The organism is Nodosilinea sp. P-1105 (genome assembly GCF_012911975.1).
Lineage (GTDB): Bacteria > Cyanobacteriota > Cyanobacteriia > Phormidesmidales > Phormidesmidaceae > Nodosilinea.
The window spans coordinates 113,551-169,746 of sequence record NZ_SMDQ01000003.1 but is presented as its reverse complement, the minus strand read 5'-3'; the positions used below and the strand labels follow the sequence as shown (position 1 = coordinate 169,746).

Sequence of the window (56,196 nt, the reverse complement as noted above, 5' to 3'; positions counted from 1 at the left end):
TTTGCGTCTATTCATGTTTGGCTCCATGTCTGACTCGGAGAAAATTCCAGAAATTCTCAAGCTGATTGACATCCTTGATGGGCTTGAGGCCCTGATTGAGGCGGCCCCAACCGAAGACGTGGAGGATATTCTGGAAGAAGCGTGGCTCCAGGTGAGCGATACATTTCCTGAAGACTTTAAAGCGGCAACTCAGCATGACGCTGGGGCAGAAGGATTGCGACGCTATTTAAAAGTCAAGGCATTTTTTGAAAATCCTTCGGAACGATCGATCAGCGCCTCTGAATTAGAAGAGTACTACCGGAGCTATACCGCCTCCGAAGAGGACGAAGAATCTACCGACTTTTTCTTTCCTGACTGAGGCCGCCGCTGAACTGTACTGTCTCCCGTGGTGGGCGATCGCCCACCAAAACCTCAGGCCTCTCTTCCGGATCAAGGGGCTGCACCGCCGTAAAGATAAACCTATCGACATGTCTAAGCGGTGCTATGACCAACCCTCAACCCTCTAAGCCGAAGCTGACCCCCGCCTCAGAATATGCGCTGATTGTGGGGGCTGGGGCAACAGCAGCGGTATCGATCGCGGCCCAGCAAGTCGCTGCCGCATCTTTGCCCATAACCACCCTGGTGGCCTTGGGGCTACTTAACCGCTACCGGCTAGATCAGCGGCTGCAAGACAGTCAACCGGTGGGGCAACCCCTGGAAACCGCATCCCCCAAGCTGACCCCACCCGCCCCCCAGCGGGGGACAGCCAGCCCCCGCCCTGACCGCCAAGCCCACCGACCTCAGACGGTGGCGGCCCCGACCCCTGCGGCTCGCTTCTCCCATCGGCGTGACTATATCCATGAGTCATTGGCCGTCAAGTTGCAAGCCCAGGCGGATGTAGTCGCGAGGCAGCAGGCTAGTCTACAGCGGGTGGGGGCAGATCTAAAGCAGCACCGCCAAGCACAGGGCTGGTCTGTGGATGATGTCTATCAACAGACGTTTATCCAGCCTTACACCATTAAGGCAATTGAAACGGGCAACCTGAGCCAATTGCCTGAGCCCTTTTACATTCGGGCTTTCTTGCAGAAATATGCAGTGGCTTTGGGCCTGGATGGGGCGATTATCGCTGACCAGTTTCCTGTGGCTTAGTTTTTTGATGTCAGCTTTAGCAGTCAGGGTGCCAAGGGCCCCGGGTTTGGCGACAGCTGATCGGGTCCCCAAGGTAGCCCCTGAGGATCTGTACCGACGGCCTAGGGGGCCTCTGCAATCACCAGGACTGGCACTGGGCTGGTCTCGAGTACCCTCTGGGACGCAGCCCCCACCAAAATTTCTGTGAACGGGCGATGCCCCCGTTTACCCATCACAATTTCAGCTACGTTATAGTCTTGGGCCGTAGTCACGATGGTTTCAGGGATAGCCCCTGGCTTGGCGATAAAGCGATAGCGGATATCTGCCAGATATTGCTGGGCCTGCTGTTGTAGCTGTTTCAGACCCTCGGGATCATCCATCTGTACCACATGCAAGACCACCACCTGGCCATCGCTGCGGCGGGCCAGTTCTGCGGCTTTGGCCAGCACAGGGGCCGCCATGGGGGATGTATCGACGGCGGCTAGCAGCACAATTTGACGGGCTACCGTGACTTTGGTGGGATCTACTTCCCCCTGTTCAAGCAACTTGGGGGCAAAGGTGGGAATGGCCCAAGCGCCAAAGGGGGCGGTCACCAGAATAGATAAGGCCGCGATCGCTAACATGGTTTCGCCGCCAGCAATACCCTGGGCCAGGGGTAACGCCCCGATCGCCGCCTGGACAGTGGCTTTGGCTGAGTTACCTGGCAACAGGAACAGCCGCTCTTTCCAGGTCCAGTTGCTACCCAAGGTGGACAAGTACCAGCCCAGCCCTCGCCCGATTAGCGTGCCAATGGCAATAATCAGCAATCCTACCCCGATGGTGTCTCCCAGGACATCCAGTTGAATACTGGCCCCCAGCAGCACAAACAAGACAATTTGAGCCACGATCCACAGGCTATCGAATCCCCCCCGCAGCCGACGGGCCAGGGGGGCATCCAACTCAATCAAAAAAAAGCCGGTGGCCATCACGGCCAAATAGCCCGAGAAAATGGGCATCCTTTCCGCCAACACCACCAGCAGCAGGGCGAAACTGGCCGCCACCAGAGTATCTTGGACGGCATTTTGGGTCCAACGTTGCTGGGCTAGGATGGTTACGAGCAGCCGGGCCAACACCCAGCCCAGCACCAGCCCCAGTCCCACCTGTAGCCCAATCTGCAACGGCAATAGCTGCAACGGGCTGAGGGTTAGCCCCCCCGGTAGGGTCAGTCCGGCCTCTCCCCCTTGCCCCAAAAAGGTGAGGAGCAGGCTAAACACCAGCAGCAGCAATACATCTGACAGAGCACTGCCGGTTAAAATGGCGTCAGGAATGCCCTTGGTCACTCCCCAGCCTAAGCTCTTGAGCCGCAGCATTGCAGGCACAATCACCGCTGGGGACTCGGCCCCCACAATGCACCCCAGCATTAACCCAGTGGCTACATCAAACTGCAATAGCCAAACAGCGGCGATCGCCACTGCCAAAACCTCACTACTAGCGGGTAGAAACCCCAGTCGCAGGGCCACAGTCCCCTGCTGGGCCAGCTTTTCGCGATCTAAACCTAAACCGGCTTTCATCAAGATCACCATGACCGCCATGGTGCGCAGTCCATCGGCGGCCCCTAAAACCCCTGGACTGAGTAAATTTTGTCCCTGCGGGCCTAGGGCAATGCCAGCCAAAACCATGCCCACCAGGGCCGGAACCTTCAGCCGTCCTGCCACCTGGCCAGCAAAGAAACCCACCAGCAATATCAAAAGGATGCTTTCTATCATTGGCTACCGCTCACTCATCGGACTAGCAAGCCTGTAGCCAAAGCCCAATCACAAGCGAGCCCCTACTGCCCGCCGCTGGCCTTTCGCCACAAGCTGGAACAGTAGGAGCCATCAGCCCTAAGCGGGGTACGTCCCGGGCGGTTTCGGCGAGCTCCATCGCCATCGCTACTGTTATACCATCCGGTAGCTCGATTCTCTATTAACCGGCATGGCGCCGTTGCAGTTGCTCCACGGCTTGGGCAATGGCGGGGTCATAGAGGCGTAGGTAGTTCCAGTAGCCGCCAAACACCGCCCTGACATAGCCGTGGGTTTCAGGGAAGGGAATTTTTGCGGCAAAGTCGTCGGCGTCGGTAAAGCCGCCCCGTTCAATCCAGCGGGCGATATTACCAGGCCCAGCATTGTAGCTGGCGACCGCAAATAACGAGTGGTTGTTGTACTCTCGGTGGGTGTAGTCCAAATACCAGGTACCCAGCTTGATATTGTCCAGGGGATCGTCCAGGTTATAGGTGTCGATGTCGGATCGCTCCTTGATCCAGGTGGCGGTACCGGGCATCACCTGCATCAGCCCCGCCGCCCCTACCCCCGAGCGAATAGAGGGCATAAACCGCGACTCTTGCCGAATTAATGCCGCCACCAGCAGCGGGTTAAGCTGGCGCTGGGCGGACCAGGTTTCAATCAAATCCCGGTAGGGCATGGGGTAGACCCCATGCCAGTAGTCTGGATGCTGCGACAACTCGGCAAAGGCGGCTTGTTCCTCTGGGGCAATGTCCCAGGCCAGGCTAGACACCTGGTAAATGCCATCCAGGTGATCGCCAGCTCCCTGGCGCATCAGGCCGTCCACAAACCGCTCCGCTGAGGAGGGATCTTGGCGATTGGTGTATTCCAGTTGCCAGCGTTCCCAGGCTTTCTGGTCTTGGCCAAGGAGATACAATTCCTGGAGTTGATCAGAGCCCACGGGTAGAGGCGCCCGGCGCTCTGGAGGGGCGATCGCCGGTACTTTAGCCCGAACGGTTTTGAAATCTCCCACATCCCAGCCCAGGGCTACCGCTGCCCGCCAGGCGTAGTAAGACTCGGGTTGAAAGGCAATCACCTGCTCCAGGGCCTCCTGGGCCACGGCGGTTTCCCCCAGTTGGTGCGCCCATCTGCCGGTCCAAAAGCCCGCTTCGGCAGCGGTTTCACTGTCGGGGCTGTGGGTTAGCACCTGGCGGCCCCAGTTAACTGCTGTCGTCAGGTCTCCCTGGTCTGCAGCGTTACGAGCGTTGGTCCAGCGAATTTCAGCCGCTGCGTCAGAGTCACTATAGTCTTGTAGAATCGTTTCCCGGGTGGCCTGGGCTGAGCTCGAGCTGTCTAGACCATCCAGAATGTTGGCCCGCATCAGTAGGGCGGCAGCGGCCCGCTCGGGAAACCGGTTGACCACCTGGTCTAACACCCCCAGTTTGGCCTCATCGGACAGACTGAGGGTGAGGCGCATCAGCCCCAGCCCGGTGTCAGGGTGGTCGGGAAACTGTTGGTCCAGTTGGTTGAACAGCGCGATCGCCCGATCGCGCTGGTTACCAATTTGCAAGCCACGGGCGGCTCGGTACAGGTTGCGGGCCGACACGGGGGCCTTGGCATAGGCTGGCCCCGCCTCAGCGTAGTTGCTGCGCCGCCAAAAACCAAAGCCAACGGTTTGCCAGTCCTCGGGCTGCAGTTGGTCGGCAAATTCATGCTTGAGCCGCACCAGGGCTGTCCCAGCCTGGGGGTGATGTAGCCCGGCTCGGGCGATGGTCAGCAACAAAGGTAGGGCGTCGGCCCGGTGGGGGTCTGCGCTTAGCCGTTGGTGAGCCATATCCACCGATCTGGGGTGGTCAGGAAATTGCTCGAGCAGTTGATCCCCATAGGCTGGATCTTGCTGCCCCAGGCGGTATAGTAACGGGGCGATCGCCCCATCGTCCCCAAACTCACTCAGCAGCCGTTGCTGGGTTTGCTGGGCCGCCTCAGTCTGCCCTGCGGCTCGCTGGGCCTGCTCCAGGGCCATTAAGCTGTAGGGGGCCATAGTGGGATACTCGGCATCCAGCCCTTCTAACAAGGGAATAGCGCTGCCGCCGCGATCGGCGTTGATTAAATCTTGGGCCAGCAGAAACTGGGAGCGACTGCGGCTAATCGGATCGTTATTCTCCACATAGTTGGTGAGGGCGGCTTGCCGTTGCTCTGGGGTCTGCAACGCCAAGCCCAATACCGGATCATGCTTAGCGAAAGGATCCCGGGACGGTAGCCCCAAAAAACCAGCACTCTCTTCCCCGACCTCTGCCACCTCTGGGGAGACAACCGTGTTCACCAGGGCCGCGACAATGCCCAAGGACAGGGCACTAACCCCTGCGATCGCAAATAACGGCAGATTCGTTTTTAGCTGCTTTAGCATGGCAGACCGGCAAGGTTGAGGATGAACAATCAGATCAAAAGCCATCAGAGGCCTGCTAGGGTTGTAGCAAAAAAATCAAGAAGTGAGACAGCGGCATGGGTTTCTTTTTAGATTGACGCTCCCCTCGATCCAGCCGTGACCGTTTCCCCAGTCACGGCTGTAGCCGCCAGGGAAGTTACCCCGTACATTAATAAAGGTAGAAACGTCAAAAGAGCCTAGGTTGCATGAAATTTGAACTGTCGGATCAAACCTGTCTCACCTGGTCTGGGGATTGCTTGGTGGTTGGCCTTAGCGAAGCAGCAATACCCCTATCAGGCTCCCTGGCAGAGCTCAATGATCGCGTATCAGGGCTGCTGCAAGAGCTGATTGACGAAGCCGAATTTACCGGCAAAGCGGGCACTAAAGCGGTGATTCGCGTCGGCAATGGGGTGCGTAAACTGGGCCTGGTAGGATTAGGCGCTGCCGATAGTCTGAACGCCGATACTCTGCGCCGGGCCGCCGCTGCTGCCGCTCGCCTGGCCAAGCAAGAAAAATGTACCAGCCTGGGCCTCAGTTTACCGGTGGTGGATAACGACCCGGCCCTGAGCACCCAGGCCGTCACCCAAGCTGCCATAGAAGGGGTGACCCTGGCCCTCCACCAGGACGACCGATTCAAGTCCGACGAGGCTGACAAGGGTAAAACCACCCTAGAGACCATTCACCTGCTGGAGTCCCAGGGACAAGACACCAGCCTGGAGGCAGCCCAGGCCATCTGTGACGGGGTGATCTTGGCCCGGGAACTGGTGTCGGCCCCCGCCAACGTGGTCACTCCCGAAACTCTGGCCCAAACAGCCCAGGAGATTGCCACCGCCCATGGCCTAGAGCTAGAAATCCTGGAGCGAGAGCAATGCGAAGCTCTGGGCATGGGGGCGTACTTGGGGGTGGCCCAGGCCTCAGACCTGCCACCCAAGTTCATTCACCTCACCTACAAACCAGCGGCTACCCCCAGCCACAAACTTGCCATCATTGGTAAAGGGCTCACCTTTGATTCCGGCGGTTTGAACATTAAGGGAGCTGGCAGCGGCATTGAAATGATGAAAATGGATATGGGTGGGGCAGCGGCTACCCTGGGGGCGGCTAAGGCGATCGCCCAACTCAAACCCAGTGCCGAAGTACACTTCATTAGTGCCGCCGCCGAGAACATGATCAGCGGCAAGGCTATGCGCCCCGGCGACATTCTCACCGCCTCCAACGGCAAAACCATTGAGGTGAATAATACCGATGCCGAGGGCCGCCTTACCCTGGCCGATGCCCTGGTGTTTGCCGAAAAGTTAGAGGTGGATGCCATTGTCGACCTGGCCACCCTGACTGGCGCCTGCATCGTCGCCCTGGGGGATGACATTGCGGGTCTATTCAGCGACCATGACGACCTGGCCACCGCCATAGCTCAGGCGGCAGAAACCGCTGGCGAAAAATTCTGGCGCTTGCCGATGGAAGAAAAATACTTTGAAGGGTTGAAGTCGATTGTGGCCGATATGAAGAACACCGGTCCTCGCCCTGGTGGTTCGATTACGGCCGCACTATTTCTAAAGCAGTTTGTGGAACATACCCCCTGGGTTCACCTGGATGTGGCTGGTCCGGTGTGGACGGAAAAAGAGAGTGGTTACAACAACCCTGGCGGCACTGGCTTTGGGGTGCGCACCCTGGTGCAGTGGGTGTCGGCAATGTAGGCGTTGGCGGTATACACCAAATTCCAGTCCAGACCTGGAGCTCTGCCTGGGGGAAAACTCCAGAGCCCGAGCTGGACTTGGTATATATCCGTGGAGCTATCGCCCTAACGACCTGGGCACCGCCCAGCCCAGGGTGACGGCTCGGGCCGCCATTAACCCCACCAGGGCCAGCCAAAGCAGGTGGGCACTGGCCAGCGTCTGGGCCAGCAGGGCCAGGGGTAAAAAGCCAATGCCAGATGCCACCAGGGTGGCATTGCGTAAAATTTTGCCCGCCGTGATCCCCAGAAAATACCCGTCTAGCATGTAGGCGATCGCCCCCAGGCCCAAGATTGGCACCAACCAGCCCACATAGGTCTGGACCACAGCAATCACCGTGCTGTGGCTGGTCAACAGGCCAAACAGCGGTTGGGGAAACAGCACAAAAGCCAGCCCAAAGCTGAGCCCCAGGGCCAGACTAATGCTGCCACCAACCCGCAAGAGCTGCCGCAGTTGGCGGTAGTTGCCACTGCCGTAGTATCGACCGGCAAAGCTTTCTGTGGCAAAGGCAATGCCGTCAATGAAGTAGGCGGACAGGGTGACCACTTGCAGCAGCAGGGTATTCGCGGCCAGGACCTGGCTACCCAGGGCGGAACTGGCATTGGTAAACAAGGCAAAGCTCAAAACCAGGGCAAAGGTGCGTAATAGAATATCGCGGTTCAGGGCGAACAGGGCTTTCAGGGCTGACCCCTGCCAGGCCTGGGGGAATACCGCCCACAACCGCTGCCCACCCCCTTCCCGAACAATCAGCCCCAGCCCCATTAGCAGCATCAGGTATTGGCTAAGGGCGGTGCCCCAACCGGCCCCGGCACTGGCCCAGCCCAGCTGGCGAATAAACAGGTAGTTCAACAACACGTTGCTGCCGTTGCCCACAAAAGACAACAAAATCACCCGGCGGCCCTTTTCCCGACCCAAGAACCAGCCCATCAGCACCAGGTTGAGCAGCACCGCCGGGGCATCCCAAATCCGGGCATTGTAAAAGGCGATGCCTGCCGTTCGTACCTCGGGCTCGGCACTGAGTAGGGCAAAGCCAAGATTCCGCAGGGGGGCTTGCAGCAGCAAAATGCCCAGGCCAAAGCCCAGGGCAATCGCCCCATGGCGCAGCAAAATCAGCCAGAGGCCGTTGGTATCCTGGCGCCCCCGGGCCTGGGCGGTCATGCCGGTGGTGCCCATGCGCAAAAACCCAAAACTCCAGTAAGCCACGTTAAAAATCACCATGGCCAGGGCGACACCCCCCAGATGGTGAATTTCTGCAAGGTGACCTAGGAAGGCCGTGTCCACCAGTCCGGCCAGGGGCACCATCAGGTTGGAAATGATATTGGCGGCGGCTAATTTGAGAAAGCTGGATAGAAATGGCGGTTTCTCCAGGGGCGGAGACGGCGTGACTGGCATTAGCGATTACCCCAGGAGAGCGTCATTGACATTCGAGCCGTCAGATTGCTTAATGGGCGGATATCTCATGAATGTACTGAGTGAATAACCATGGCTGGGGCAATCTCTAGGGGCAACCGGGGGGCGGTGGCGGCGGGGCATCCGCTGACCGCTGATGCTGGGGCTGAGATGCTGCGCCAGGGGGGCAATGCCTTTGATGCCGCGATCGCCGCTGCCTTTACCGCCTGTGTCACCGAGTCTCCCCTCACCTCCCTGGCTGGGGGCGGGTTTTTGTTGGCCCACAGTGCCGATGGCCAAAATCGACTCTTCGATTTTTTCTGCCAAACTCCCCAAGCCAAGGCGGTTAATGGGGATCTCGACTTTTACCCGATTGAGGCTAACTTTGGCGACACCACCCAGGAATTTCACATTGGCCTGGGCTCGATGGCGGTGCCCGGCGTGGTGGCTGGCTTGCTGCAGGTGCACCAGCAATTGGGTCGTCTCCCTTTGCAGACAGTGGTGACCCCAGCCCAGCACTGGGCAATCAAAGGTACCCGGGTAGAACCGTTTCGGGCCTACTGCTTTCAAATTTTAGCCCCAATCTTAACCGCTACCCCTGCGGCCCGAGGGATCTATGCCCCCCAGGGAACGTTGCTGACCCAGGGAGACTGGTTTTATCTGCCCGACTTCGCTGCCCTGCTGGATCAGGTGGTGCATATAGGATCCGATCTATTCTACCAGGGACGCCTGGCCGCTCAGTTGGTGGACAGCTGCCGTACCCAGGGAGGATATCTGCGACAGCCCGACTTAAGCGGGTACCAGGTGATCGAGCGATCGCCCCTGCACGTCCCCTACGGCCAGACCCACCTGTTGACAAATCCACCCCCCAGTTCTGGGGGCACCCTGATTGGCTTTGCCCTGCAGCTACTGGCAGAGGTTAACCCTCACCAGTACAGCCACGGTAGTCCCCAACATGTGGCCGCCCTGCGAGCAGTAATGGCCCTCACCAACCAGGCCCGACAAAATGGCTACGATCGCCACCTGTATCAGTCTGATATTAGCGATCGCTTCCTCAGTGCCACCCATCTGGCTGAGTATCGGCACCAGGTGCAGATGGCCCTGGGCCAGGGGAGCAATAAATGGGGCAGCACCACCCACATCAGTGCCGTGGATGGGGAAGGCAACGCCGTCAGTATGACCACCTCCAACGGGGAAGGGTCCTCCTACATCCTGCCCGGTACCGGAGTGATGGTGAACAATATGCTGGGGGAAGAAGACCTCAATCCCCATGGGTTTCACCAGTGGCAGCCCAACCAGCGCATTTCCTCGATGATGGCTCCCACGATTGTGCTGCAGGACGGTAAACCTCTGCTGGTGCTGGGATCGGGGGGCTCGAACCGAATTCGCACGGCGATTTTGCAGGTGGTGTCCAACGTCTTGGACTTTGGCATGGACATTGAAACAGCGGTCAACATCCCCCGCCTGCATTGGGAGCGGGGAGCGCTGCATCTGGAGCCGGGCTACGATCGCGCCAGCCTGGAGGCCGCTGGGATTGGCCAGGGGGATCACTGTACTTGGTGGCAAGCCACCAATATGTTTTTTGGTGGTGTTCACGGGGTGGCCGTAGGGCCAGACGGCGAGTTTTCAGGGGTAGGGGATCACCGGCGGGGCGGGGCCTGTACCATCGTCTAGGCATTCTGCGCCAGAATGAAGGGGTGGTTATGGCGATGGAGAATTGATTTATGGTGGTTTCGGCGTCACCCCCAGGACAGCATACAGGGGCGTTGTGGACAGGGGCGATCGCTAATCCCCCCCGCGAGTTTGCCACAGCCGAACTAACAATCATCGCTGGCGCCATCCCCCCAGGGCTACGGGGCACCCTGTACCGCAATGGTCCGGCCCGGTTGCAGCGGGGGGGCGTACCGGTCAGCCACTGGTTCGACGGGGATGGAGCGGTGTTGCGGGTGAATTTTCACCCCCAGGGGGCCAGGGCCACCTACCGCTATGTACAATCCGCCGGTTGGCAAGCAGAAGCAGCCGCCGATCGCCCCCTCTACCGGGGCTATGGCAGCTTGCCGCCGATTCCCTGGTGGCAGCGGTGGCAGACCCAGGTCAAAAATGCCGCCAACACCTCGGTGCTGGCCCTACCCGATCGCCTCTTGGCCCTATGGGAAGGGGGCTTGCCCCATCGGTTAGACCTAGAGACCCTGGAGACCCAGGGCCTGGATCACCTGGATCGCCTGGATGCCAGTGATACCTTTTCAGCCCACCCCAAACGCCATGGGCGCACCGGCCAAATCTTCAATATTGGGCTAATTCCGGGGGGCAACGCCAAGCTCAAGCTCCATCGCTGTCACCCATCGGGGGCGATCGATCGCACCGAAACCATAGAATTAACTGGTATTCCGCTGATCCACGACTTTGTGCTGGCGGATCGCTACCTGGTCTTCTGCGTTTCTCCGGTGCGCCTCAACCCCCTACCCGCCGTATTTGGGCTGCAAAGCTTTAGCGATGCCCTGCAATGGCAACCCCAGCGGGGCACCCAGATCATCGTGGTCGATGCCGACAGTCTGGAGGCGATCGCCTGGAACCAGGTGGACCCTTGGTACCAATGGCATTTTGGTCGCAGCTATCTGGCCTCGGATGGCACTATCGTCTTCGATGTGGTGCGCTATCCCGACTTCGCCACCAACCAATACCTCAAAGAAGTGCCCTCTGGTCAGATGTCAACCCCCGCCCTGGCCCAGCTTTGGCAATATCGGCTAGATCCCCACACCGCCAAGATTATCGATCGCCAGTGCCTGCTCGATCGCCATTGTGAATTTCCTACGGTCATGGGGGAGGGCAGCTCAGCCCTGACCTACCTGAATGTCCATAGCCAGACCCCCATGCCTGTAACCGAACTGTTTGACGGCATCGCCCAATTTGACCCCAGCCGTCAAACCCTGACCCCGGCCCCTACCCAGGCGGGGTGCTATCCCTCTGAACCGATCCCGGCAGTGGACAGCAGCGATCCCCAGCAACACTGGGTGCTTACCGTGGTCTACGATGGCCACCACCACCGTAGCGAAGTCTGGATCTACGACGGTCATCACCTGCCCCAGGGCCCCATCTGTCGGCTGCAATTACCAGAGGTAATTCCCCCCAGTTTCCACGGCACCTGGGCCGCAGCCTAAGGGGGAAGGCAGAAGGCGAAAGGCAGAAGGGGAAGCAATTCAAAATTCAAAATTTAGAACCGCAAACCCGGTAACACAATAACCAACCTGGGCAGTCTGGTTAATATGGATTTGCAACCACTGGAGTATGGCGATGGCGGCCTCGCTATTGGAACAGGCTAAAGATGGAGATGGGGGCGCGATCGCGGCTTTGCTCACCCGTGCCCTCCAGCCCCAGGGGATTACTGTCCGGGGCGATCGCCACACCTACTGTCTGCAACTCTGGCTAACCGGTTCCCCCCTCCCTCCTCAAGGCCCTACAGTGGCCTATATCCGCCAATACATCCAGCGGCTAGGGGTGACCTCCATTGGCATTGTGCAAATCCAGGCCGAACCCACCGAGGCATCTGCGGTGGGTTGGCAAACCGAAATTTCCCTCCTGGATATGGGGGAAGCCACCAGCGCCTTGGCTCCCCAGGCTCCGCAACCAGCCCCTTTTCCCCCTAGCCCTAGCCCCAGGTCAACGGCCTCGGCCCCTGACTATCCATCCGAGGGAGCAGCGCCCACCTCCCGTAACCATCAATCCCCCCTAGCAGAGGAACTTCCTGCTACGATTAGCCGCGCCTATACAGAACTTCAGCTTCCCCTAGGGGCACCCCTAGCTCAGGTGGAGAGTCGTTACTTCAAGCTCAAAGCCGCCGCCCTACGCCGGAGCGATCGCGCTGCCATTGAGCCACTTAAATGGGCCTTTGAAACCCTCAAGTCCTACTTAGAGCAGTCCCACACCCAAGCGACTGCGCCCGTGGAATCGCTGATTGAACCGCCCCGCCCCGCCCCGGCTACCCCGACTACGGCGGCTCCTAACTCGCTTCCCCATCATCTGGCTCCAGTAGACCCTGCCACCCAAGCTTTGGAGCAATTGACCAGCCGCCTGCGGCAGTTGGGGCTGCCGGCCCAGATCACCATCCAGGCCAATGAACTGCATGTGTGCTGGCCAGCGGTGCGGGTGACCAATCCCAAGCAGGCCACAGCTCAGGTGTACCAACTGATCCAGGCCCAAAATTTGGCCGACCAGGGTTTAGCCACGATCGATACCCTGGTGGTGACTGGCCTCAGTCGGACCGGTCAGACGGCCTGGCAACAGACCCTGTCCCTACCCCGCCGCCCTACCGCCATGGAAGACACCGACTTAATGTCTTTCCATAATCGCTACAGCAATGCCCTGATTTTTCCAGCCCTGATGGGGCTAGGTATGGCCATGAATGCTGTACCGATGATTGATCGGCTGTTGTGGGGCATCAAAATTTGGATCCATGAATTTGGCCACGCCACTGTGGCCTGGATGGCGGGACGTCAGGCCATCCCCCTACCCATCGGTTGGACTAACATCAACCCCCAGCGATCGCTCCTGGTGTATCTGGGGATTTTAGTCCTGCTGGGGTTGTTGTTTTGGGCTGGGCGGCGGGAACAAAAACGCTGGCCCATGGGTTTGGCAGTGGTCTTAGCCATCCTCCAGTTTTGGATGACCTGGGTGATGTCGGTCAATCGGTTTGATATGCTGCTTTACTTTGGCGGCATCGGTGGCGAACTGTACCTCAGCACCCTATTGATGGTGGGGTACTACTTTCCCATGCCCAATTACTGGCGCTGGGATTTTTACCGGTTTCCAGTGGTACTTGGTGCTGCCTTTACCTTTTGGGGACAATTTGGCCTGTGGAAACAAATTCGCCGAGGCCGCGCCTCCATTCCCTTCGGTGGCCTGTGGGGCGACGCCGACCATGGGGATATGAATATTCTGGCCAATCGCCATGGCTGGACCCCAGGGGATATGATTAACACCTATAACGGCATTGCCAATGTATGTTTACTCGCGCTGATCGGGGTCTATGGTTATGTCCTCTACCGGCGTCACCGACACGACCTGATCCTCCTCAGCCAGCACTGGCCAGGACGATAACTAGTCCCGGATGCAGCGATAACCCACCTATCTACGCCAGCGCAAACCTTGGCGTGGCATGAGCTCCTCTTTTGCATTTTGCCTTCTTACTTCTGCCTTGCTGTACTAGGCCACTGAGTTTTGACTCAATTGGGCCAAACGTTGAAAACCCTGCTGAATCGCTTGGCCTAAAGACTTATTGTGGGGGTCAACCCGGCAGGCCTTTTTCAGGCACGCCTCTGCCTTTTTCAAATTGCCCTGGTTGAGCAGGTCATGGCCCCAACGGTAATAGGTAATGGCATGCCACTGGCGCACCTCCGGATCTTCCGGGAACCGTTGGGCTAATCCTTCCACTAAGGCCACTGCCCTGGGGAACCGTTGGTGACTGAGTAAATGACGTAGGGTTTCAAAACTGGTCACCTTCAGGTTTTGGTCTACTGGCGAGCCGCCAGGAACCGGCTGCACCGTAGACGTATTTTCCAGTTTAGTCTCTGCCGCAGGGGCGGGCTTCGGGGTTTGAGTTTCAGGGATCTGGGTCTGAGATCGAGCGGATGCCTGGGGAGAGTTCGCAGGGGGTGCCTGGGGTTTGCTTGGCACCGAGGACTGGGGCGATCGCCCAGGCACCGCTACCTTTGGTAAAGCGGCCGCCAGGGCTTCGTAAGCCTGGGTAGCCTGAATAAACCGTTCCTTGGCCTGGTCATTGCCTGGATTCAGATCGGGATGATAGAGACGGGCTAAATTACGATAGGCCAGCTTGACATCGTCAAAGCTGGCCCCAGTTCTTAGGCCTAAAATCCGATAGTGGTGTGCCAGCGCCATAACCCAACCTAAATGGCTATAAGAATTCTCTCCCTATTCTGCCAAGGTCCGGTAGAAATGGCGCAATCAATTAGGGGATTCCCCTAAATCGCACTAGAGGCCACCGTAGCCAGCTCTTGGGAGCGCTCTTCGATCACCCGATCGATCAGGCCATACGCCTTCGCTTCCTCGGCTGATAGAAAGTAGTCGCGGTCGGTATCTTTCTCGATTTGCTCGATGGACTTACCCGTATGGCGCGCCATCATTTCGTTCAGTTCTTGACGCACCCGCAAGATTTCTTTGGCTTCGATCGCGATATCGCTAGCCTGTAATCGCTGCCGACCAGTGCCCCCCATCGGTTGGTGAATCATAATTCGCGAGTGGGGCAGGGCGACCCGTTTACCAGGGCTACCCGCCGCCAGCAAAAATGCCCCCATAGAGGCGGCTAAACCGAGGCAAATGGTGACGACATCTGACTTGATGTACTGCATGGTGTCATAGATGGCCATGCCCGCAGTCACTGAACCACCAGGGGAATTGATGTACAAATAGATGGGCTTGCTGTTGTCATCAGAGTCAAGATACAGCATAGCCGCCACAATGGAATTGGCCAAACTATCAGTCACCTCTTGCCCCAAGAAGATAATTCGCTCTTGGTTGAGACGGGTGTAGATATCGACCCACTGAGAATATTGGCTACCGGGTAAACGGTAGGGAACTTTAGGAGTACCGATGGGCATAGTGCTCTTTCCACCTACGATGAGTAATAACAGGTCTAAAACATCCGTAACAAGTCTACGGAGGGTAGTTTTCGGCGGGTTATACCCCCGCCCCAGCTGGCACTTGAGGCAACTCTTTACGACTGGCCAAAACGCGATCGATAATGCCGTACTCTTTAGCTTCTTCCGGGTTCATATAAAACATCCGGTCAGAGTCTTTCATCACCTGCTCCAGACTCTTGCCTGTGCTTTTGGCCAAGATATCCATCATGGAGCGTTTATTATCAAGCACTTCTTTAGCCCGAATTTCAATATCTGTAGCCTGTCCCTGGGCCCCACTACGGGGTTGGTTTAGGACAATTCGGGCATGGGGTAGACTGGCTCGATAGCCCTTATTCCCCGCCGCTAAAATGACTGCCGCTGATCCCATCGCTTGGCCAATACAAATAGTATGTACTGGGGGCTTGATATAGTTCATGGTGTCGCAGATGGCAAAGGCTTCGGTGTCGTAGCCAATCATGTTGCCGTCATACCAAGACGTACCGGTAGAGTTGATGTAAAAGTAGATAGGCTTATCTGGGTCGTCAAACTGCAAGTACAGCAGTTGGGCAATAATCAATTCAGTGACATCAATGCCCACCTGTTGCTTGATGTCATCCCCAGAAAACAAGGGTAGCCCCAAATAAACAATCCGCTCTTTCAAAAGTAGGGACGGTAAATCGGGAGGCGGCGTACGGTACATTGCGTCGCCATAGTACGGTGCTTGCACGGCTTTTATTTCTAAACTCATAGACCGAAGACGCCCAAATACGGCTTTTTTACAGTGTAACGTGGGAATGAGCCGGGTTCTACCTAAGGACAGACGGATATCCCCACCTACTGGCGGTTACTGAGGTAACATTCTGGGCGTGGGCCAGGGGCTTCACTTTGGCCGCAGTGCTGATCATTTCTTTTTTTCCCAGCCATGGAACTGTCCTGTCAAGCATTCACGGTCCATAAGCGGGTGCCTCTGACCATCAGCCGGGGGACGACCGCCCAGTCGACTAATCTTTGGCTGCGTGTTAAGGCCGAAGGGGTTGAGGGGTGGGGGGAAGCGGTACCCTTCTCGATTGGCAGCCACCGGCAGACCCTGGAGCAACTGATGGCTGATGTGGCTAAGTTAACGTCGGCGCTACAGCCTTACCATCCCCTAGACCGTCAGGCGACTGAAGTGGTAGGGGCGACCCTAGGGCTGCAGTCGGCCACGCGGGCGGCCCTGGATGTGGCCCTTTGGGATTGGTGTGGCAAATCTACAGGGCAACCCATCTGGCGTTTCCTCGGCCTCGACTTGAGGCAGATTCAGCCGACGTCAGTGACGGTGGGGATTATGAGTCCTGAAGCGGCCCTGGCGCGATCGCATGATTGGTTACAGCAAACGGCAGCCCGGGCGATTAAAGTCAAACTGGGTAGTCCTGCTGGCCTTGAGGCCGATCAAGCGATGTTCCAGGCCATTTATGACGGCATTCCCGCCGATGTTAGCCTCAGTGTTGACGCCAATGGGGGCTGGAGTTTGGCCGATGCGATCGCCATGGCAACCTGGCTCAGCGATCGTCGGGTGACCCACCTGGAACAACCGCTTTCAGTGAGCCAAAATGCCGATCTGAAAGACCTTAAGCAGCAGTCTCCCCTACCTATTTTCGTAGACGAAAGTTGCTTTAAAGGGCAAGATATTCCTGCTTTAGCCCCAGCAATTGATGGCATTAACATTAAGCTCATGAAGGCTGGGGGCCTCACCGAAGCCCTGCGAATGATTCATACGGCCCGGGCCTGTGGTCTTCAGGTGATGTTTGGTTGCTACTCTGACAGCAGCCTGGCCAATGGGGCCATGGCCCAGTTGGCTCCCCTGGCGGACTACTTAGATTTAGACAGTCACCTGAATCTACAAGACGATCCTTTCAGCGGCTTATCCCTGGTTGACGGATGCCTAATGCCCTCCCCTAACCCTGGACTTGGACTTGACTATGTACCTCACGCCTAATAGTCGGATTGTTTTGCTCATGCACGAAGGCACCCAGAGCACCATGGGTAAGACCGGCCTCTCGATGCTGCGCTTCAGCCAATCGCCGATTGTCGCGGTCATTGACTATCAATCCGCTGGTCAATCCCTGGCCCAACTCACCGGTATTGATCAACCCATCCCGATTGTGGCCTCGTTAACCGAAGCCCTAACCTATACGCCAGATGTCCTGGCCATTGGTATTGCCCCTTCTGGCGGTAAGCTGCCAGATCCCTGGTTTGAAGAGATTGAGCAAGCGGTAAAGGCGGGGCTCAGCATTGTCAATGGGTTGCACACACCAATGGCTGACCATCCAGCCTTAAAGCCCTGGACAAGGCCCAATCAATGGATCTGGGATGTGCGCCAGGAACCCCCAGGCCTTACGGTGGGGACGGGGCGAGCCCGAGATCTGCCCTGTAAACGGGTGTTGGCGGTGGGTACAGATATGTCGGTGGGCAAAATGTCCACCATTTTAGAACTGCATCGCGCCACTCTGAAACGGGGACTGCGATCTAAGGTGATTGCGACGGGGCAGACTAACTTGATGCTTGGGGACGATGGCATTCCCCTAGACGCTATTCGGGTCGACTACGCCTCTGGGGCCGTAGAGGGGGAATTGATCAAATACGGCTACGACCACGACATCTTATTTGTAGAAGGTCAGGGGTCGCTGCTCAATCCCTCCTCAACGGCTACACTGCCGCTACTGCGAGGTAGCCAGCCCACCCACCTGGTGCTGGTACATCGGGCGGAGCAAACTCACATCTATAACTGTCCCCAGGTCAAAATCCCGGATCTCCGTTGTGTTGTTGACCTTTATGAACAGGTAGCCACGGCTGGGGGAGCCTTTTATCCGTCCCCTGTGGTGGCGATCGCCCTAAATACAGGCCAACTCAGCTCGGACGCTGCCGATAGAGCGATCGCCCAGACTGAAGCCACAACTGGCTTACCCTGCACTGACATTTTTCGTTACGGGGCTGAAACAATATTGGACCCTATTCTGGCTTCAGCAGACTAGATCTAGATACAGATCTGATTTGGGTATTCTAACTGGGGTACCTTGGCTTGGGTATTCTGAACTGAATGCTGAGAATTGGCGGCATTAGCTATAACCGAGCCAATTGATCTGTCCTGTTATCTCTCTCTGCTCCAGACTTAAGCCCAAACCTGGCCCTTGATGCCGCTCTACTTCTTCCGTAGCCGATAGGTAATACGTCCCTTGGTTAAGTCGTAGGGGGTAAGCTCTACCTTGACGCGATCGCCGGGCAGAATTTTGATGTAGTTACGCCGAATTTTGCCGGAAATATGCGCCAAAACATTAAATCCGTTATCTAAATCCACCCGAAACATTGCGTTCGGCAAAGATTCAGTGACGGTCCCCTCCATTTCAATTAAGTCTTGTTTAGACAAGCTAAATCCTCCTTACTGCGTCCATTGGTCCAATGTCCCTTGGAATGGCTGCCCACTGGCAATCCTAAGGACTCAAATGGGGGATCAAGGTATCCTCCTGGCCCCCTTTAAAGTAACAAACAATGTCACTGAAGCACTAATCTACGACCACCTGCTTCAAATTCGCTTGCACAGACTCCATGGTTTGATTACCGTTGATAGACACGAGTCGCTGTCGCGATCGATAAAAATCAATTAGAGGTTCTGTTTGCTGCCGGTAGACATCCAAACGATGGCGGATCACCGACTCATCATCATCTTGCCGCCCCCGCTTCAGTAGGCGAGCAATAATCACCTCATCGGTCACATCCAGGTTCACCGCAAAGTCAAATGGCTGCTTGATGTCATCTAGCAATTGATTCAAAAATTCAGCCTGGGGCACCGTCCTAGGGAAGCCGTCTAAAATCCAGCCCTGCTGAGCATCAGGTTGATCTAAGCGCTCTCGAATTAGCCCTAGCATCAACTCATCGGGCACTAATTCACCAGCGTTCATATAAACTTCGGCCTTTTGCCCCAGGGATGTACCTTCAGCCACTGCGGCCCGTAAGATGTCACCCGTAGAGATGTGAGGTACACCCATATCCTCAGATAACATTTTGGCTTGGGTACCTTTACCCGCTCCCGGGGGACCCATGAAAATTAAACGAGTCACTACTGTTTCACCATTCCTTCGTAACGCTGGGAGATCACATAGGTCTGAATCTGCTTGGCGGTATCAATCGCAACCCCCACTAAGATCAGCAAGGAAGTAGCCCCAAAGCCTCTGAAGGTTTGTACCCGAGTCAAACCCTCCACAGCACTTGGTACAACTGCTACTAGACCTAGAAAAATAGCGCCCAAGAAGGTGAGTCGATTCAAAATACGGCTAATGTATTCGGTCGTGGCCTTACCCGGCCGGATACCTGGAATGCTCGCCCCCATTTTCTTCAAGTTCCGGGACATATCCTCAGGGTTGACCACCAGAGAGGCGTAAAAGTAGCTGAAGAATAAAATCATCAGCAGATAAAGACCCACATACACCAGAGAGGTTGGATTGAGATAGGTGTTAACGATCTGGTTGAAGGTGGGGTTGTTGATGTACTGGGTCAGAGAAATCGGCAATACCAGGACAGCAGAGGCAAAAATAATCGGCATCACCCCCCCCTGATTTAGCCGCAGGGGAAGGTAATTGCTCTGTTCGATATACATTTTGCGACCCACCTGGCGACGAGCCGAAATAATCGGAATTCGCCGTGTGCCTTCCTGCACAAACACGATCCCCACAATCATGGCCAGGAATACCAGCATCAAAATAATCACGCCGCCCACCAGGTTGCGATCGCCGCTCTGAGCTAACTCAATGGTCTGGCCCAGGGAACGGGGCAAGGTGGAGACAATATTCAAGAAGATTAATAGAGAAGCGCCATTGCCAATGCCCCGCTCTGTGATTAGTTCTCCTACCCACATGACGAACATAGAACCAGCGGTTAAGGCGATCACGGTTTCGACCACAAAGGGAATCCCGGGCACCCGAGCAAACTGGTACAACAGAAACGAAGAGAGCAACGTACTCTGCAAAATTGCCCAGCCAAGGGCAACATAACGAGTAATTTGGGAAATCTTACGGCGGCCAGCCTCTCCCTCATTTTTCTGTAAATCTTCAAGGGCAGGGATCGCCGCTGTTAACAGCTGCATAATAATGGAGGCGTTAATAAATGGCAAAATGCCCAGAGCAAAAATACCCAGAGCAGAGAGCCCACCACCCACAAAAATATCTAAGAAACCAACAAAGCCGCCGAGACTGCCTGACTGAATCGACTCTGCGAAAGCAGCTCGATCAATCCCAGGGACTGGAATAAAAATACCCAGTCTAACTAAAACCAATAACCCCAGGGTGACCAGCAGGCGACTGCGCAAGCCAGCTGCTTGCGCCATCTGCATAAAGGTTTCCTGTGCGCTTGGCGTTTTACCCCGACTTACGACCATGAAAGAGTTCCTCGGACCTGCGTTTAATTCTTGAGTAGAGCCACAAAAGGCGGCTTCAGTACTAGTCTAAGGGATGACTGAGCTATCCCGCTAACTAATGATCTCGCAAGTACCACCAGCTTGCTCGATTTTAGCCTTAGCTGACTGGGTGAAAGCTGCCGCCCTAACCGTCAGGGCATTAGACAATTCGCCATCTCCCAGGACCTTAAGCGGGCCATCATTAGTGGTTAAGACACCGGCTTCCAGTAGCGACTCTAGGGTGACTTCGGTACCTGCAGGCAAGTGAGCTAAATTTTTCAGATTAATGATGGTGTAAACCTTCTGATTTACCAGAGGGAAGTGCTTGAGCTTAGGGATACGGCGGTAAAGCGGCATTTGCCCCCCCTCAAACCCGGGACGAGTACCGCTGCCAGATCGGGACTTTTGCCCTCGCATGCCAAATCCACAGCTCGCCCCTTGGCCAGCAGAAATACCTCGACCGACCCGACGGCGGCGGCGCTTGGATCCGGCTTTAGGTTGTGCGTCGTTAAGTCTCATGGCTGCGTAAGATAAACAATAGTTATACGTACAGATTTTCGACCGGAATATCGCGCTCCTCAGCCACCTCAGTAAAGGTCCGCAGGGAAGCAAGGGCATCGGCAGCGGCTCGAGCATTATTTAAAGGATTGTTTGATCCCAACTGCTTAGCCAGCACATTCCGAACCCCGGCTAGTTCGAGCACAGTCCGCACGGCTCCCCCAGCAATTACTCCGGTACCAGGTGCCGCTGGGCGCATAAACACCTTAGCACCCCCCCCAATCCCATTAGACGGATGGGGAATAGAGTAGGAGCGCGTCAAGGGCACATCAACTAAGTGCTTTTTGCCATCGGCTACCCCTTTCTTCACGGCACCGATGACATCCCCAGCTTTACCAACTCCGACACCGACTTGGCCTTTTTCATTACCGACCACAACGATGGCGCGAAAGCTGAGTTTTTTACCCCCTTTCACCACCTTCGTGACCCGGCGAATTTGTACAACGCGCTCTTGCCAGTCGGTTTTCTTCTCTTTAGTACGAGCTTCTTTACGACGATTTGCCATGCTTTTCCCAAGCCTCTCTTTAATCCAGCACTGTTAGACTATGCCATTGAGCGATTCCCAAGGAGTTGCGAGTGCCACTCCCTTAAACGTTTAAGCCAGCTTCGCGAGCTGCATCAGCCAAGGTGGCAACGCGACCGTGGTACAGCTTGCCACCACGATCAAACACCACCTGGTTGATGCCTGCCTGTAAGGCCCGCTCCGCCACCAGCTTGCCAACCGCCGCCGCCGCTTCCTGGGTGGCTCCAGATTGCCCACTGTCTAAGACATCTGATTCTACGGTTGAAGCAGCCACCAAAGTGCGATGAGCCGTATCATCAATGATCTGAGCATAAATGTGCTGATTCGATCGAAATACCGCCAACCGAGGCTGCTCAGGGGTACCAAACACACGCTTACGAATGCGTGCATGGCGGCGACGGGTTAACTCTTTACGACTTGCTTTCATGGCTTATTTTTTCCCTGACTTCCCAGCCTTACGTCTGATTTGCTCACCGGCATAGCGCACACCTTTACCCTTATAGGGCTCAGGGGGTCGGCTAGCCCGAACCCTAGCGGCCATATTACCGACCAGTTCTTTATCAATGCCACTGACGATAACATTGGTGTTGTTTTCAACCGCAAACTCAATGCCGGTGGGAGGTTCAAACACCACTGGATGGCTATAGCCCAGGCTGAGGTTCAGATTGCGGCCTTGGACTTGAGCCCGATAACCAATCCCTTGAATCTCTAGGCGCTTCTGATAACCATTGGCCACCCCTTCTACCATATTGGCTACCAGGGTGCGGCAAAGGCCATGACGCTCCCGGGCCAGCCGTGAGTCGTTCTTACGATTCACCAAAACCGTGTCACCCTCTTGAACCACCACTACCCCAGCAGGCAATGTGCGGGAGAGTTCTCCTTTTGGCCCTTTAACCTGAACATCCTGACCGTCAATCGTAATTGACACCTTAGCCGGGATAGGGATTGGCCGTTTGCCAATACGTGACATGATGCAATACTCCTAAATCCTTAGCATTCAATAACGCTCTGTCGTCAGATCTGTAGACCGCCTAAGGGTCAACTACCAAACGTAGCACAGTACTTCACCCCCCACTCCCTGACGGCGAGCATCACGATCGGTCATGATGCCGCTAGAGGTGGAAATGATGGCAATTCCAATTCCCCCTAGTACCCGGGGCAACTCTTTACGGTTGGAATACACCCGCAAACCAGGTTTGCTAACGCGAGTCAGATTACGAATAATCGGCTGACGAGTTTTCCCCTTGTATTTCAGAGTAATGACTAGCTGGGGCCGTTCTTCAGTGGTGACCTCAGTAAAGTCAGTAATAAACCCCTCTTCTTTGAGTACCTTGGCAATACTCCGGGTCATCCGGGTCGAAGGAATACTCACGGTTTGGTGCCGCGCCAAGTTCGCATTTCGAATGCGAGTCAGCATATCCGCAATGATGTCGTTAGCAGCCATAGTTCTAGTACGCGTATAAACCTGTATTAGTTGTCACGGAATGGCATACCCAATTCCTTGAGTAGTGCTCGCCCTTCTTCATCGGTATTGGCTGTGGTCACGATGGTGACATCCAATCCACGAATCTGATCAATACTGTCGTAATCAATTTCCGGGAAAATCAATTGTTCCCGGAGGCCCAAGGTGTAGTTACCACGACCGTCAAAGGCCTTAGGGCTAATCCCACGAAAGTCACGAATGCGGGGCAGAGATAGGTTGATGAGGCGGTTCAAAAAGGCATACATTCGATCTGAGCGAAGGGTGACCATAACGCCCACAGGCATGCCCTGACGAATCTTGAACCCCGCGATCGCCTTTTTTGCCCGGGTAACCACAGGGCGCTGCCCTGTAATCAAGGCAATTTCACTCAGGGATGATTCCAGGGCCTTGGCGTTCTGAGACGCCTCCCCTAAACCTCGGTTGACGGTGACTTTAACAACTTTGGGCACCTGGTGAATGTTGGTGTACTTAAACTGATCCATCAGTTTGGGTACCACCGTATCTCGATAAAGGATTTTGAGCTGATCTGTCATGATGATTTACTACTTTCCTGGGCTTGGTCAGGAATAAAGTGATTAATCGTTAAAGGCATTAAGGGGTAACCGTTGGACCACCAAGATATCCCTGGTTAATCAATAATTTCCCCAGTTTTTTTCAACATGCGGACTTTACGTCCATCCTCATTGAAGGTGTAGCAAACTCGACTCGCCACCTTCTCTTTCTCGGAGTACAGCATGACGTTAGAGCTGTGAATGGGCCCTTCTTGCACCACAATCTGGCCAGATTCCCCTTCCTGTTGAGGCTTGACATGCTTGGTGCGCATGTTCACCCCTTGCACAATCACTTGGCTTTTCTTGGGGTTAACCGATAACACTTCACCCACTTTGCCGCGATCGCGCCCAGTAATCACCTGAACCGTATCGCCTTTACGCACATGTACCTTCTGCCGGGTGGGCTGCTTGGTAGATGTTGCCATTACAATACCTCCGGTGCGAGGGAAACAATCTTGGTAAAGTTCTTATCGCGCAGTTCCCGAGCCACAGGGCCAAAAACTCTAGTACCCCGTGGATTGCCGTCCTGGTTGATGATTACAGCCGCATTGTCATCAAAGCGAATGCTCATCCCACTGCTGCGCCGTAATCCTTTTTTAGTACGAACAATCACAGCCCGCACCACATCCGATTTCTTCACGGCCATATTAGGCAGGGCATCCTTAACCACGGCAATCACCACATCGCCCACACCGGCATAGCGCCGGTTCCCGCCTAACACACGGATACACATGAGCTTCCGTGCTCCGCTGTTATCCGCCACATTTAAATAAGATTCCTGCTGAATCATTTTTTCCCCTAGGCCTCCGCTGCCCGATTAACAATGTCAGCCACGACCCAGCGCTTTGTCCGACTTAGGGGACGAGTTTCACGGATACGTACCCGGTCCCCTTCTTGGCAGGCATTTTCTTCGTCGTGAACTTTATAACGCTTAGTCCGAACCACAATCTTGCCGTACTTTTGATGGGAGGTCCGGCTTTCTACAGCTACAACAACGGTCTTATCCATCTTGTCGCTGACGACCAATCCCACTCGTTCTTTAACCGCCATCTCGTTTACCTATTCCCTATGCTGATACTGATTCCGCAGCGGCTGCGGTGACCTCATCCGACTGACCAGTAGCAGCACTTTCTAAGGATGCCAGTTGGCGCTCCCGCTGAACGGTCATTAACTGAGCCAGGCGATGACGAGCATGCTTGAATTGATGCACTGACTTATCAAGTTGTCGAGTGGCTTTTTGAAACCGCAGCTGAAATAGATCCCGCTTAGTTTCCACAATGGCCTCAAGTAATTCCTCATCACTGAGGTTGCGGGCATCCTGAATTTTAGGCAGTGCCATTGGGTTAAGCCTCCTTACTATCTCTGACAATAAACTTGGTTTTGAAGGGCAGCTTGAAGGCAGCTAGACGCATCGCTTCACGAGCTGTTGCCTCAGGTACACCAGCAATTTCAAAGATAATCCGACCTGGCTTTACCACGGCTACCCAGTACTCTGGGTTCCCTTTACCAGAACCCATCCGGGTTTCTGCTGGACGCATCGTAACCGGCTTGTCGGGGAAAACCCGAATCCAGATCTTTCCGCCCCGACGGACGTAGCGAGTCATAGCCCGACGACCGGCCTCGATTTGGCGAGAGGTGAGCCAGCAAGGTTCAGTAGCTTGTAGAGCAAAATCGCCAAAGCTAATGTCACTCCCCCGTTGAGCCATCCCGCGCATGCGCCCGCGATGCTGCTTGCGAAATTTAGTTCGTTTTGGACTAAGCATGGATCGGCACTCATCAATTCACAGGTTAACTTCAATCGAGAAAACGTCGGAACTTAAGCGTTAAGCTTCATTCGAGCGGTCTTCAAACTGCTGCCGCCGCCGGGGTTGCCGCCGCCGGGGTTGGACATTCGGGGCAGGAGTTGGATCTTCTTGGCCAGGAATAATCTCACCCTTAAAGATCCATACTTTCACCCCTAAAATGCCGTAAGTGGTTTGGGCGGTGGTGTAGGCATAGTCCACATCGGCTCTGAGGGTGTGGAGGGGGACACGACCTTCCCGAGTCCATTCGGTGCGAGCAATTTCTGCCCCGTTTAGCCGACCACTCACTTGGATCTTGATACCTTCTACCCCAGCCCGCTGAGCCCGCTGCAAAGCCTGGCGTACCACTCGCCGGAACGACACCCGCCGCTCTAGCTGCTGAACGATGTATTCCGCCACTAAGGCCGCATCCGCGTCAACCCGGCTGACTTCAACCACGTTTACCCGAATCTGGCGATTGGAATCCTTCAACACCTTTTGGAGGCCGGAACGGAGGGATTCAATACCTGCTCCACCACGACCAACAACCACCCCAGGGCGAGCCGTACGAACTTCAAGATCAATCTGATCGGCTTTACGCTCAATCCGAATATCAGAAATGCCAGCATTGCTGAGGGTCTTTTGGACATACTCACGAATGAGATAATCCTCTTGAAGCAGCTCGGGATAGCGCATACCTTCCGCAAACCAGCGAGAACGGTGCTCTTGCACTACGCCAAGGCGAAACCCAGTTGGATGAATCTTGTGTCCCACGAACTAACCTCTGAAAACGGTGCTTTAACGACTGATTCGAGCAAACAATATAAATAGTGGACTCTAGCCTTAACCCTTACTCACCAGGGGGAGCTACCGCGATGGTGATATGGCAAGTGGGCTTACGAATTTGATAGGCCCGTCCTTGGGCCCGAGGTCGAAACCGCCTCAGGGTCGGCCCAGCATCGGCATAAGCCTCACTAATCACAAGATCAATGGGATCTAGGCCGTTATTGTGCTCAGCGTTGGCCACCGCAGAGCGCAACACTTTAATGATGGGCTCACAGGCCTTGTAGGGCATGAACTCCAGGATGATCAGAGCATCTCGGTAGCTTTTACCACGAATTTGATCGAGTACGCGACGCACCTTGCGGGGAGACATGCGCACATAGCGGGCCACTGCCTTAACCTGCTCTGAGGTATCTACAGCCATTTCTCCAACTCCTCTGCCTAACGACGCGCTTTCTTATCACTTTTGGCATGCCCGCGAAAGGTTCGCGTAGGGGCAAATTCACCTAGCTTATGGCCGACCATCTGCTCGGTAATGTAGACCGGAACATGCTGCCGACCATTGTGAACGGCAATGGTATGCCCAATCATCTGGGGCAAAATCGTAGACGCCCGAGACCAGGTCTTAATCACCTGCTTATCTCCCTTAGTGTTAAGGGCTTCAATTTTTGACAGTAAGTGGTCGGCCACAAACGGCCCTTTCTTCAATGAGCGAGACATGATGCTTCAGCCCTACACAACAACCAACGACATGCGATACCAACAATCTAGGCGACCAATCATCTAAGCGTTCCGACCGCCCCGTCCCCGCTTAGATACCCGACGACGACGACGCACCACATACTTGTCGCTGTCCTTGTTCTTTTTGCGAGTTTTATAGCCTAAGGTAGGTTTGCCCCAGGGGGTAACTGGCCCAGATCGGCCAATGGGGGCTCGCCCTTCACCACCACCATGGGGGTGATCCACTGGGTTCATGACGCTGCCACGGACCTCAGGACGACGCCCCATCCAACGTTTACGACCAGCCTTACCTAGGCTGACGTTACGAATATCGGCATTTCCTACCTGGCCAATGGTGGCATAGCATTCTCGCCGCACCATCCGTACCTCTGTGGAAGGTAGCTTTAAGGTGACGTAGTCTCCTTCTTTGGCCACCACCTGAGCCCCAGCTCCGGCAGAGCGAGCCATTTGCCCTCCTTTACCGGCCTGCATCTCGATGTTGTGCACTGTGGTGCCTAGAGGAATCTTGTACAGCGGTAAAGCATTACCAACTTCCAAGGGGGCATCAGGCCCAGAAACGACAGTGGCACCTACCGTTAAGCCGGCTGGACAAAGGATATAGCGCTTTTCCCCATCGGCATAGTGGAGTAGGGAAATCCGAGCGTTGCGATTGGGGTCGTACTCGATGGAGGCCACCTTGGCCGACACGCCCACCTTATTTCGATGGAAATCAACGACTCGGTAAAGGCGCTTGTGTCCACCACCTCGATGGCGACAGGTAATTACCCCCCGATTGTTGCGTCCCTTAGGTCGATGCTTGGACCGCGTCAGGGACTTTTCAGGTTCGCTACGGGTGATTTCGGCAAACTCAGAGACGGTGCGCTCGCGAGTGCCTGGAGTGTATGGTCGGTAAGAACGGATACCCATGGAAATTCTTGCTGGCTACACGGTTAAATCGACGGGACGTTAACGTTATTAGATGACTACAGATCGGGGAAGAGAGGAATGGAATCTCCCGGGGCCAGCGTTACTACGGCCCGTTTGTAATGGGGACGATTACCGACAAAACGACCAAAACGTCGCCGCTTGCTCGGGGGATTATAGGTGTTAACCGCCGTTACCGTGACCTCAAATAGCTCTTCGATAGCTGCTTTGATGTCAGGCTTGGTGGCTGTTGGGATCACCTCAAAGACGTACTGATTGTTTTCCATCAGTAGGGTAGCCTTTTCAGTCACCAACGGACGGCGGACCAAATCAGCCAACGTGGGTACTGTAGGGTTAGTCACCATAAACCTCCTGAATAGCCTCGATAGCGGGGGCTGTTGCTACTAGCTGATCGGCGGCCAGCAAATCATAAATATTCAGATTATTGGCGGTGATCAGCTTTACGTTTTCAATGTTGCGAGCGGAGAGATAGATGAGCTCTTGCTTCTCGGCAATGATTAACAGCACTTTGCTACTAGCATCAACACCCCACCGGGTCAGGGCCTCTAGTAAATCCTTCGTTTTAGGACGGGAGAATTTATCATCAAAGGCTTCCACTACGATCAAGTCATCTAACCGATCCTGGAAAGCCGTTCGCAAAGCCAAGCGACGCTCCTTGCGGTTCATTTTGACGCTGAAGTCCCGAGGCTTAGGCCCAAAAATTACTCCCCCGCCCCGCCACAGCGGAGAACGGTTTGACCCAGCCCGGGCCCGCCCTGTTCCCTTCTGGCGCCAGGGCTTACGACCACCGCCCCGTACTTCGGCTCGGGTCTTACTAGACACCGTGCCCTGACGGGCATTATTCATCTGCCGCACTAGGGCGCGATGCACAATGTGAGAGGCTACATCTTGATCAGCCACCTTAAAATCCAAAGATGCCGTGCTAGCCTCTTGGCCTTCCCAATTTTTAACGACGCACTCTACCATCGTCTTGACCTATCCCTAAAACTCTCCAAGTCTCCGAAAATGTCCCATCTTTAAGGTTGAGGGACTAGGCCTTGACCCACTTAGCTGGGGCAATGCTAACCAACGCACCAGGCTTACCAGGAATTGCTCCCTTAATCAGCAGTAGGTTGCGATCGCTGTCTACCCTTACTACCTCAAGCTTGCGGATAGTAACTTGGGCATTCCCCATCTGACCAGCCATGCGCTTACCAGGGTATATCCGCCCGGGGGTTGTCCCAGCCCCAGTAGAACCGGGTTGGCGATGATTCTTAGAGCCATGAGACATGGGACCACGACGAAAATTGTGCCGCTTCTGATAGCCCGCAAACCCCTTGCCAATACTCTTGCCGCTAATGTCAACCAACTGTCCAGACTCAAAGCTGTCGGCGGTAATGGCCTGACCTAGCTCGTAGGCATCGGCTGCCTCAACGCGATACTCCTTAAGATGACGCACTGGTGTGCTGCCGGAACGGGACAGATGCCCTAATTTAGGCTTATTCAACGCCTTCTCTGTTGCTTCTCCAAAACCAAGTTGGATGGCCGCATAGCCATCGGTGTCCGGAGTCTTAATTTGAGTTACGACACAGGGTCCCGCCTCGACGACGGTGACTGGAACGGCATTTCCTGCCTGATCGAAGATTTGGGTCATGCCCAGCTTTTTGCCGAGAATACCGACTGCCACAGCCTTGTCTCCCTTAACACACTATGAAGTGCGCAAGCCCCTAGCAAGAAGCAATGCGCGCAATACATGCACTTTTGAACGTTTACACCGAGCTAATGCACCCACTGCCGTGAGCCAGCGACTCAATCCGTCACTATTCAAAAGAAATTAGGCCTTTAAAAGTTCTGGATAAAGCTGACATCATATGTGTCAGCAAACCAAGACTTAAACAGCCGAAAGCCTGGACTTGAGCAGTTCAATAACCACCCAGTATCCTTTTTGGCGGCGATTTACTATATTACATCCCAAGTAGAGATATGTCTATAAGAAAATGAAAGTAATTTTAGCGGCCAGGGCAAGGTGCAACGCTAATGCTTGACTTCTGGTTGACGCCCGACTCTGTAGGCCCCTAGAAATCACAGTACAATCATCGCAAGTACAGGTCTATATTTGTAGAGCAGCTCATAGGAGTGAAAGGCAGCGATGGCATTGCTAACCACAGGCAAATCGTTTATCCGCGATCTGGAAAACAATCAAGCGATCGCGGTGCGGATGCCCTTAGAAGGCGGTTTTGAAGGGCGCTATGGGCGACGACTAAAAGCCGCGGGCTATGAAACCATGACCCTGACCGCTCGGGGACTGGGGGATTTGTCTTCCTACTTAACCGGTATTCATGGGGTGCGTCCCCCCCATTTGGGTAAGAAAACCGTGGGTAATTCGGCCGCAGTGGGATACACCTACTTTGTGCCGCCCCTACTCACCTCTCGCATAGACGTGATGCCTGCCACCGCTAAAGGGATGGTGCTGTGGTTGATTGAAGGCAATATTTTATCCCGGCAGGAACTGGCTTATCTAGTGAGCCTACCCACCATTGAACCCCAGGTAAAAGTTGTGGTGGAAATGGGGGGCAGTCGCGCCTTTAGCTGGGAGCCCCTGGCGAATTTAATTTAGGCGGATACACGGAGTACGCTGAGGCCGTTCTATCGGCTGGAACGGCCATTTTACAGGGGTTTCCCCTGGGCTGTATGTCTCAAATGGCAATAGTGACGAGTTCTCAACCCCCTTGCCAGTCACTCCAGGCTGGGACATGGGTCAAGCTAATTTGTGGGGCCAGCTACCAGGATATGCCCACGGTGCGGCGGCTGGTGATGATCTATGCCTTGGCCGGAGTAGACTGTGTTGATATAGCGGCGGATCGTGCTGTGGTGCTAGCGGCTCGACAAGGCTTGGAAGATGCCGCCGCACTGGCCCCCTACTTAGCACCCTATCTATACGCTGATCGCCAGGATTTACGAACAAACTTGCCCTGGCTGATGGTTAGCCTCAACGATAGTGAAGATCCGCATTTTCGTAAGGCTGAGTTTGATGCTAAGGGTTGTCCAATAAATTGCGATCGCCCCTGCGAAGCGGTCTGCCCCACCGCAGCCATTCAATTTCAAGGTGTCGGCGAGGGTGGGGTAATCCGCGATTTGTGCTACGGTTGCGGTCGCTGCCTTCCCATTTGCCCAGTGGATAATATTACGGCTCAGTACCGTCAAGCTAAACCAGAGGACTTTAGCGGCGATTGGCTGCACTTGATCGATGCTGTTGAGATTCACACCCAGACGGGACGACAACGGGAGTTCTCTGCCCTTTGGCAGCAACTAACCGCCTGGATGCCCCAGCTCAAGCTGGTGTCCATTAGTTGCCCTGATCATGATCAGGTGGTGCCCTATCTGGGGCAACTTCACCAGATCATCGCTCCCTTAGCTGTGCCGTTGATTTGGCAGACAGATGGACGCCCTATGAGTGGAGACTTGGGCCGAGGAACGACCCACGCCACCATTCGCTTAGCTCAAAAGGTCTTAGGGGCGGGCCTGCCGGGCTACGTTCAAGCGGCTGGCGGAACCAACAGCTACACTGTAAATAAACTGCGTGAGCTTGGTTTAGTGCACCACCATTCAAATCATGCTGGTCATGCTGGCCCATCGGTCAATGGTCAAACCCGTGAGGCGGTTGGAAGCATCGCGGGCATTGCCTACGGCAGTTATGCCCGGGCTCTGGTAATGCCGCTGCTGGGGGCGATGGATACTGACGTTCAAACTTGGCTGGCCGCGGTTGAGGCTAGGCAGTCATTTGACAAATCCAGTCTTTCGCGCTCATGCTCATGGATAGAGCCCAAGCCCCTGGCGATTGATCAAGCGATCGATCACCAGAGTGCTTTAATGCAAGCCCTTGGGCTAGCGCGAGGCTTAGTTGGGTTGCTCAAAGATGGAGGCGCTGCGTAGACAATGGTATTTCTAACCCCGGCCTTGGCCAGCCCAGTCGTTTACCGCTGCCCCGGCCCCTAGCCTGATCGCAGCTTTGTTCTACCGTAGCTTTCAACTGTTTGCATCGCCCCGGTCTTCACATTGCGGACTTTCGTCCCCAGCACTTTATGGTTAGCGACTACAGCGACAATTTATCCATTCACAGCAACGCTTCCGACGATACACCTCCGATTAGCTCAAGTTCTGCCTCAGCTCACTCCAATGCTGCCATCGCGGCTAATTATACCGATACCCCTAACCCTGCCGCCAGCAACCCAGCGCCTACGGATGACCTGGAGCAGTTATTGGCTATTTTACCTCCGCCACTGCGCAAACTACTCAGCCAGCACAACCAACGACAGAGCTTGATTGAGGTAGTGCTTGACCTGGGTCGGCTACCCGAAGCTCGTTTCTTTGGCCAGGTGGAGTATCTATCGGATTTATCGGTTACCCAAGCTGATTTAGAGCATTGTATTCAGCGGGTAGGGACGTTTGGGGAAGACAATCGAGCTGGAATTGAGAAAACCCTCCATCGCATCAGCGCCATTCGTAACCGGGCTGGAACCATCATCGGTCTGACCTGCCGAGTGGGTAGAGCGGTATTCGGCACAATTGGCATGATTCGTGACTTGGTGGAAACCGGCCAGTCAATCTTGATGTTGGGCCGTCCGGGGGTTGGCAAAACCACCGCTCTGCGAGAAATTGCCCGGGTCTTGGCTGATGATTTACAAAAGCGGGTGGTGATCATTGATACCTCTAATGAAATTGCAGGGGATGGGGATATCCCTCATCCAGCGATTGGCCGAGCTCGGCGGATGCAGGTGGCTCGCCCAGAAGAACAGCACCGGGTAATGATTGAGGCGGTCGAGAACCACATGCCTGAGGTGATTGTCATTGATGAAATTGGTACTGAATTGGAGGCTTTAGCGGCCCGCACCATTGCTGAGCGGGGGGTGCAACTGGTGGGCACGGCCCACGGCAACCGTCTAGAAAACCTGATTAAGAATCCTACCCTGTCCGATCTAATTGGGGGGATTCAGTCTGTCACGTTGGGGGACGAGGAAGCGCGACGGCGAGGTAGTCAAAAGAGTGTTTTGGAACGCAAAGCCCCCCCCACCTTCGATATTGCGGTAGAGATGCTGGAGCGTCAGCGCTGGGTTGTCCATGACGATGTCACCATGACCATCGATAATCTGTTGCGAGGGCGGCAACCCGGGCAACAGGTGCGGACCCTAGACGACAACCAAAAGGTAGTCATTACCCATGAGCTGCCGGGCTCTGGTCGGGAGGTGGCTAAGCCATCTCGCCAAGGATCAGGATGGCGAGCGGCGGGCCATATGGTACCGCCACCACCCACCCATTACACCCCCCTGGGAACCACCAGTCGTCAATCCTCTGCTAGTTCCTGGCAGGGGGCGACTAAACCTGCCAGTGATCCGGGCTTCCTGCATTTGTTGGACAATGCTAGTGACTGGGATCAGGTGGGTCCCAATGGGGAGGATGTGCTGCGGTTATATCCCTATGGCGTTAGTCGTCATCAACTGGAGCGGGTAATTAAGACGCTACATATGCCTGTGGCCATCACCAAAGACTTAGACCAAACGGATGCTGTGCTAGCCCTCCGATCCCATGCCAAGGGGCATACTAAATTGCGCCACATGGCCCAAGGGCGGCAGTTACCGGTACACATGGTCAAGTCCAATAGCATTCCGCAAATTACCCGGGCTCTACAGCGAATTTTAGATGTAGACGACAATCCCACCGCCATTGATCTGGAACTGTTCAGCCACAACGGTGGGGATGACGAGCTAGAAGCCCTTGAAGAAGCACGATTAGCGGTTGAGCAAATTGTGATTCCCCAAGGGCAACCCGTGGAATTGTTACCCCGCTCCGCTCGAATTCGCAAGATGCAGCACGAGCTAGCTGAGCACTATCGGCTGAAGTCTCTAAGTTGTGGGGAAGAGCCCAACCGTCGTCTGCGAATTTACCCGGCATAGGGTAGCTTAGGCCACAGCACACTATAAAATAAGAGCACCTGAATGACACCTAATAGGCTCTATTGCCGTTCGTCATTCGGCTTGAACTATTTTAATGAAGCCTATGAAACCCTTAATTACTCGCCTTTTTGCGTTGATACTGGTCGCTGTTATCGGCCTCACGGGGTGTAGTGCAGGCACCAGCGGCCAACTGACCGGTGATTACCGTCAGGATACTTTGATGCTGGTAGATAGCCTCAGAACTGCGATCGCACTCCCTGATGATGACCCGACTAAAGCCGAAGCCCAGGCCGAGGCCAAAGCTGTGATCAGCGATTTTGCCTCCCGCTACCGGCGTGATGATTCGGTGGCTAACTTGAGTTCGTTTACGACGATGCGGACGGCTCTGAATGCGATCGCTGGTCACTACAGCTCCTATCCCAACCGGCCTTTGCCTGAGAAATTGAAAACTCGAGTGGAGCAAGAACTGAAGCAGGTGGAAGCTGCTTTGAATCGGGGCGCCTAAGTGCTCTCAAGCCCTTTTCATCCTCTCGCCGCCGAGGAGGGTTTTAATTGGATTAAATAGTTTGACGAGTTGGCGTGGGTTTGCTAGGATAGCAATTCTGTAGTGAAGTGCGAGTTGGACATGAAAGTCCGTGCGTCTGTTCGCAAAATGTGCGATAAATGTCGAGTGATTCGCCGTCGAGGGCGAGTCATGGTGATTTGTTCTAACCCCAAGCATAAGCAGCGTCAAGGGTAGAATCTCAGGGGTAAAACCCTGGGGGTAGACTGTCAGGACTAGAGTTTCCACTGCATCATTAGTATCCGGGCCGTTGGTGAGATTAGCCCCTCTGGCTAACATCAGCGAATATGGCACGATTACTGTGGGTAAAATGCGATTTCATTGTGTAAATGGGATACGCTTGGGTGGTTTATTCGGTGGTTTGCGGCTAGGCAGCTTGACCGGACTTGTTAGGCAAGTTTGCTCAAGCCAGGTAAAACTGCGATCGTCAGGGTCGAGCTAAGCTTAACGTCAGAACATATTTTAGGTGGCAGCGTTGCTGCAGTAGCGGATTCAACATTTGGGGAGATAGTTTAGGTGGCACGGATAGCAGGCGTGGATTTGCCACGCGATAAACGAGTTGAAATTGGCCTGACCTATATTTATGGCATCGGTCCTACCCGGTCCAAGGAAATTTTGGCTAAGACCGGGGTTAATCCCGATATTCGCGTCAAAGATTTAACGGATACCGACGTGGCTCAACTGCGGGATGCCGTTGAAAGTGATTATCAGGTAGAAGGGGATCTGCGTCGTCTTGAGAACATGAACGTCAAGCGATTGATGGACATCGGTTCTTATCGGGGGCGGCGACACCGGGCTGGACTACCAGTGCGGGGGCAGCGTACTCGTACCAACTCCCGGACTCGTCGAGGCGGAACCCGTCGTACCGTTGCTGGTAAAAAGAAGGCTCCTAAGAAGTAATGCTTATTGCTACGGCCTAAGGCTGATTGCGTAAGGTCGTTGCCCTAGGCAAAACTCGCTAACGTGAGTAGCGAGTTTTTCTGACTGTTTATTGATTTATTGATCGTTAGATTCAATTGAGTTTAGTTGTACAACCATGGCCAAACCAACCCGAAAAGTCGGTCCTCGCAAGAGCAAAAAAAATGTGCCCAGTGGCGTAGCTCATATTCGCTCTACCTTTAATAACACCATTGTTACCATTACGGACCAGTCCGGTGAGGCTATTTCTTGGGCTTCCGCTGGTTCTAGTGGTTTTAAAGGGGCGAAAAAAGGGACGCCGTTTGCAGCTCAAACCGCTGCCGATAGCGCAGCTCGTCGGGCTATGGATCAGGGCATGCGACAGATCGAGGTGATGGTCAGTGGCCCTGGGGCCGGCCGAGAAACAGCTATTCGAGCCCTACAAGGGGCTGGGCTGGAAATTACACTAATCCGCGATGTCACCCCCATTCCCCATAACGGGTGTCGGCCTCCGAAGCGTCGTCGAGTGTAGAGCTTACGGATTGTATCGAGCCAGCCAGGTATATCGAGGTTGAAGGGAGACAGCACTGTGGCACAGTTTCATGTGGATTGCGTAGAGTCAGTAGTAGAAGCGGACCAAAGTCAGTATGGTCGCTTTGTGATTGAACCCCTAGAGCGCAGCCAGGGGATCACCGTAGGTAACGCCCTACGGCGAGTACTGCTGTCTAACTTGGAGGGGGTCGCGATTACCGCTGTCAGAATTGCTGGGGCTACCCATGAGTTCTCCACAATTCCAGGGGTACGGGAAGATGTGCTGGATATTCTGCTGAATATGAAAGGCGTTATCCTGCGCAGCTATTCGAGTCAGCCCCAAATTGGGCGCTTGCTGGTGCAGGGGCCAGCTAAGGTCACCTCGGGACATTTTGAGTTGCCTTCTGAAGTGGAGGTGGTCAATCCGGAGCAGTACGTGGCTACTGTCGCCGATGGTCATACCCTAGAAATGGAGTTCCGGGTGGAGCGAGGTCAGGGGTATCGGTCTGTAGAGCGTAGTAAAGATGACGCCACTGCCCTAGATTTTATCCAAATTGATTCAGTGTTCATGCCCGTGCGTAAGGTGAACTACAGCGTCGATGAACTGGTGGTATCAGGGTCTATGCAAAAAGACCAGCTCACCATGGACATCTGGACTAATGGCAGTGTCACACCTCAGCAGGCGATGAGTCAGGCGGCTGATATCTTGGTCGATCTGTTTATGCCCCTGAAAGATGTCACCCTGGAGCCCACCTTTGACGAGGAAGTGAAGGAAGAAGACCCCAACAACCAAATTCCGATTGAAGAATTGCGGCTGTCGGTGCGGGCCTACAATTGCCTCAAGCGGGCTCAGATTAACTCCGTGGCTGATTTGCTCGACTTCAGTCAGGAAGATCTGCTTGAGATCAAAAACTTTGGCCAGAAGTCAGCAGAAGAGGTGATTGAAGCCTTACAGGAGCGGCTAGGTATTACTCTGCCGCTGGAAAAGGCCTCCAAGACTACCTAAGGGGACTACCTAAGGGTAGGTTGAGGGCGGCTTTGATGCGTTTGCGCCCTATTGTTTTTGTCGTTCATTTGAGTTCAGTGTCATGCGTCATCGTCGTCGCGTTCATCAATTGGGTAAGCCAGCAGATCAGCGTAAGGCCCTGCTACGCTCCCTTACCACCGAGTTGATTCGCCATGGGCGAATTACCACCACTAAAGCCAGGGCTAAGGCCGTGCGGGAAGAAGCCGACCGGATGATTACCTTGGCGAAGGATGGTTCCCTCCCTGCTCGCCGTCGAGCTATGGGTTACATCTATGACAAGCAGCTAGTTCATGCCCTGTTTAGTCAAGCTGACGAACGTTACAGCGATCGCAACGGTGGCTATACCCGCATTGTTAAAACGGTGCGTCGTCGCGGTGATAACGCTGAAATGGCGATCATCGAACTCACCTGATCTATCAGAGGACGCCCTTTATTTAGATCCATGTCCAAGTTGTCTCCTATACAGCGCAGCCTAGAAAGCCAGCCCCCTGAGTTTAGCCAAGCTACTCAGCGAGTTGCTTTGGTGGTGCAGTATGTGGGCACCGATTTACACGGCTGGCAATGGCAGCCCAATGCTAGAACAGTCCAGGGGGAAATCGAGGCCGCCATTCAGGCAGTATTAGGGTATGCCGTGCGGCTGCATGGGGCCGGGCGGACTGATACTGGGGTGCATGCTGCGGCTCAGGTCGCTCATTTTGATGCCCCTGACTTTATTCCGGCCCATCGCTGGGCCGAAATCTTGAATGCTCGCCTGCCCCAAGATGTGTTGATTCGGGCATCGGCCCAGGTCGCTGATACCTGGCATGCCCAATTTTCAGCCCAGTGGCGGCGATATCGCTATACCTTGTACACCGATCCCCGACCTAACTTGTTTGTGCGGCCTTTAGTGTGGCACTACTACCATCGTTATCTGGATCAGGGAAAGATGCAGGCGGCCCTAGATACTATGGTGGGGTATCACGATATGACCGCCTTCCATCGGGCCCGATCGGGAAAGCGACATTCTTGGGTTGATCTCCAGGGGGCAGAGTGCCATCGGCGTGATGCTTTTTTGACCGTCGAGCTACAAGCCAAAGGATTTCTCTACGGCATGGTACGCCTGGTCATGGGGTTGCTGGTACAGGTGGGGTCTGGAGATATATCTCCGGCAGATTTCCAGACCCTGTGGCAACAGCGGCAGCGGCAACGCGTTAAGTATTCGGCCCCTGCCCAAGGGCTGTGCCTGCTGCGGGTGGGCTACGATCCAATGCCTTTTGACCGTGAGGTGTGGTTTGACACACAACCTCACTTTTACCTAGGGCCAGCGGTGGCCTGATTTTCAGTTTTGTTCACTCATATGTTGTGGTTAAGAAAACGGCTTAAGCGCTATGACTAAAACCTACGTTCCTCCCCAAAATTCTGTTGACCGTCAGTGGCATGTCATTGACGCTGAAGGCCAGCGCCTAGGGCGTTTGGCCACAGAAATCGCCACTGTCCTGCGGGGCAAAAATAAGCCTACCTTCACCCCCCATATGGATACGGGGGATTTTGTGATTGTGGTCAATGCTGAAAAGGTGGTGGTGACTGGTCGTAAGGCCACCACCAAGCTGTATCGGCGCCATTCTGGTCGACCCGGGGGCATGAAGACTGAGACCTTTGACAAGCTGCAAGCTCGCTTGCCCGAGCGGATTATTGAGCAGGCTGTCAAGGGAATGCTGCCTAAGAATAGTCTGGGGCGACAGCAGTTTACCAAGCTCAAGGTCTATGCAGGACCAGAGCATCCCCATCAGGCCCAGACCCCTCAAACTCTTGTTGTTAACACCATTCCTGGAGAAGCTAAATAATGCAGGCTACTGATCAATCAGAACGGGTAATGTATTGGGGTACTGGTCGTCGAAAAGCGGCGATTGCCCGGGTGCGACTCGTCCCCGGCAGTGGACAACTGCTGATCAATAAGCGTCCTGGGGAAGAGTACCTTCAGTTCAACCCCGGCTATTTGACGACCGCCAAAGCTCCCCTAGAGGTGTTAGGTCTGGAGAATGACTACGATGTGTTGGTGAATGTCAAAGGTGGCGGTTTAACCGGCCAGGCAGACGCCATCCGTCTAGGAGTAGCTCGGGCGCTGTGTGAGCTGTCCCCTGAGAATCGCCAGCCTTTGAAGGTGGAAGGCTATCTCACCCGTGATCCCCGCTGTAAGGAACGGAAGAAGTACGGTTTGAAGAAAGCTCGGAAAGCGCCTCAGTTCTCCAAGCGCTAATTAGTTTCTGGGGGCTAGACTGGATGGATAGAGAACGACATCTGGCTGGTCCCCAATTTGCCCTGGTCTTTTTAGGTCATTTGCGATCGCCAGGTCATTCTTGTAAACGTTGTTTAACTCACCACCATGGCTAAGTCTGATATTCATCCCACTTGGTATCCAGAAGCTAAGGTCTTCTGTGATGGCAAGGAAATTATGACCGTTGGGTCTACTAAGCCCGAGCTTCACGTAGATGTGTGGTCTGGCAATCATCCCTTCTATACCGGTACCCAAAAGATTATTGATACCGAGGGCCGGGTTGAACGCTTCATGCGGAAATATGGCATGTCCGATGCCCCAGCGACGCCATCTGCAGCGGACGACAAGGCCTAACCATCCCTACTCGCAACGATGATATCAATCGCCAGAGGAATAACCCTTCTGGCGTTAGTAGCGGTATAGGGTTTGATCATGGCTGAAGCGTATTTAATTGAAAAGCTAAATTCCGTTGAGCAGACATTTCAGGAACTTACCCGCCAATTGGCGGATCCTGATGTCGCTCAAGATCCTGATGAATTTCAGCGGATTGCCAAGTCTCGCTCATCCCTAGAAGAAACCGTTACCACCTACACCGAGTGGAAGCAGGCTGTGGAAGAGTTGGCTGGGGCCAAAGAGGTCTACAAAGAAGCCAGTAGTGACCCAGAGCTGCGAGATATGGCCGCTCTGGAAGTGGAAGCACTGGAGCAACACCTGGACAGGCTGGAAAATCGACTCAAGGTATTATTACTGCCTAGGGACCCCAACGATGATAAGAACATTATGTTGGAAATTCGGGCTGGCACCGGCGGTGATGAAGCCAGTATTTGGGCCGGCGATCTGGTCAGGATGTACTCCCGCTATGCGGAAACCCAGGGATGGCGAGTGAAGCTGCTGAGTGAGTCGGTGGCTGATATGGGTGGCTTCAAGGAAGCCATTCTAGAAATTGCGGGCGATCGCGTCTACAGTCAACTTAAGTTTGAGGCTGGCGTCCATCGGGTCCAGCGGGTGCCAGTGACAGAGGCGGGGGGGCGAGTGCACACTTCGACGGCTACCGTAGCGATTATGCCGGAGGTGGACGAAGTGACGGTGAAAATCGATCCTAAGGATATTGAAATGTCCACAGCTCGATCGGGCGGAGCTGGCGGGCAAAACGTCAATAAAGTGGAAACGGCGGTTGATCTGTTCCACAAACCCACTGGAATTCGTGTGTTTTGTACTGAAGAGCGATCGCAGCTGAAAAACCGGGAGCGGGCCATGCAAATTTTGCGGGCCAAGCTCTACGACATCCAGATGCAAGAGCAGCAGGATGCGGTATCTTCCATGCGTAAATCGCAGGTCGGCACGGGGGCGCGATCGGAAAAAATTCGCACCTACAACTACAAAGATAACCGGGTCACCGATCACCGCCTTAACCAGAACTTTACCCTGGCTCCAGTGCTGGAGGGGGATATCGAGTCCCTAGTGCAGTCTTGCATTAGCCGTGACCAGCAAGAGCGCCTGGAAGAGCTCGCCGCTGAGTCTTCCCCAGTGGTGTAATATGTTTGTCCTACAGGCCCCACCTTAGAAGCCCAATTCTAGCAAAAGCGGGGATCACCCTGGCAGAAACCCGATCCCAGGCTCGTCTGCTAAGTTGGGGGGATATTTCAGAGCAAGGGCCATGGCTAAGTTTCTCCACATTGCCGACATTCATTTAGGCTTCGATCGCTACGACACCCCAGAGCGCACCAAGGACTTTTTTCGGGCCCTGTATACTGTGCTAGATGGCCACGCGATTCAGGCCGAGGTAGACTTTGTGGTGGTTGCTGGTGACCTGTTTGAGCACCGGAACATCAAGCCAGCCACCCTAAATCAGGCTCAAGTGTGTTTGCAGGCGTTGCAGCAAGCCCACATTCCAGTTTTAGCGATTGAAGGCAACCACGATAATCGCCCCTTCGGTACCCCCACCAGCTGGCTTAAGTATCTTTCGGAATGGGGCTTGCTGATGTTGCTAGAACCCAATGACACAAAATTGGGCAATCCCCTTTTGAGCCCGTGGGACCCTGATACCAAGTCCGGCAGTTACATCGACTTGGATTGCGGTGTACGGGTAATTGGCTCCCATTGGTATGGGGCTACAGCCCCGAGAGCGATCGAGCGATTAGGGGCGGCGATCGATCATTTACCCCCAGGGCCTGACCATACCTTGCTCATGTTTCACCACGGTTTAGAGGGGCAGATTGCCCGCTACGCCGGAGCCTTGCGTTATAGCGATTTACGGCCCCTGGAGCAGGCTGGGGTGAACTATCTGGCCCTAGGCCACATTCACAAGGCCTATGCCGTAGAAGGCTGGGTGTTTAACCCTGGCTCCTTAGAAGCTAATAACGTGGAGGAAAGCCGCTACCAGCGAGGAGCCTATTTGGTGAATTTGACCGCCGATGGCGTTGAGGCTGATCTAATCACCGACTACTTTCAGCGTCCGATTCGACGTCTAGAGGTGGTGGCTAAAGGTCAGGAGAGCCTCGACCAAATCTGTCAAATGGCTGAAGCTTTGGTTTTAGAGGCCATTACCCCCCTGTCCCCTGAGGACCCAGCCCCGATCATTGAGCTAAAAATCACAGGCCAAGTTAGCTTTGACCGCCTGGAATTGGATACAAGACGGCTGCAAGCAGAGCTCCAGCAAGCCAGTGGGGCTCTGTTTGTGCTGCTGAAATATGATGTAGACGATGTAGCCTACCAAACTCCGGTGGGGGAAGGCCAAAGCCGAGTCGATATTGAGCAGACCATCTTTGCGGATATGTTGACGGCCCACCGCGACTACAAACACCGAGCCGAGGATCTGTCGAGAGGGTTGACCGACTTAAAGGATCGCCAACTGGCCGGAGCCGATGAGGTCTCTCTTTATGAATTTGTAGAAACCCTGCTGGACTTGGACATCACTGGGGCAAGGGAATAGTTCAAAACAGCAGCAGTAGGCTACGCTGCTGCCAAATCATGACCACACCGCTAACGGCTACAAACGTGAAGACCAATTGGCGGAACTGCTGGGCACTCATTTGAGCTAGCACCCATTTCCCCAACCAGTTGGCTGGAATTGCGGCCAGTCCAATCACCAATCCATAGGCTAGGTATTGGTAGCTAAGACTACCCAAGACCCCGTAGGCTATCAGTTTCACCACATGCAAAGAAACTTTGTTAAGGGCTTTAGTGGCCACCATAGCTTCTTTTTCTAAACCGTAACCCAGGTAAAGGGGATTCATCACTGGCCCCGTACTGCCCATTAACCCCGAGCCAATGGCATTGATCAACGCTAAGGGCAAAAAGTGCCAGGCTTTCACCTGGAATTGGGTATTCTGAGACCCCAGCACATAGTTGCCAACCATGGCCAGTAGGCCAACCCCTAGCAGCAGCTGTAGCCCTTCGGGATGGACCTGGGTGAGCCCATAGCAGCCCAAAACAGCACCAACTGTGGCCCCTGGCACATACCAGGCGGTCACTTGCCAGTTAATTTCTGCCCAGAAAAAGAGGCTGCGTTGGGCATTGCCAATCAATAACCCGGTGGTAATGATAGGGGCAACCGCCTGCACCCCCAGCAATACGGAAATGAGCGGAATTAAAATAAATGGACTACCGCCCCCTGCCAGCATGCTCAAAAACCAGGCCACAAAGCTGACGATAAAGAGACACAGGGCAATCATGGGCGAGATTATCAAGATTATTAAGTAGTCAAACAGGTCATCTTTAGGCCAGGAGAGAGCAAGTTAATATTGCTCTCTCCTGGCCTAAGTGCGTCTGGTCAAAAACGAGGATTGCCAGTTGTAACAATTTTATAAGGTTTATCTTGGGGGAGATAGGGTATTTATCCCCAATGGTACTGGGTTTAAGTCAGCGACCTCGGACTTAAACTATGCTTGACACTCAATTGCAGCAACGAATTTGGGCCCATCACTATGGCTTCAGACAGCCACCACCAATCCACTCAGTCCCCGGGGGGCCACCTCTACCAGCAAGGGGTAGCGGCTTATCGGGCCAAGGCGTATGACCAAGCTATAGCCTATTTTCGGCAACTGCTGCGGTTGGCTTCCACCCCGGCTGACAGAGTAAAAGCCCAGATGGGGTTAGTGCGATCGCATCAGCGGTTAGGGCAATATGCAATCGCCCGTCAACTCTGTCAACAGCTCCAAGCCAGCCCTGTAGACCAGGCTCGCCAGTGGGCTGAGCAGACCCTCCGTCAACTGCCGGCCGCAGGTCAGACGACGGTGGCTTCGATACCTACCGACCTGGCCCAACCGGCTTTTCCTGGGGCTAAGCGAGATTTGCCCCAGCTGGACCGTCCGACCACCAACGACACCGGGTTTGTCCCCTTTAGGGCAGAGCCAACGGCACCAAAAGGGCCGCCATCAGCCTCAGCCGCCGCCGCTGCTGAGGCCCCGCAGCCTCCCCCCATGGCTGGTCCAGCCACTCCGGTACCCAGTTCTTCCCCCCCCAGACCCCAGACCCAGACCACTCAGTCATCCTCCTCCAGTTCCTCAGCAGAAACCACGACGGCAGGGAAGGGAGGCTCCCTATTTCACTACCAGCGGCTGAATCAGCAGCCCTGGCGAGGCCCCCTGGATGAGGCCCCTGGGGAACCCAACTCGGCCCCCCAGGCAGCCGCCGAAGCGCCAGCCCCAGCAAAGCCATCAGTCCCGTCGGTGAGCGCAACCACGCCCCGGCCCCAACCCCTGCCTAGACGTCCCCTCCATCTGTGGTTCGGCCAAGCGGTCACGGCGATCGCCCTGGTATGGGGAATCAACTGGGTCTTCCATCTGGGTCTGAGGGGGGTTAATGGCCTGATCCGACTGGTGCGCTGGCCGGTACGGTTTTACGGTCTGCCTGCCCTTGATCAGTCCTACAATCCCTGGGTAATCGGATTAGTCTTGCTACTAGCGGTGGGTAGCCCCTGGATACTGGACTGGCTGCTGGCCCGGTGGCATGGTCAGCGGGTTTTATCCACCCGACAGCTACAACAGCTCAACCCTCAGGCCCTAACGGTGTTGCGACAACTCTGCCGCCGCCAGGGCTGGCACTTGCCGGAGTTACGGCTGATTCCAGAGTCAACCCCCTACTGTTTTAGCTATGGCTGGCATCCTCGTAATACCCGTATTGTGGTCAGCCAGGGGATGCTGGACACATTACCCCCAGACCAGGTGGTGACCCTATACAGTGTGGAGTTGGCTCACGCTATTAATGGCGCATTACCTGTCTTATCAGCGGTGGGGTTATGGCTGCTGGTTTGCCATACCGTCTATGGCCAGTTGGCAGATTGGGCTGAACAACGGCAGCAGGCCTGGTTGCGGTCGATCATCGGCGCTCTGGCCCATGGCTTCTATGCCCTCTATTGGGGTTTACGGCAGCTGACATTGGGGCTGTCGCGCTGGCGGAGTGATTGGGGCGATCGCCGCACCGTTGTACTCACTCGACAGCCACGCCTTTTGGCGGACACCTTAATTCATCTAAGTGCCACCCTGGCCTCCCACAGTCAGCATTCGGGCTCGATTTCGCCAATTCTCTGTAGCCTGGGGGTGTTGCTACCGATTAGCCCTGCCCAGGCCCTTAGCCCCGGCAGCTTTGTGTCGACGTTAGGCCTAGGACCCGTGGTTACCTCCGATGTGACCAACCCCTATCGCCAGTGGTTGAGGATTAACACCTCCCATCTACCGCTGGGGGAACGCCTGGTCGTGCTCAACCAAGCCGCTAAGCAGTACGGGCAGCCCCCCCTCTCACTTGAGACTGCGGACCTCTCTCCCATGCCTGCTTTTGCCATGGCACCGCTGCTGCGCCAAAAAGCACCCCTGGTGGGCCTGATCGTCGGCGGTAGTTTGGCCATGGGGCTGTGGTTTTTAGGGGGAGTCACCCAAGGGTTACGGTTACCCTTCTTGAGCTGGCTGTACCAAGATCCCACGGTTCTTTGGGGGCTGTTGCTGTTGGGCCTGGGTATCGGGCTGCTACTGCGAATCAATACCCTCTACCCCGAGCCTCCCCATGATTTGCCGCCAGAATCTGCCAGCCGCTTGATATCTGCTTTGCCACCCCTACCAGTGCAGGGAGCGCCGATTAACCTCCAAGGCCAGCTGATGGGACGATCGGGGCCAGCTAACTGGTTTTGTCAGAGGTTGTATTTAGCTTGCCCCGAGGGGTTGGTACGGCTAGCCTGCCCCTCTCCCTTTAGCGCCTGGCAAGCACTCAGACGACCCCAGCAGCACCCTGCGGCTTGGATCGGACGACGGGTAACCGTCAAGGGATGGGGACGACGGGCCGGGGGTGAACTCTGGCTTGACATCGACCATATTCACCTTGACCAACGGCAAGCTATGGTCGGCCACGGGCCACAGTGGGCTACCTTGATCAGTTTAGGGATTAGCCTATGGGGTATTGTCATCATCTTTACGGGGGGCTAGCGGGCGATCGCCCAACACTCGTTAACGATATGTTGCAATATTGCTCTGGCAATGTTACATTTATTTACAGAAACGGATGCCTAAGGGCCTACCCGATCTTCGTCATCGATACGGGTTCTATTGGGTATCAGGTTCTCCTACTCTCAACACAGCAAATGGACCAGCCTTGTTAGGCTGGTTTTTTATTGCCTGAACATGAATTCTTTGGTGACTAATCCGTTTGAATGGTGGTTCTGCTCCATATCCCGTGTTACCTTAATTATTGGTTCGCTATTGCTGAGCCACTCAGGGCTCTGGTGAATACCTTTAGCGATACCGAATTAATCTGGCTATATGAGTTTTGGGGCCATGGGTTTTTAGACTTGGTGATTGGTTAGGCTGCTTGTTACAGCCCAACTCCAATGCCTTAGCGCTTATAAGTACTTTTTTATTGATGCACCTAGTTGCTTTAAATACCAGAGGTATCTAACATGTCCATCCGTCTTTACGTTGGCAATCTTTCTCGAGATCTAGAACGGCAAGATTTCGAGACAGTGTTTTCTGATTACACTGAAGATTTAGTGTCTGTGAAGCTGATTTCTGATAAGAAAACCGGTAAATGTCGAGGATTCGGATTTGTAACTGTCAAAACTGACGAAAAAGCCGATGAAATCGTGTCAGCACTCAACGGACAAGTGTTGCAGGACATGCCCCTAAAGGTTGAAAAGGCCCTGCCTCGGACCAAGGGAGATGACGCCCCTGAAGCTCGGTCTGAGGGGGGGAGTAAGCGGTCTAAGTCCAATAACCGCAAAGCGTCAACCTCTTCTTCCAGTAGTGCTGCGGCCCAGCCCGATCCTCGTTGGGCTGATGAACTAGAGAAACTCAAGCAAATGTTGGCGACTCAAACCACATCTAGTTAACAGAAATTAGCAAAAGAAAATTATTTTTTGTTGATTCTCCCGACAGATGATCATCTGTCGGGAGAATTTTGTTCAGCGCTGATCTGTCATGGCTAGATCGGTAACGCGATCGCGATAGTGTTCTCTCCCCGACAGCAGCCATAGCTCGCTAACCAGCACGACGAGTTGACTGCCCCTACAGAGACTCAGCTACCGCTTTTAACCGCTGGAGTTGGGCCAGCATATCCCGCTGGGTCCAATTTGCGGCAAACCAGTCAAACCCAGCCTGTACCAATGGATTTGGCACTTTAAACTCAAACCGGTTGAGCAGATGAGTGCCCTGGTCAACCGGTTGACATTCCCAGCGATCGCGTCCCTGAAAGAACCCCTCAAATTCCCAAACAACCAGACCAGGTTGTCGTTCAACCACAGTACTGATCAAGGTGGGTCGCCACAGGGGGATTTGAATAATAAACCGACTGCGATCGCCCAGTGCGGTTCCCCAGGTACCAATTGGCTCACAGCGCAGCGCCGGATTGAGCCACTGGTGCATTAGATCTTGATCGGTGATGCAGCGTTCTACCGTGGTGGCGCTAGCGGCAATCAAAATCGTCTGTTCAAACCTTCGGTGGGTAGACATATCATCCAACTCCTGAGAAGATTGGCGGCATGTAGTGTCTCTAGTGGAGAAGAAAAGCAGAAATTTCGCTTCTTTGGTCAGTAGGGGCAAATTTTCACAGAATTTGTCATCCCTCAACTTCTAGGGCAACTATTCAGGCTACCTGGGCCTCCAGAGCGTGAGCGCTAGAAACGCTGATCATAGAACCAATCGCGACCCTTCTGACGGTAATCTTTTTCATCAGAACACAGTTTTATTTATATTGGGACCCAACCGGTTAAGCGGGACGTTGGTCTGCGATCAGCTGCCCCCTTGCTAACGGATGTGTCCGACCAACATAACCTTGCACTGGATATGGATATCCCGATCTTCGTTCAAGACAACCTGTGATCATGTTTTCTACCTACCTCTTCCTAGCTCAAACGACGACCACTGAGTCACCAGGCCCTGCGGCCTCTGTCAACCGTTTTGCCGATGAAGTATCAGGGCAGCTAGGGCAGTTTTTACCCAGCCTGGTTTGGGCCATCGTGCTGCTGTTGCTGGGGTGGATTGTCGCCACCCTAGTAGCCCTGGCCGTCAAAAATCTACTCAAGCGGACCAACTTTGACAACCGCATTGCCAGTTGGGTGACCGGACAACCGGCAGACCAGGGCATTGCCGTTGAAAAATGGGTGGCCACCATTGTCTACTGGGTGATCTTCCTATTTGCCATTGTGGCGTCCCTCAATGCCTTGAATTTGGCTGGGGTGTCGGCACCGCTAAACAATTTTCTCGATCAGATCTTCTTGTACCTGCCCCGCATTGGTGGGGCTGTTGTCTTGCTCGGGGTAGCTTGGGTGACCGCTACCCTGGTGCGATCGCTCGTCATCAATGGTCTGTCCCGCTTTAACCTGGATGAGCGTTTGGCCCAGCAAGCCCAGATGGAATCAGGCGGTCCCCCGATTGTGCTGAATGAAACCATCGGCAATGTGCTGTATTGGTTCATTTTGCTGCTGTTTATTCCGCTAATTCTCAGTGCGCTGCAAATTCCGGGGCTACTGGCCCCGGTGGAAGGCCTGATTAATTCCTTCTTGCAGGCCATTCCTCGGATTATTACTGCTGGTATTGTCCTAGCCCTGGGCTGGATCATTGCCCGGATTGTGCGCGGCGTCGTCACTAACCTATTGATGGCCACTGGTGCAGACCAAGTGGGCACCCGCATGGGGCTGAAGGCGACCACCGCTGAGGGCACAACCCTATCTGGTTTAGCGGGTACTTTAGCCTATGTGCTGGTGTTGATCCCAGCCGTGATTGCCGCTCTAAACGAACTAGATATCGACGCTATTTCGGTGCCAGCCATTTTGATGCTGGAGCAGGTGCTGACAGCTATTCCCCAAATCATTATGGCTGGGGTGGTAATCGCCGCCGCTTACTTTGTCGGCCAGTTTGTGGCGGATCTAGTCACGAGCCTGCTGCGCGGGGCTGGCTTTGACAACATTATGTCGATCTTGGGCCTACCCGAACTGAATGTTGGGACTGAGCCCACAGTACAGCCAGGGGTAGATGCCGAAGGTCGCCCCGTGCCCACAGTGCAATCGCCAGGACGCAGTCCATCTGAATTAGTGGGTATCATTGCCCTGGTAGCCATTGTCTTGTTTGGGGCGATAACCGCCACCGAGATTCTTAACTTCCCTGGCTTAACTGATATTGTTCGGGCTGTGCTCCAGGTCGGTGCCAGAGTGCTGAGTGGCGTTGTCGTGTTTGCAGTGGGCCTTTATTTGGCCAATTTGGCCTATCGGCTGGTCAACACTATGGGCACGGGCCAAGCTAAGGTCCTAGCCCAGGCGGCCCGCATTGCCATCGTTATTTTTGTGGGTGCTATGGCCCTACAACAGATGGGGGTTGCCCCCGACATTGTGAATCTAGCCTTTGGTTTGCTGCTCGGGGCGATCGCGGTGGCCATTGCCATTTCCTTTGGCCTAGGGGGGCGCGATGTCGCTGGCGAGCAACTGCGAGAGTGGTTGACCTCCTTTAAGCAACGGCGTTAGTCCGAACCGAGTACGCTGTGGCTTAGGTTTGCCACCTTAGCGGCAATGGTGAATTTGTTAGGTTAAGGCGCCCTATCCAAATAGATAGGGCGTTTTTTCTGCTGTCTAGGGTTTCCCTGCCAGCTCAGGCAGGGTAGGATGATTAACTTAACGTTAAGTTACGCAACTGGCCAGGTCGGCGATTGGCCAGCCTTTGTTAATGGCAGTGCCGCACACCAGACTACCCATGGACAGTCAAGACTGGGCGCAGTACATAGAATCCACCGACGGCCTGTCGCAACCTTGGCTATTGATGCCGTGGCGGCTGCACTGGTTGAATGAACAGCGCTCTACCCAGTCACCTGAGGCCTATGACCCCGAGTGGGGCCACCTGCCCCAACCCCTGATGGATTTGGGTGAGTGGTGGAGCGGGCAAGAGAAACAGGCCTTTGGAGTAGGAGAAAAATAGGGCCATGACCATGGCACAGCCCCAACCGTACGAGACGCAACCTGCGATCAGCCCTCAATACTACGTCAGTCGAGAACTCAGCTGGCTAGAGTTCAACCGTCGGGTCCTGCACGAAGCCCTAGACAGTCGTACGCCGTTGCTAGAAGCCCTGAAATTTTTGGCCATCTTCAGTGCCAATCTAGACGAATACTTCATGGTGCGGGTGGCGGCGCTGAAGCAGCAGATTGCCGCTGGCGTTAGCCGCACCTCCCCCGATGGCCTCACCCCTGCCGCCCAACTGGAGGTGATCAGCCAGCGATTAGGTCCGATGGTCACTCAGCAACACCAAGCCTTTGAGCAAACCTTGCGCCCCGCGATGGCTGAGCAGGGTATTCACCTGTTGAACTATGACGCCTTAACAGAAACCCAGCAAACCTATTTGCAAGAGTACTTCGAAGAGCAAATTTTCCCGGTGTTGACCCCCCTGGCGGTCGACCCAGGGCATCCCTTTCCTTACATTTCTAACCTCAGCCTCAATTTGGCTGTCGTCGTTGATGATCCCCGAACGCATCAAACTCACTTTGCCCGGGTCAAAGTGCCCAAGGTCCTTCCTCGATTTGTACCCCTGCCTGAAAGCCTGTGGCCATCAACGGATGATTTGGGTATCTGTTGTTGGTTAGGGGTACCCCTAGAACAGGTGATTGCCCACAATCTGTCAGCCCTCTTCCCGGGGATGGACATTCAGGCCCATTATGTGTTTCGGATTACCCGTAATGCTGACCTGGCAGTGGAAGAGGACGAAGCCGATGATTTGATGTTAGCGATCGAGCAGGAACTACGGAAACGTCGCCTCGGGGGATCGGCTGTCCGCCTGGAAATTCAGCAGTCAACCCCACCCCCCGTGCGGACCATGCTGATCCAAGAAATGGATCTGGCAGAAGCAGACGTTTACGATATTGACGGGCTGATGGGTCTAAGTGACTTGATGACCTTTATGGGGCTGCCCCTCCCCCACTTAAAAGCCCCTACCTGGGCGCCCACTACCCCTGCCACTTTTGAGCTTTTGAGCCCGCCGCAGGTGGAAGATGCTGATATGACCCTGGAACCTGCCGACGACCTGTTTGCCCTACTGCGCCAGCAGGATCAGCTCCTACACCATCCCTATCATTCGTTTGCCACCACAGTACAGCGATTTATAACTCAGGCGGCCCATGACCCCCAGGTGCTAGCGATAAAAATGACCCTGTATCGCACCTCGGGGGATTCTCCGATTGTCAGTTCTTTAATTTCCGCAGCAGAAAATGGCAAGCAAGTCTCGGTGCTGGTGGAGTTGAAGGCTCGATTTGACGAAGAAAACAACATTAACTGGGCTCGCAAGCTGGAGAAATCTGGGGTACATGTGGTGTATGGCCTGATGGGGCTGAAGACCCACACGAAAATTGCCCTAGTAGTTCGCCGAGAGGATGACCAAATTCGCCGCTACTTTCACATTGGTACGGGCAACTACAACCCCAAAACTGCTCGACTATACACCGATCTCGGTCTGCTGAGTGCCCGTCCAGACATTGGCGCTGATCTATCCGACCTGTTTAACTATTTGACCGGGTATTCTCGGCAGTACCATTACCGCAAGTTGTTGGTTGCCCCTTTAACCCTACGCCAGCAACTGGAGGATTTAATCCAGCAGGAAATTAGTCAGCACCAAAAAGGAGCCCAGGGGCGCATTATCGCCAAAATGAATTCCTTAGTTGACCCTGATTTGATTGCCCGCCTTTACCAAGCCTCCCAAGCTGGGGTGTCCATTGATTTAATTATTCGTGGCATTTGCTGTCTGCGCCCAGGATTGCCTGGTGTGAGTGACAATATTCAGGTGGTTAGCATTATTGGTCAATTTTTAGAGCATTCCCGCATCTTTTATTTCCACCATGGGGGGGATGAGGTCTACTTGCTAGGCAGTGCCGATTGGATGCCCCGCAACCTGGATCGTCGGGTAGAAGTGGTTGTCCCTATTGAGGATCCAGCGATCCAGGTTGAGTTGAAAACGATCTTGGATCTTTCCCTTCAGGACAATCGCCAGGCTTGGGACATGCAGGCTGATGGGTCCTATGTTCAGCGCCGCCCTGGACTCAAGGCACCAGAGCTCAGTTCCCAGGTCCAGCTGATGAAGCAAGCCCACCAAGCTAGTCACCTGGGGGGATGAAGCGGCTTCGGGCACAGCTTTCCTGCCGTGTTAACTATCGTTTCATCTGTTTGGATTGACGCTAAAAGTCGGTATATTGAATATGGAGCTGATAAGGCTCCCCTGGCAGATCAAACAGCCAATTGTCCACACACAAGAAGGAGTGAAAGCGCTGTTAATAGCTCATCTGTCTCGTTTAACCACCAACACCCAATTCTCCGTTCAATACTTCCTAAAGTAGATTAGGGGAGTCGTTCAAGCCATCAATTTATCGCCTAACTAGGTTGTTTATATTGGTGTGTTTGCCTCCAAATAGTCTTAACCAAGGGTAGGAAGTTTTCTGGACTAGAGGTTGGGTGTTGTTGTATGTAGTGATTATTTTTAGTCATGCTTTTTGACTATACAGTAATTATGTATTAATCTTGAAACTCCCTAATATAAATCCCTAATATAAAAAGGTAGAAGTAAGAAGGCCGCAGGCGGAAAGGAAATCCCGCTCCACGCAAGGTTTTCACTAACTGAAATAGGTGGGTTACTTCTGAGACATGTCACCTGCCACCTGGAACCCCTGACACCCTCAACAAAGATGGGCATATTCCTATCGGCCAGTACTAGTGAGACGTCTCGCCTGCACAAGCAAAATGCCCCCCCCTACACGGGAGCCCAAGTTTGTGGGAATTGCCAGCGGTTTGCTAGAGTCGGGTAAGTAATTTGACCTCTGTCTAAGTTAGTTATGGTGAAGTTTCCCGCAGCCCAGCAGGTGTCTCGTTCCCTGTGGGACCAGGTTCGTCAGCAAACTAGCTATGCTCTGGCATGTGGCGCCCTTCAGCCCATTGAAACCCAGTACGAATTTATTGAACAGGGGGGAATGCGCTTCTTGGTGCGGATACTCGCCAATCTGGCTCGTAAGGAAAAGGCGGCCCAACGCCAAGTTAGTCAACAGCCTTCAGGGCAATCCTTTAACCCTTTTCTACCCTACGATCCTGACCTATTCGTGGCGGATTTGACGCCCACCCACCTGTGTTTGCTGAATAAGTACAATGTGGTGGATCACCACATTTTGATTGTCACTCGTACGTTTGAAGACCAAGATACCTGGCTTACCCTGGCAGATTTTCAGGCGTTAGCGATCGCCATGGCTGAGATGGATGGGTTGGCCTTTTACAATGGCGGACGATTGGCTGGGGCCAGCCAGCGTCATAAGCATCTGCAGTTAGTTCCTCTACCCCTATGCCCGGACGGCAGTCCGCTGCCAGTGGCCCAGGCCATTGATCAATTAGCGCTAGCTGAGGCAACCCTGGGCCATAACCCTAATTTTCCCTTTGGCCATAGTATTATCAAGCTACCGAGCGGCTGGCTAAGTCAGAAGGTTACCGCTGGAAAAATCCTCCACACGGCCTATCAAACACTTTTAGACTGCCCCGGCAGCCATTGGGCTCAAAGCTCGCAGCCATTTCCCTATAATCTGCTGGTCACCTGGGATTGGATGATGATCATAGGTCGACGTCAAGACCATTATCAGTCTATTCCTGTTAATTCATTAGGGTTTGCTGGATCCCTGTTAGTCAAAAACCCAGAACAGTTAGCCTTACTTAAGGCCATTGGCCCGATGACGTTGCTACAGCAGGTGGCCTGTTAGAGATATGGAGTTAGAGTAATTTGCTGGCTCCATAGCCCACTGCAAAAAGAACTGAGTAAACTTGAACTATATGATCAGCTGATTGTTACCTACTGCGAGACTATTGCTGTGCCTACTTCAACAATTATCGGTATTCTGGCCTTAATCATCACTGGCTATACCTTTGGTTCGGTGCGAATTATTAACCAGGGCAACGAAGCACTCGTGGAGCGTTTGGGCCGGTACCATCGCAAACTCAAACCTGGACTTAACTTTATTGTGCCCGTGTTTGACTCCATCGTGCTGAAGGACACGGTGCGGGAGCAATTGTTAGATGTGCCCAAACAAGGAGCAATCACTAAGAATAATGTGTCCTTGGATGTGGATGCCGTGGTGTACTGGCGTATTTTAGAGTTGGAGTTGACCTACTACGCCATTGAAGATGTGGAAGAGGCGATCAAAGAGCTAGTGACCACCACCCTGCGATCGGCAATCGGCAGAATGGAGTTTGAAGAAACGTTTTCGTCGCGGGATGAGTTGAACCAGAAGTTGTTGTCTCAATTGGACGAAGCCACTGAACCCTGGGGGGTTAAGGTGACGCGGGTGGAGGTGCAGGAAATCATTCCGCCGGAAGAGGTGAGACGTTCAATGCAGAAGGAACAGGCAGCACAGTTGAAAAGCCGAGCGGCTGTGCTAGAAGCCCAGGGGGATCGGAAGGCTACCATTGAACGGGCTGAGGCTACGGTGGAGTCCATCCAAATGTTGTCGAAAGCGTTGCAGCAGGGCACCCAAGATGCGGCCCAAGGGGTTGGAGCCAATAATACCGCTGAAATTCTGAAATATCTGTTGGCTCAAAGCTATGTTGAAGCCAACCAAAAACTGGGTGCTAGCGAGAATTCAAAGGTGGTGTTTATGAACCCTGAGTTGCTAACCGATGGCCTAGTGCGTCTGATGGAAGATACTGCCCCTCCCCTAGACCCGACAACTAAAACTAAGGATTTCCCTAGCCGCAACCGGCCCTGAATATCAACCATCAGCTATCTTAATCGGCCGATATGGTTAGACTGGGTTAACCCCGTTACCATAGAAGACCCTGTATTTCGACCTTCGCCATGGCTACTACCTCCCTGTCCCCGATCATGCCTGCCGATGCTCCTGGTGCCGAGGCGGGGGAAGTAGCCTCTGAAACTTACCTGCTGGGGTTATCCCTAGAGGCCTTGACAGAATGGGTACAGGCCCATGGGCAACCGGCCTATCGAGGCAAACAACTGCACAACTGGCTGTACAAAAAGGGGGCGCGATCGCTGCAAGATATCACCGTCTTCCCCAAAGCCTGGCGACAAGCGATGTCGCAGGTGGTCATTGGTCGCTCTACCCTACATCACCGGGCTGTGGCCAGGGACGGTACGGTCAAATACCTGCTGCGCCTGGGGGATGGCCAAATTATTGAAACTGTGGGTATCCCCTCTGCAAACCGGCTGACGGTGTGTGTTTCATCGCAGGTGGGTTGCCCCATGGCCTGCGACTTTTGCGCCACGGGTAAGGGCGGCTTTTTGCGCAACCTGTATTGTCACGAAATTGTCGATCAAGTGTTGACGGTGCAGGCTGACTTTGGCCAACGGGTTAGTCATATTGTGTTTATGGGTATGGGGGAACCGCTGCTGAATACTGACTCTGTGGTGGCGGCGATTCGCTGCCTCAATCAGGATGTGGGCATTAGTCAGCGGGCCATCACCCTATCGACCGTGGGCCTACCGGGGCGGATTCGCAAACTGGCGGACGAGCAGCTGCAGGTCACCCTGGCGGTGAGTTTGCACGCCTCTAACCAAGCCCAACGGCTCCAGTTGATTCCTAGCGCCAAAGCCTATCCGCTGGAAACCCTGCTGGATGAATGCCGCGATTATGTCAAATTGACCGGGCGACGGGTCAGCTTTGAGTATATTTTGCTGGCGGGGCTGAACGATCAACCCCGTCATGCGGCTGAACTGGCCCAGCATTTGCGCGGCTTCCAGAGCCATGTCAACTTGATTCCCTACAACCCGATCGATGAGGCCGACTATCAGCGACCCAGTGAAGCCAGCATCAGTAGTTTTGTAGCGGCTTTAGAATCTCGCCACATTGCCGTCAGCGTCCGCTATTCCCGTGGCTTAGAGGAAAACGCGGCCTGTGGACAGCTGCGGGCCTCTAAGGGGAATCTCGCTGCCGCCGGGTCAGATACCACAACCTTAGGCTGACGATAGCCCCAGACTTGAAGACCTGGGCACAGCAAAGAACCTACTGTACCGATGCCTTGAACGCAGGCAAGTTGTTATAGCAAGTTGTTTTATATACAGACGGCTTATTGTCCTTAAGGAAGAATTGAAGCGCATTGGTCGTTTATTCGCTTAAGGACAGTAACCATGACTGAATATCGCAAAGGGCGTTGGTTTAAGCCCTGGGGGTTATTATTTGGGGTAACCTTGGTCCTAAGCTGGTTGATTGGGGTCTGGCCTGCAAGTCTTGCTGCGGTTGAGGGGGCATTGCCACCGATCGAATCGACCCTACCCACAAGTTGCACCAGCCCCACCAGTAGCCCTCACCATTACAAGCTGGTAGCCAGTCCTGAAACAGTACATTGGGGCTTTTACAGCAAAAACCTGGACCCGCTAGTGACGGTCAACTCCCAGGACTACGTCACCCTAGAAACGATTACCCACCATGCTGGAGATGACTACGAGCGCATGGCTGCTGGCGATCCTGCCATTGAAAGTATTTATCATTGGACGGCTGATGAAAAGACTGTAAGCGATCGCGGTCCTGGGGTTCATATTCTGACCGGGCCTGTCTATGTGTGTGGGGCCGAACCTGGCGATCTCTTAGAGGTCCGGGTGATTGATTTGAAGCCTCGGCCCAGTGGCAACCCGCTGTATGCAGGCAAAGCCTTTGGCTCTAATGCCGCTGCTTGGTGGGGGTTCCAGTACGACAACTTGAAAGAAGACCCCAAGCCCCGGGAAGTGATCACCATCTACGAAATGGATGCCACCGGAGCAGAAAATTGGGCTGA

Annotated in this window: 61 protein-coding genes and 1 riboswitch (1 of these 62 only partly in view); of the genes, 32 read left to right on the top strand and 29 right to left on the bottom strand. The window is 54.4% G+C overall.

What is annotated here, in order from left to right; translation table 11 throughout:
* Window positions 1-25 precede the first annotated feature (25 nt).
* Window positions 26-358, top strand: coding sequence for a hypothetical protein (locus E1H13_RS02765; protein ID WP_169611855.1), 333 nt, complete (start codon window positions 26-28; stop codon window positions 356-358).
* A gap of 125 nt (window positions 359-483) precedes the next feature.
* On the top strand, window positions 484-1,128 hold the full coding sequence (locus E1H13_RS02760) for a helix-turn-helix transcriptional regulator (RefSeq protein WP_169611854.1): 645 nt from the start codon (window positions 484-486) through the stop codon (window positions 1,126-1,128).
* 101 nt (window positions 1,129-1,229) lie between these two features.
* On the opposite strand, the gene E1H13_RS02755 is transcribed toward E1H13_RS02760, so the two are convergent.
* Together E1H13_RS02755 and E1H13_RS02750 are read right to left on the bottom strand one after the other, a co-directional pair.
* Window positions 1,230-2,852 carry a cation:proton antiporter gene (locus E1H13_RS02755; RefSeq protein ID WP_169611853.1) on the bottom strand — a complete coding sequence of 541 codons (1,623 nt, stop codon included), beginning with the start codon at window positions 2,850-2,852 and terminating at the stop codon, window positions 1,230-1,232.
* Window positions 2,853-2,947: 95 nt separating this feature from the next.
* A riboswitch (Fluoride riboswitch) is annotated at window positions 2,948-3,022 on the bottom strand.
* A gap of 29 nt (window positions 3,023-3,051) precedes the next feature.
* Window positions 3,052-5,298 carry a lytic transglycosylase domain-containing protein gene (locus E1H13_RS02750; protein WP_240966370.1) on the bottom strand — a complete coding sequence of 749 codons (2,247 nt, stop codon included), beginning with the start codon at window positions 5,296-5,298 and terminating at the stop codon, window positions 3,052-3,054.
* 179 nt (window positions 5,299-5,477) lie between these two features.
* On the opposite strand from E1H13_RS02750, the gene E1H13_RS02745 reads away from it, so the two are divergent.
* Window positions 5,478-6,962, top strand: a complete 1,485-nt coding sequence (locus tag E1H13_RS02745; RefSeq protein WP_169611852.1) for a leucyl aminopeptidase — start codon at window positions 5,478-5,480, stop codon at window positions 6,960-6,962.
* 96 nt (window positions 6,963-7,058) lie between these two features.
* Here E1H13_RS02745 and E1H13_RS02740 read toward each other — a convergent pair whose 3' ends face one another.
* The gene (locus tag E1H13_RS02740) at window positions 7,059-8,390 is read right to left on the bottom strand and encodes an MATE family efflux transporter (protein WP_169611851.1); all 1,332 of its coding nucleotides are present in this window, start codon (window positions 8,388-8,390) and stop codon (window positions 7,059-7,061) included.
* Between the two features lie 90 nt (window positions 8,391-8,480).
* Between E1H13_RS02740 and ggt the strand changes: the two genes are divergently transcribed.
* The 3 genes from ggt to E1H13_RS02725 all read left to right on the top strand — a co-directional run bounded on the left by ggt (window position 8,481) and on the right by E1H13_RS02725 (window position 13,481).
* The gene (ggt, locus tag E1H13_RS02735; RefSeq protein ID WP_169611850.1) at window positions 8,481-10,061 is read left to right on the top strand and encodes a gamma-glutamyltransferase; all 1,581 of its coding nucleotides are present in this window, start codon (window positions 8,481-8,483) and stop codon (window positions 10,059-10,061) included.
* Between the two features lie 50 nt (window positions 10,062-10,111).
* The gene (locus E1H13_RS02730) at window positions 10,112-11,545 is read left to right on the top strand and encodes a carotenoid oxygenase family protein (protein WP_169611849.1); all 1,434 of its coding nucleotides are present in this window, start codon (window positions 10,112-10,114) and stop codon (window positions 11,543-11,545) included.
* A gap of 133 nt (window positions 11,546-11,678) precedes the next feature.
* Window positions 11,679-13,481 (top strand): hypothetical protein, encoded by a 1,803-nt coding sequence (locus E1H13_RS02725; protein WP_169611848.1) that lies wholly within the window; start codon window positions 11,679-11,681, stop codon window positions 13,479-13,481.
* 105 nt (window positions 13,482-13,586) lie between these two features.
* Here the strand turns inward: E1H13_RS02725 and E1H13_RS02720 are convergent, their stop codons facing one another.
* The 3 genes from E1H13_RS02720 to E1H13_RS02710 form a co-directional block, all read right to left on the bottom strand.
* Window positions 13,587-14,279 carry a DnaJ domain-containing protein gene (locus tag E1H13_RS02720; protein ID WP_169611847.1) on the bottom strand — a complete coding sequence of 231 codons (693 nt, stop codon included), beginning with the start codon at window positions 14,277-14,279 and terminating at the stop codon, window positions 13,587-13,589.
* An 83-nt stretch (window positions 14,280-14,362) separates the two neighbouring features.
* Window positions 14,363-14,998, bottom strand: coding sequence for an ATP-dependent Clp protease proteolytic subunit (locus E1H13_RS02715; protein ID WP_169611846.1), 636 nt, complete (start codon window positions 14,996-14,998; stop codon window positions 14,363-14,365).
* A 79-nt stretch (window positions 14,999-15,077) separates the two neighbouring features.
* Window positions 15,078-15,767 (bottom strand): ATP-dependent Clp protease proteolytic subunit, encoded by a 690-nt coding sequence (locus E1H13_RS02710; protein ID WP_169611845.1) that lies wholly within the window; start codon window positions 15,765-15,767, stop codon window positions 15,078-15,080.
* Between the two features lie 174 nt (window positions 15,768-15,941).
* Here E1H13_RS02710 and E1H13_RS02705 point away from each other — a divergent pair, with 174 nt between their 5' ends.
* Window positions 15,942-16,994 carry a dipeptide epimerase gene (locus E1H13_RS02705; protein WP_169611844.1) on the top strand — a complete coding sequence of 351 codons (1,053 nt, stop codon included), beginning with the start codon at window positions 15,942-15,944 and terminating at the stop codon, window positions 16,992-16,994.
* A complete protein-coding gene (locus E1H13_RS02700; RefSeq protein WP_169611843.1) occupies window positions 16,978-18,030 on the top strand; it encodes a DUF1611 domain-containing protein in 1,053 nt (350 codons plus the stop codon). The genes E1H13_RS02705 and E1H13_RS02700 overlap by 17 nt, the downstream gene beginning before the upstream one ends.
* 167 nt (window positions 18,031-18,197) lie before the next feature.
* Here E1H13_RS02700 and infA read toward each other — a convergent pair whose 3' ends face one another.
* The 21 genes from infA to rplC all read right to left on the bottom strand — a co-directional run bounded on the left by infA (window position 18,198) and on the right by rplC (window position 29,454).
* Window positions 18,198-18,422 carry a translation initiation factor IF-1 gene (gene infA / locus E1H13_RS02695; RefSeq protein WP_006276978.1) on the bottom strand — a complete coding sequence of 75 codons (225 nt, stop codon included), beginning with the start codon at window positions 18,420-18,422 and terminating at the stop codon, window positions 18,198-18,200.
* 136 nt (window positions 18,423-18,558) lie between these two features.
* The gene (locus E1H13_RS02690) at window positions 18,559-19,113 is read right to left on the bottom strand and encodes an adenylate kinase (protein WP_169611842.1); all 555 of its coding nucleotides are present in this window, start codon (window positions 19,111-19,113) and stop codon (window positions 18,559-18,561) included.
* Window positions 19,113-20,426, bottom strand: coding sequence for a preprotein translocase subunit SecY (secY, locus tag E1H13_RS02685; RefSeq protein ID WP_169611841.1), 1,314 nt, complete (start codon window positions 20,424-20,426; stop codon window positions 19,113-19,115). The genes E1H13_RS02690 and secY overlap by 1 nt, the downstream gene beginning before the upstream one ends.
* Window positions 20,427-20,516: 90 nt before the next feature.
* The gene (rplO, locus tag E1H13_RS02680) at window positions 20,517-20,963 is read right to left on the bottom strand and encodes a 50S ribosomal protein L15 (RefSeq protein ID WP_169611840.1); all 447 of its coding nucleotides are present in this window, start codon (window positions 20,961-20,963) and stop codon (window positions 20,517-20,519) included.
* 22 nt (window positions 20,964-20,985) lie between these two features.
* On the bottom strand, window positions 20,986-21,507 hold the full coding sequence (rpsE, locus tag E1H13_RS02675; protein WP_169611839.1) for a 30S ribosomal protein S5: 522 nt from the start codon (window positions 21,505-21,507) through the stop codon (window positions 20,986-20,988).
* A gap of 82 nt (window positions 21,508-21,589) precedes the next feature.
* Entirely contained in the window at window positions 21,590-21,952 is a 363-nt protein-coding gene (gene rplR, locus E1H13_RS02670) for a 50S ribosomal protein L18 (protein WP_169611838.1), read from the bottom strand.
* A 3-nt stretch (window positions 21,953-21,955) separates the two neighbouring features.
* Entirely contained in the window at window positions 21,956-22,495 is a 540-nt protein-coding gene (gene rplF, locus E1H13_RS02665) for a 50S ribosomal protein L6 (protein ID WP_169611837.1), read from the bottom strand.
* Window positions 22,496-22,567: 72 nt separating this feature from the next.
* The gene (gene rpsH, locus E1H13_RS02660; RefSeq protein WP_169611836.1) at window positions 22,568-22,969 is read right to left on the bottom strand and encodes a 30S ribosomal protein S8; all 402 of its coding nucleotides are present in this window, start codon (window positions 22,967-22,969) and stop codon (window positions 22,568-22,570) included.
* Between the two features lie 26 nt (window positions 22,970-22,995).
* A complete protein-coding gene (gene rplE / locus E1H13_RS02655; RefSeq protein ID WP_169611835.1) occupies window positions 22,996-23,541 on the bottom strand; it encodes a 50S ribosomal protein L5 in 546 nt (181 codons plus the stop codon).
* 95 nt (window positions 23,542-23,636) lie between these two features.
* Window positions 23,637-23,984, bottom strand: a complete 348-nt coding sequence (gene rplX, locus E1H13_RS02650; RefSeq protein WP_169611834.1) for a 50S ribosomal protein L24 — start codon at window positions 23,982-23,984, stop codon at window positions 23,637-23,639.
* A complete protein-coding gene (gene rplN / locus E1H13_RS02645; protein ID WP_169611833.1) occupies window positions 23,984-24,349 on the bottom strand; it encodes a 50S ribosomal protein L14 in 366 nt (121 codons plus the stop codon). Before rplN ends, rplX begins: the two co-directional genes overlap by 1 nt.
* 8 nt (window positions 24,350-24,357) lie before the next feature.
* Window positions 24,358-24,609: a 30S ribosomal protein S17 gene (gene rpsQ, locus E1H13_RS02640; protein ID WP_169611832.1), complete on the bottom strand. Its 252-nt coding sequence runs from the start codon at window positions 24,607-24,609 to the stop codon at window positions 24,358-24,360.
* Between the two features lie 16 nt (window positions 24,610-24,625).
* A complete protein-coding gene (gene rpmC / locus E1H13_RS02635; protein ID WP_169611831.1) occupies window positions 24,626-24,898 on the bottom strand; it encodes a 50S ribosomal protein L29 in 273 nt (90 codons plus the stop codon).
* Between the two features lie 4 nt (window positions 24,899-24,902).
* Window positions 24,903-25,322, bottom strand: coding sequence for a 50S ribosomal protein L16 (rplP, locus tag E1H13_RS02630; RefSeq protein WP_169611830.1), 420 nt, complete (start codon window positions 25,320-25,322; stop codon window positions 24,903-24,905).
* 60 nt (window positions 25,323-25,382) lie between these two features.
* On the bottom strand, window positions 25,383-26,114 hold the full coding sequence (gene rpsC / locus E1H13_RS02625) for a 30S ribosomal protein S3 (protein WP_169611829.1): 732 nt from the start codon (window positions 26,112-26,114) through the stop codon (window positions 25,383-25,385).
* 76 nt (window positions 26,115-26,190) lie between these two features.
* Window positions 26,191-26,547 carry a 50S ribosomal protein L22 gene (gene rplV / locus E1H13_RS02620; protein ID WP_169611828.1) on the bottom strand — a complete coding sequence of 119 codons (357 nt, stop codon included), beginning with the start codon at window positions 26,545-26,547 and terminating at the stop codon, window positions 26,191-26,193.
* 17 nt (window positions 26,548-26,564) lie between these two features.
* Complete coding sequence (rpsS, locus tag E1H13_RS02615; RefSeq protein WP_169611827.1) at window positions 26,565-26,843, bottom strand: 30S ribosomal protein S19; 279 nt, start codon at window positions 26,841-26,843, stop codon at window positions 26,565-26,567.
* A gap of 63 nt (window positions 26,844-26,906) precedes the next feature.
* Window positions 26,907-27,770, bottom strand: a complete 864-nt coding sequence (rplB, locus tag E1H13_RS02610) for a 50S ribosomal protein L2 (RefSeq protein WP_169611826.1) — start codon at window positions 27,768-27,770, stop codon at window positions 26,907-26,909.
* Between the two features lie 56 nt (window positions 27,771-27,826).
* The gene (locus E1H13_RS02605) at window positions 27,827-28,132 is read right to left on the bottom strand and encodes a 50S ribosomal protein L23 (RefSeq protein ID WP_169611825.1); all 306 of its coding nucleotides are present in this window, start codon (window positions 28,130-28,132) and stop codon (window positions 27,827-27,829) included.
* Entirely contained in the window at window positions 28,122-28,754 is a 633-nt protein-coding gene (rplD, locus tag E1H13_RS02600; protein WP_169611824.1) for a 50S ribosomal protein L4, read from the bottom strand. Before rplD ends, E1H13_RS02605 begins: the two co-directional genes overlap by 11 nt.
* A gap of 64 nt (window positions 28,755-28,818) precedes the next feature.
* Window positions 28,819-29,454, bottom strand: coding sequence for a 50S ribosomal protein L3 (gene rplC / locus E1H13_RS02595; protein WP_169611823.1), 636 nt, complete (start codon window positions 29,452-29,454; stop codon window positions 28,819-28,821).
* Window positions 29,455-29,916: 462 nt separating this feature from the next.
* Between rplC and E1H13_RS02590 the strand changes: the two genes are divergently transcribed.
* The 15 genes from E1H13_RS02590 (at window position 29,917) to E1H13_RS02520 (ending at window position 41,921) form a co-directional block, all read left to right on the top strand.
* The gene (locus tag E1H13_RS02590; protein WP_169611822.1) at window positions 29,917-30,384 is read left to right on the top strand and encodes an NAD(P)H-quinone oxidoreductase subunit N; all 468 of its coding nucleotides are present in this window, start codon (window positions 29,917-29,919) and stop codon (window positions 30,382-30,384) included.
* 83 nt (window positions 30,385-30,467) lie between these two features.
* Window positions 30,468-31,700 (top strand): circadian clock protein LdpA, encoded by a 1,233-nt coding sequence (locus E1H13_RS02585; protein WP_169611821.1) that lies wholly within the window; start codon window positions 30,468-30,470, stop codon window positions 31,698-31,700.
* 149 nt (window positions 31,701-31,849) lie between these two features.
* On the top strand, window positions 31,850-33,718 hold the full coding sequence (locus tag E1H13_RS02580) for a R3H domain-containing nucleic acid-binding protein (protein WP_169611820.1): 1,869 nt from the start codon (window positions 31,850-31,852) through the stop codon (window positions 33,716-33,718).
* Between the two features lie 103 nt (window positions 33,719-33,821).
* Complete coding sequence (psb27, locus tag E1H13_RS02575) at window positions 33,822-34,223, top strand: photosystem II protein Psb27 (RefSeq protein WP_169611819.1); 402 nt, start codon at window positions 33,822-33,824, stop codon at window positions 34,221-34,223.
* Between the two features lie 120 nt (window positions 34,224-34,343).
* The gene (gene rpmJ / locus E1H13_RS02570; protein ID WP_071527191.1) at window positions 34,344-34,457 is read left to right on the top strand and encodes a 50S ribosomal protein L36; all 114 of its coding nucleotides are present in this window, start codon (window positions 34,344-34,346) and stop codon (window positions 34,455-34,457) included.
* A gap of 339 nt (window positions 34,458-34,796) precedes the next feature.
* Window positions 34,797-35,180, top strand: a complete 384-nt coding sequence (rpsM, locus tag E1H13_RS02565) for a 30S ribosomal protein S13 (RefSeq protein WP_169611818.1) — start codon at window positions 34,797-34,799, stop codon at window positions 35,178-35,180.
* 136 nt (window positions 35,181-35,316) lie between these two features.
* Window positions 35,317-35,709, top strand: coding sequence for a 30S ribosomal protein S11 (gene rpsK / locus E1H13_RS02560; RefSeq protein WP_169611817.1), 393 nt, complete (start codon window positions 35,317-35,319; stop codon window positions 35,707-35,709).
* Window positions 35,710-35,766: 57 nt separating this feature from the next.
* Complete coding sequence (locus E1H13_RS02555; RefSeq protein WP_169611816.1) at window positions 35,767-36,714, top strand: DNA-directed RNA polymerase subunit alpha; 948 nt, start codon at window positions 35,767-35,769, stop codon at window positions 36,712-36,714.
* 82 nt (window positions 36,715-36,796) lie between these two features.
* Window positions 36,797-37,147: a 50S ribosomal protein L17 gene (gene rplQ, locus E1H13_RS02550; protein ID WP_169611815.1), complete on the top strand. Its 351-nt coding sequence runs from the start codon at window positions 36,797-36,799 to the stop codon at window positions 37,145-37,147.
* A 30-nt stretch (window positions 37,148-37,177) separates the two neighbouring features.
* On the top strand, window positions 37,178-38,050 hold the full coding sequence (truA, locus tag E1H13_RS02545; RefSeq protein WP_169611814.1) for a tRNA pseudouridine(38-40) synthase TruA: 873 nt from the start codon (window positions 37,178-37,180) through the stop codon (window positions 38,048-38,050).
* 52 nt (window positions 38,051-38,102) lie between these two features.
* Window positions 38,103-38,558 carry a 50S ribosomal protein L13 gene (rplM, locus tag E1H13_RS02540; RefSeq protein WP_169611813.1) on the top strand — a complete coding sequence of 152 codons (456 nt, stop codon included), beginning with the start codon at window positions 38,103-38,105 and terminating at the stop codon, window positions 38,556-38,558.
* A complete protein-coding gene (gene rpsI, locus E1H13_RS02535) occupies window positions 38,558-38,971 on the top strand; it encodes a 30S ribosomal protein S9 (protein WP_169611812.1) in 414 nt (137 codons plus the stop codon). The genes rplM and rpsI overlap by 1 nt, the downstream gene beginning before the upstream one ends.
* Window positions 38,972-39,097: 126 nt before the next feature.
* The gene (gene rpmE, locus E1H13_RS02530; protein WP_169611811.1) at window positions 39,098-39,343 is read left to right on the top strand and encodes a 50S ribosomal protein L31; all 246 of its coding nucleotides are present in this window, start codon (window positions 39,098-39,100) and stop codon (window positions 39,341-39,343) included.
* Window positions 39,344-39,421: 78 nt separating this feature from the next.
* Window positions 39,422-40,525 (top strand): peptide chain release factor 1, encoded by a 1,104-nt coding sequence (gene prfA / locus E1H13_RS02525; RefSeq protein WP_169611810.1) that lies wholly within the window; start codon window positions 39,422-39,424, stop codon window positions 40,523-40,525.
* Window positions 40,526-40,646: 121 nt separating this feature from the next.
* A complete protein-coding gene (locus E1H13_RS02520) occupies window positions 40,647-41,921 on the top strand; it encodes an exonuclease SbcCD subunit D (RefSeq protein WP_169611809.1) in 1,275 nt (424 codons plus the stop codon).
* A gap of 1 nt (window position 41,922) precedes the next feature.
* On the opposite strand, the gene E1H13_RS02515 is transcribed toward E1H13_RS02520, so the two are convergent.
* Window positions 41,923-42,663, bottom strand: a complete 741-nt coding sequence (locus E1H13_RS02515; protein WP_169611808.1) for a sulfite exporter TauE/SafE family protein — start codon at window positions 42,661-42,663, stop codon at window positions 41,923-41,925.
* Window positions 42,664-42,915: 252 nt separating this feature from the next.
* Here E1H13_RS02515 and E1H13_RS02510 point away from each other — a divergent pair, with 252 nt between their 5' ends.
* Together E1H13_RS02510 and E1H13_RS02505 are read left to right on the top strand one after the other, a co-directional pair.
* Window positions 42,916-45,405 (top strand): zinc metalloprotease HtpX, encoded by a 2,490-nt coding sequence (locus tag E1H13_RS02510; RefSeq protein WP_169611807.1) that lies wholly within the window; start codon window positions 42,916-42,918, stop codon window positions 45,403-45,405.
* A 470-nt stretch (window positions 45,406-45,875) separates the two neighbouring features.
* Entirely contained in the window at window positions 45,876-46,304 is a 429-nt protein-coding gene (locus E1H13_RS02505) for an RNA-binding protein (protein WP_169611806.1), read from the top strand.
* A gap of 175 nt (window positions 46,305-46,479) precedes the next feature.
* On the opposite strand, the gene E1H13_RS02500 is transcribed toward E1H13_RS02505, so the two are convergent.
* Complete coding sequence (locus E1H13_RS02500) at window positions 46,480-46,923, bottom strand: SRPBCC family protein (protein WP_169611805.1); 444 nt, start codon at window positions 46,921-46,923, stop codon at window positions 46,480-46,482.
* A 371-nt stretch (window positions 46,924-47,294) separates the two neighbouring features.
* Between E1H13_RS02500 and E1H13_RS02495 the strand changes: the two genes are divergently transcribed.
* The 7 genes from E1H13_RS02495 to E1H13_RS02465 all read left to right on the top strand — a co-directional run.
* Window positions 47,295-48,929, top strand: a complete 1,635-nt coding sequence (locus E1H13_RS02495) for a mechanosensitive ion channel (protein ID WP_169611804.1) — start codon at window positions 47,295-47,297, stop codon at window positions 48,927-48,929.
* A gap of 226 nt (window positions 48,930-49,155) precedes the next feature.
* Complete coding sequence (locus E1H13_RS02490) at window positions 49,156-49,377, top strand: hypothetical protein (RefSeq protein ID WP_169611803.1); 222 nt, start codon at window positions 49,156-49,158, stop codon at window positions 49,375-49,377.
* A 10-nt stretch (window positions 49,378-49,387) separates the two neighbouring features.
* Entirely contained in the window at window positions 49,388-51,556 is a 2,169-nt protein-coding gene (gene ppk1 / locus E1H13_RS02485; protein ID WP_206069915.1) for a polyphosphate kinase 1, read from the top strand.
* A gap of 712 nt (window positions 51,557-52,268) precedes the next feature.
* Window positions 52,269-53,174, top strand: a complete 906-nt coding sequence (locus E1H13_RS02480; protein WP_169611801.1) for a DUF4922 domain-containing protein — start codon at window positions 52,269-52,271, stop codon at window positions 53,172-53,174.
* Window positions 53,175-53,282: 108 nt separating this feature from the next.
* The gene (locus E1H13_RS02475; protein WP_169611800.1) at window positions 53,283-54,176 is read left to right on the top strand and encodes an SPFH domain-containing protein; all 894 of its coding nucleotides are present in this window, start codon (window positions 53,283-53,285) and stop codon (window positions 54,174-54,176) included.
* Window positions 54,177-54,292: 116 nt separating this feature from the next.
* Window positions 54,293-55,387, top strand: a complete 1,095-nt coding sequence (gene rlmN / locus E1H13_RS02470) for a 23S rRNA (adenine(2503)-C(2))-methyltransferase RlmN (protein ID WP_206069941.1) — start codon at window positions 54,293-54,295, stop codon at window positions 55,385-55,387.
* Between the two features lie 165 nt (window positions 55,388-55,552).
* A protein-coding gene (locus E1H13_RS02465) for an acetamidase/formamidase family protein (protein WP_169611798.1) crosses the window boundary here: on the top strand, window positions 55,553-56,196 show its beginning. The gene runs 757 nt beyond the window's last position; only the first 644 of its 1,401 coding nucleotides appear in the window; it begins with the start codon at window positions 55,553-55,555; the stop codon falls past the right edge of the window.

Bases quoted from the DNA above. Each gene is read 5' to 3' on its own strand.
- E1H13_RS02480 (WP_169611801.1), top strand. From the start codon at position 52,269: ATGGTGAAGTTTCCCGCAGCCCAGCAGGTGTCTCGTTCCCTGTGGGAC.
- secY (WP_169611841.1), bottom strand. From the start codon at position 20,426: ATGGTCGTAAGTCGGGGTAAAACGCCAAGCGCACAGGAAACCTTTATG.
- rplX (WP_169611834.1), bottom strand. From the start codon at position 23,984: ATGGCAACATCTACCAAGCAGCCCACCCGGCAGAAGGTACATGTGCGT.
- E1H13_RS02760 (WP_169611854.1), top strand. From the start codon at position 484: ATGACCAACCCTCAACCCTCTAAGCCGAAGCTGACCCCCGCCTCAGAA.
- rplE (WP_169611835.1), bottom strand. From the start codon at position 23,541: ATGACAGATCAGCTCAAAATCCTTTATCGAGATACGGTGGTACCCAAA.
- E1H13_RS02740 (WP_169611851.1), bottom strand. From the start codon at position 8,390: ATGCCAGTCACGCCGTCTCCGCCCCTGGAGAAACCGCCATTTCTATCC.
- rpmJ (WP_071527191.1), top strand. From the start codon at position 34,344: ATGAAAGTCCGTGCGTCTGTTCGCAAAATGTGCGATAAATGTCGAGTG.
- E1H13_RS02720 (WP_169611847.1), bottom strand. From the start codon at position 14,279: ATGGCGCTGGCACACCACTATCGGATTTTAGGCCTAAGAACTGGGGCC.
- E1H13_RS02605 (WP_169611825.1), bottom strand. From the start codon at position 28,132: ATGGTGACTAACCCTACAGTACCCACGTTGGCTGATTTGGTCCGCCGT.
- psb27 (WP_169611819.1), top strand. From the start codon at position 33,822: ATGAAACCCTTAATTACTCGCCTTTTTGCGTTGATACTGGTCGCTGTT.
- rpmE (WP_169611811.1), top strand. From the start codon at position 39,098: ATGGCTAAGTCTGATATTCATCCCACTTGGTATCCAGAAGCTAAGGTC.
- rlmN (WP_206069941.1), top strand. From the start codon at position 54,293: ATGCCTGCCGATGCTCCTGGTGCCGAGGCGGGGGAAGTAGCCTCTGAA.
- rplO (WP_169611840.1), bottom strand. From the start codon at position 20,963: ATGAGACTTAACGACGCACAACCTAAAGCCGGATCCAAGCGCCGCCGC.
- E1H13_RS02715 (WP_169611846.1), bottom strand. From the start codon at position 14,998: ATGCCCATCGGTACTCCTAAAGTTCCCTACCGTTTACCCGGTAGCCAA.
- rplD (WP_169611824.1), bottom strand. From the start codon at position 28,754: ATGGTAGAGTGCGTCGTTAAAAATTGGGAAGGCCAAGAGGCTAGCACG.
- E1H13_RS02725 (WP_169611848.1), top strand. From the start codon at position 11,679: ATGGCGGCCTCGCTATTGGAACAGGCTAAAGATGGAGATGGGGGCGCG.
- rpmC (WP_169611831.1), bottom strand. From the start codon at position 24,898: ATGGCACTGCCTAAAATTCAGGATGCCCGCAACCTCAGTGATGAGGAA.
- ggt (WP_169611850.1), top strand. From the start codon at position 8,481: ATGGCTGGGGCAATCTCTAGGGGCAACCGGGGGGCGGTGGCGGCGGGG.
- rpsI (WP_169611812.1), top strand. From the start codon at position 38,558: ATGCAGGCTACTGATCAATCAGAACGGGTAATGTATTGGGGTACTGGT.
- rplF (WP_169611837.1), bottom strand. From the start codon at position 22,495: ATGTCACGTATTGGCAAACGGCCAATCCCTATCCCGGCTAAGGTGTCA.
- E1H13_RS02515 (WP_169611808.1), bottom strand. From the start codon at position 42,663: ATGATTGCCCTGTGTCTCTTTATCGTCAGCTTTGTGGCCTGGTTTTTG.
- E1H13_RS02500 (WP_169611805.1), bottom strand. From the start codon at position 46,923: ATGTCTACCCACCGAAGGTTTGAACAGACGATTTTGATTGCCGCTAGC.
- rplR (WP_169611838.1), bottom strand. From the start codon at position 21,952: ATGAAAGCAAGTCGTAAAGAGTTAACCCGTCGCCGCCATGCACGCATT.
- rplP (WP_169611830.1), bottom strand. From the start codon at position 25,322: ATGCTTAGTCCAAAACGAACTAAATTTCGCAAGCAGCATCGCGGGCGC.
- truA (WP_169611814.1), top strand. From the start codon at position 37,178: ATGTCCAAGTTGTCTCCTATACAGCGCAGCCTAGAAAGCCAGCCCCCT.
- E1H13_RS02490 (WP_169611803.1), top strand. From the start codon at position 49,156: ATGGACAGTCAAGACTGGGCGCAGTACATAGAATCCACCGACGGCCTG.
- E1H13_RS02705 (WP_169611844.1), top strand. From the start codon at position 15,942: ATGGAACTGTCCTGTCAAGCATTCACGGTCCATAAGCGGGTGCCTCTG.
- E1H13_RS02755 (WP_169611853.1), bottom strand. From the start codon at position 2,852: ATGATAGAAAGCATCCTTTTGATATTGCTGGTGGGTTTCTTTGCTGGC.
- rpsQ (WP_169611832.1), bottom strand. From the start codon at position 24,609: ATGGCGGTTAAAGAACGAGTGGGATTGGTCGTCAGCGACAAGATGGAT.
- rpsE (WP_169611839.1), bottom strand. From the start codon at position 21,507: ATGGCAAATCGTCGTAAAGAAGCTCGTACTAAAGAGAAGAAAACCGAC.
- E1H13_RS02580 (WP_169611820.1), top strand. From the start codon at position 31,850: ATGGTTAGCGACTACAGCGACAATTTATCCATTCACAGCAACGCTTCC.
- E1H13_RS02520 (WP_169611809.1), top strand. From the start codon at position 40,647: ATGGCTAAGTTTCTCCACATTGCCGACATTCATTTAGGCTTCGATCGC.
- rplQ (WP_169611815.1), top strand. From the start codon at position 36,797: ATGCGTCATCGTCGTCGCGTTCATCAATTGGGTAAGCCAGCAGATCAG.
- rplN (WP_169611833.1), bottom strand. From the start codon at position 24,349: ATGATTCAGCAGGAATCTTATTTAAATGTGGCGGATAACAGCGGAGCA.
- rpsH (WP_169611836.1), bottom strand. From the start codon at position 22,969: ATGGCTGCTAACGACATCATTGCGGATATGCTGACTCGCATTCGAAAT.
- rpsS (WP_169611827.1), bottom strand. From the start codon at position 26,843: ATGTCTCGCTCATTGAAGAAAGGGCCGTTTGTGGCCGACCACTTACTG.
- rplB (WP_169611826.1), bottom strand. From the start codon at position 27,770: ATGGGTATCCGTTCTTACCGACCATACACTCCAGGCACTCGCGAGCGC.
- E1H13_RS02710 (WP_169611845.1), bottom strand. From the start codon at position 15,767: ATGAGTTTAGAAATAAAAGCCGTGCAAGCACCGTACTATGGCGACGCA.
- rplM (WP_169611813.1), top strand. From the start codon at position 38,103: ATGACTAAAACCTACGTTCCTCCCCAAAATTCTGTTGACCGTCAGTGG.
- E1H13_RS02730 (WP_169611849.1), top strand. From the start codon at position 10,112: ATGGTGGTTTCGGCGTCACCCCCAGGACAGCATACAGGGGCGTTGTGG.
- E1H13_RS02590 (WP_169611822.1), top strand. From the start codon at position 29,917: ATGGCATTGCTAACCACAGGCAAATCGTTTATCCGCGATCTGGAAAAC.
- E1H13_RS02495 (WP_169611804.1), top strand. From the start codon at position 47,295: ATGTTTTCTACCTACCTCTTCCTAGCTCAAACGACGACCACTGAGTCA.
- rplV (WP_169611828.1), bottom strand. From the start codon at position 26,547: ATGGCTGTAGATACCTCAGAGCAGGTTAAGGCAGTGGCCCGCTATGTG.
- E1H13_RS02750 (WP_240966370.1), bottom strand. From the start codon at position 5,298: ATGGCTTTTGATCTGATTGTTCATCCTCAACCTTGCCGGTCTGCCATG.
- E1H13_RS02765 (WP_169611855.1), top strand. From the start codon at position 26: ATGTCTGACTCGGAGAAAATTCCAGAAATTCTCAAGCTGATTGACATC.
- E1H13_RS02700 (WP_169611843.1), top strand. From the start codon at position 16,978: ATGTACCTCACGCCTAATAGTCGGATTGTTTTGCTCATGCACGAAGGC.
- E1H13_RS02585 (WP_169611821.1), top strand. From the start codon at position 30,468: ATGGCAATAGTGACGAGTTCTCAACCCCCTTGCCAGTCACTCCAGGCT.
- E1H13_RS02510 (WP_169611807.1), top strand. From the start codon at position 42,916: ATGGCTTCAGACAGCCACCACCAATCCACTCAGTCCCCGGGGGGCCAC.
- E1H13_RS02505 (WP_169611806.1), top strand. From the start codon at position 45,876: ATGTCCATCCGTCTTTACGTTGGCAATCTTTCTCGAGATCTAGAACGG.
- ppk1 (WP_206069915.1), top strand. From the start codon at position 49,388: ATGGCACAGCCCCAACCGTACGAGACGCAACCTGCGATCAGCCCTCAA.
- prfA (WP_169611810.1), top strand. From the start codon at position 39,422: ATGGCTGAAGCGTATTTAATTGAAAAGCTAAATTCCGTTGAGCAGACA.
- rpsK (WP_169611817.1), top strand. From the start codon at position 35,317: ATGGCCAAACCAACCCGAAAAGTCGGTCCTCGCAAGAGCAAAAAAAAT.
- E1H13_RS02745 (WP_169611852.1), top strand. From the start codon at position 5,478: ATGAAATTTGAACTGTCGGATCAAACCTGTCTCACCTGGTCTGGGGAT.